50 protein-coding genes and 1 pseudogene (1 of these 51 cut by a window edge) are annotated in these 56083 nt (G+C 76.0%); 25 read left to right on the forward strand and 26 right to left on the reverse strand.

The features are described from left to right. Positions 1-195 precede the first annotated feature (195 nt). Complete coding sequence (locus AC3WUG_RS06345) at positions 196-579, reverse strand: oxidoreductase (protein ID WP_492326894.1); 384 nt, start codon at positions 577-579, stop codon at positions 196-198. Between the two features lie 235 nt (positions 580-814). On the opposite strand from AC3WUG_RS06345, the gene lpdA reads away from it, so the two are divergent. From lpdA to AC3WUG_RS06360, 3 genes are all read left to right on the forward strand, one after another. Further along, complete coding sequence (gene lpdA, locus AC3WUG_RS06350) at positions 815-2200, forward strand: dihydrolipoyl dehydrogenase (RefSeq protein WP_492326895.1); 1386 nt, start codon at positions 815-817, stop codon at positions 2198-2200. A gap of 32 nt (positions 2201-2232) precedes the next feature. Next, complete coding sequence (sucB, locus tag AC3WUG_RS06355) at positions 2233-4065, forward strand: 2-oxoglutarate dehydrogenase, E2 component, dihydrolipoamide succinyltransferase (RefSeq protein ID WP_492326896.1); 1833 nt, start codon at positions 2233-2235, stop codon at positions 4063-4065. Positions 4066-4242: 177 nt separating this feature from the next. After that, positions 4243-6393: a glucoamylase family protein gene (locus AC3WUG_RS06360; RefSeq protein WP_492326897.1), complete on the forward strand. Its 2151-nt coding sequence runs from the start codon at positions 4243-4245 to the stop codon at positions 6391-6393. 156 nt (positions 6394-6549) lie between these two features. Here the strand turns inward: AC3WUG_RS06360 and AC3WUG_RS06365 are convergent, their stop codons facing one another. Then, positions 6550-7581, reverse strand: a complete 1032-nt coding sequence (locus AC3WUG_RS06365; RefSeq protein ID WP_492326898.1) for a LacI family DNA-binding transcriptional regulator — start codon at positions 7579-7581, stop codon at positions 6550-6552. Positions 7582-7655: 74 nt separating this feature from the next. On the opposite strand from AC3WUG_RS06365, the gene AC3WUG_RS06370 reads away from it, so the two are divergent. Then, positions 7656-8543, forward strand: a complete 888-nt coding sequence (locus tag AC3WUG_RS06370) for a TIGR01777 family oxidoreductase (protein ID WP_492326899.1) — start codon at positions 7656-7658, stop codon at positions 8541-8543. A 16-nt stretch (positions 8544-8559) separates the two neighbouring features. Here the strand turns inward: AC3WUG_RS06370 and AC3WUG_RS06375 are convergent, their stop codons facing one another. Further along, on the reverse strand, positions 8560-9594 hold the full coding sequence (locus tag AC3WUG_RS06375; protein WP_492326900.1) for a Gfo/Idh/MocA family oxidoreductase: 1035 nt from the start codon (positions 9592-9594) through the stop codon (positions 8560-8562). A gap of 10 nt (positions 9595-9604) precedes the next feature. Then, positions 9605-11956 carry an MMPL family transporter gene (locus AC3WUG_RS06380; protein WP_492326901.1) on the reverse strand — a complete coding sequence of 784 codons (2352 nt, stop codon included), beginning with the start codon at positions 11954-11956 and terminating at the stop codon, positions 9605-9607. Between the two features lie 77 nt (positions 11957-12033). Between AC3WUG_RS06380 and AC3WUG_RS06385 the strand changes: the two genes are divergently transcribed. Then, positions 12034-12501, forward strand: a complete 468-nt coding sequence (locus tag AC3WUG_RS06385) for a MarR family winged helix-turn-helix transcriptional regulator (protein WP_431837626.1) — start codon at positions 12034-12036, stop codon at positions 12499-12501. A gap of 47 nt (positions 12502-12548) precedes the next feature. Here the strand turns inward: AC3WUG_RS06385 and AC3WUG_RS06390 are convergent, their stop codons facing one another. Then, positions 12549-13067 (reverse strand): flavodoxin domain-containing protein, encoded by a 519-nt coding sequence (locus AC3WUG_RS06390; protein ID WP_492326902.1) that lies wholly within the window; start codon positions 13065-13067, stop codon positions 12549-12551. Positions 13068-13240: 173 nt separating this feature from the next. Here AC3WUG_RS06390 and AC3WUG_RS06395 point away from each other — a divergent pair, with 173 nt between their 5' ends. After that, positions 13241-13966: a DUF4191 domain-containing protein gene (locus AC3WUG_RS06395; protein WP_492326903.1), complete on the forward strand. Its 726-nt coding sequence runs from the start codon at positions 13241-13243 to the stop codon at positions 13964-13966. Between the two features lie 196 nt (positions 13967-14162). Here AC3WUG_RS06395 and AC3WUG_RS06400 read toward each other — a convergent pair whose 3' ends face one another. Beyond that, entirely contained in the window at positions 14163-14657 is a 495-nt protein-coding gene (locus tag AC3WUG_RS06400; protein WP_492326904.1) for an RDD family protein, read from the reverse strand. 172 nt (positions 14658-14829) lie between these two features. Between AC3WUG_RS06400 and glnA the strand changes: the two genes are divergently transcribed. The 8 genes from glnA to AC3WUG_RS06440 all read left to right on the forward strand — a co-directional run bounded on the left by glnA (position 14830) and on the right by AC3WUG_RS06440 (position 23022). Further along, a complete protein-coding gene (gene glnA / locus AC3WUG_RS06405; protein WP_239196887.1) occupies positions 14830-16254 on the forward strand; it encodes a type I glutamate--ammonia ligase in 1425 nt (474 codons plus the stop codon). A 385-nt stretch (positions 16255-16639) separates the two neighbouring features. Further along, positions 16640-17530: a carbon-nitrogen hydrolase family protein gene (locus AC3WUG_RS06410; protein WP_492326905.1), complete on the forward strand. Its 891-nt coding sequence runs from the start codon at positions 16640-16642 to the stop codon at positions 17528-17530. After that, the gene (locus AC3WUG_RS06415) at positions 17527-18318 is read left to right on the forward strand and encodes an ABC transporter ATP-binding protein (RefSeq protein ID WP_492326906.1); all 792 of its coding nucleotides are present in this window, start codon (positions 17527-17529) and stop codon (positions 18316-18318) included. Before AC3WUG_RS06410 ends, AC3WUG_RS06415 begins: the two co-directional genes overlap by 4 nt. After that, a complete protein-coding gene (locus tag AC3WUG_RS06420) occupies positions 18318-19157 on the forward strand; it encodes an ABC transporter permease (protein ID WP_492326907.1) in 840 nt (279 codons plus the stop codon). The genes AC3WUG_RS06415 and AC3WUG_RS06420 overlap by 1 nt, the downstream gene beginning before the upstream one ends. Further along, a complete protein-coding gene (locus tag AC3WUG_RS06425; protein WP_492326908.1) occupies positions 19154-20197 on the forward strand; it encodes an ABC transporter substrate-binding protein in 1044 nt (347 codons plus the stop codon). Before AC3WUG_RS06420 ends, AC3WUG_RS06425 begins: the two co-directional genes overlap by 4 nt. A gap of 58 nt (positions 20198-20255) precedes the next feature. After that, positions 20256-20393: a hypothetical protein gene (locus AC3WUG_RS06430; protein ID WP_492326909.1), complete on the forward strand. Its 138-nt coding sequence runs from the start codon at positions 20256-20258 to the stop codon at positions 20391-20393. Beyond that, entirely contained in the window at positions 20390-21805 is a 1416-nt protein-coding gene (locus AC3WUG_RS06435; RefSeq protein ID WP_492326910.1) for an amidase, read from the forward strand. Before AC3WUG_RS06430 ends, AC3WUG_RS06435 begins: the two co-directional genes overlap by 4 nt. Further along, a complete protein-coding gene (locus tag AC3WUG_RS06440; RefSeq protein WP_492326911.1) occupies positions 21802-23022 on the forward strand; it encodes an MFS transporter in 1221 nt (406 codons plus the stop codon). The genes AC3WUG_RS06435 and AC3WUG_RS06440 overlap by 4 nt, the downstream gene beginning before the upstream one ends. Before the next feature lie 26 nt (positions 23023-23048). On the opposite strand, the pseudogene AC3WUG_RS06445 reads toward AC3WUG_RS06440, so the two are convergent. After that, positions 23049-23738: pseudogene (locus AC3WUG_RS06445) on the reverse strand (GntR family transcriptional regulator); the annotation flags it as partial. 158 nt (positions 23739-23896) lie between these two features. Here AC3WUG_RS06445 and AC3WUG_RS06450 point away from each other — a divergent pair. From AC3WUG_RS06450 to AC3WUG_RS06465, 4 genes are all read left to right on the forward strand, one after another. Further along, positions 23897-24940, forward strand: a complete 1044-nt coding sequence (locus tag AC3WUG_RS06450) for an NAD(P)-dependent alcohol dehydrogenase (protein ID WP_492326912.1) — start codon at positions 23897-23899, stop codon at positions 24938-24940. A 320-nt stretch (positions 24941-25260) separates the two neighbouring features. After that, a complete protein-coding gene (locus AC3WUG_RS06455) occupies positions 25261-28710 on the forward strand; it encodes a hypothetical protein (RefSeq protein ID WP_492326913.1) in 3450 nt (1149 codons plus the stop codon). Between the two features lie 50 nt (positions 28711-28760). Beyond that, entirely contained in the window at positions 28761-29129 is a 369-nt protein-coding gene (locus AC3WUG_RS06460; RefSeq protein WP_492326914.1) for a hypothetical protein, read from the forward strand. A gap of 83 nt (positions 29130-29212) precedes the next feature. Beyond that, a complete protein-coding gene (locus tag AC3WUG_RS06465; RefSeq protein WP_492326915.1) occupies positions 29213-30634 on the forward strand; it encodes an outer membrane protein assembly factor BamB family protein in 1422 nt (473 codons plus the stop codon). 30 nt (positions 30635-30664) lie between these two features. On the opposite strand, the gene AC3WUG_RS06470 is transcribed toward AC3WUG_RS06465, so the two are convergent. Further along, a complete protein-coding gene (locus tag AC3WUG_RS06470) occupies positions 30665-31075 on the reverse strand; it encodes a hypothetical protein (RefSeq protein WP_492326916.1) in 411 nt (136 codons plus the stop codon). 130 nt (positions 31076-31205) lie between these two features. Here AC3WUG_RS06470 and AC3WUG_RS06475 point away from each other — a divergent pair, with 130 nt between their 5' ends. The 3 genes from AC3WUG_RS06475 (at position 31206) to AC3WUG_RS06485 (ending at position 34459) form a co-directional block, all read left to right on the forward strand. Further along, positions 31206-32825, forward strand: a complete 1620-nt coding sequence (locus AC3WUG_RS06475) for a LuxR C-terminal-related transcriptional regulator (RefSeq protein WP_492326917.1) — start codon at positions 31206-31208, stop codon at positions 32823-32825. A 121-nt stretch (positions 32826-32946) separates the two neighbouring features. After that, complete coding sequence (locus AC3WUG_RS06480) at positions 32947-33408, forward strand: hypothetical protein (protein ID WP_492326918.1); 462 nt, start codon at positions 32947-32949, stop codon at positions 33406-33408. Continuing rightward, entirely contained in the window at positions 33347-34459 is a 1113-nt protein-coding gene (locus AC3WUG_RS06485) for a class I SAM-dependent methyltransferase (protein WP_492326919.1), read from the forward strand. The genes AC3WUG_RS06480 and AC3WUG_RS06485 overlap by 62 nt, the downstream gene beginning before the upstream one ends. Positions 34460-34503: 44 nt before the next feature. Here AC3WUG_RS06485 and AC3WUG_RS06490 read toward each other — a convergent pair whose 3' ends face one another. Beyond that, positions 34504-35166 carry a Type 1 glutamine amidotransferase-like domain-containing protein gene (locus AC3WUG_RS06490; RefSeq protein WP_492326920.1) on the reverse strand — a complete coding sequence of 221 codons (663 nt, stop codon included), beginning with the start codon at positions 35164-35166 and terminating at the stop codon, positions 34504-34506. Between the two features lie 80 nt (positions 35167-35246). Between AC3WUG_RS06490 and AC3WUG_RS06495 the strand changes: the two genes are divergently transcribed. The 4 genes from AC3WUG_RS06495 (at position 35247) to AC3WUG_RS06510 (ending at position 39216) form a co-directional block, all read left to right on the forward strand. Next, positions 35247-36689: a DNA polymerase IV gene (locus tag AC3WUG_RS06495; protein WP_492326921.1), complete on the forward strand. Its 1443-nt coding sequence runs from the start codon at positions 35247-35249 to the stop codon at positions 36687-36689. Positions 36690-36698: 9 nt separating this feature from the next. Further along, the gene (locus tag AC3WUG_RS06500; protein WP_492326922.1) at positions 36699-36893 is read left to right on the forward strand and encodes a hypothetical protein; all 195 of its coding nucleotides are present in this window, start codon (positions 36699-36701) and stop codon (positions 36891-36893) included. A gap of 88 nt (positions 36894-36981) precedes the next feature. Beyond that, entirely contained in the window at positions 36982-38700 is a 1719-nt protein-coding gene (locus tag AC3WUG_RS06505; protein WP_492326923.1) for a DUF222 domain-containing protein, read from the forward strand. 156 nt (positions 38701-38856) lie between these two features. Beyond that, positions 38857-39216, forward strand: a complete 360-nt coding sequence (locus tag AC3WUG_RS06510; RefSeq protein ID WP_492326924.1) for a VOC family protein — start codon at positions 38857-38859, stop codon at positions 39214-39216. 10 nt (positions 39217-39226) lie between these two features. Here the strand turns inward: AC3WUG_RS06510 and AC3WUG_RS06515 are convergent, their stop codons facing one another. The 17 genes from AC3WUG_RS06515 to AC3WUG_RS06595 all read right to left on the reverse strand — a co-directional run. Next, entirely contained in the window at positions 39227-40834 is a 1608-nt protein-coding gene (locus AC3WUG_RS06515; RefSeq protein ID WP_492326925.1) for an FAD-dependent monooxygenase, read from the reverse strand. Positions 40835-40985: 151 nt separating this feature from the next. After that, positions 40986-41639 carry a maleylpyruvate isomerase family mycothiol-dependent enzyme gene (locus AC3WUG_RS06520; protein WP_492326926.1) on the reverse strand — a complete coding sequence of 218 codons (654 nt, stop codon included), beginning with the start codon at positions 41637-41639 and terminating at the stop codon, positions 40986-40988. Between the two features lie 32 nt (positions 41640-41671). Beyond that, complete coding sequence (locus AC3WUG_RS06525; RefSeq protein WP_492326927.1) at positions 41672-42433, reverse strand: anti-sigma factor; 762 nt, start codon at positions 42431-42433, stop codon at positions 41672-41674. Further along, positions 42414-43058 carry an RNA polymerase sigma factor gene (locus tag AC3WUG_RS06530; protein WP_492326928.1) on the reverse strand — a complete coding sequence of 215 codons (645 nt, stop codon included), beginning with the start codon at positions 43056-43058 and terminating at the stop codon, positions 42414-42416. Before AC3WUG_RS06530 ends, AC3WUG_RS06525 begins: the two co-directional genes overlap by 20 nt. Next, the gene (locus tag AC3WUG_RS06535) at positions 43055-43726 is read right to left on the reverse strand and encodes a class F sortase (RefSeq protein ID WP_492326929.1); all 672 of its coding nucleotides are present in this window, start codon (positions 43724-43726) and stop codon (positions 43055-43057) included. Before AC3WUG_RS06535 ends, AC3WUG_RS06530 begins: the two co-directional genes overlap by 4 nt. A gap of 120 nt (positions 43727-43846) precedes the next feature. After that, complete coding sequence (locus AC3WUG_RS06540; protein ID WP_492326930.1) at positions 43847-44698, reverse strand: DUF4397 domain-containing protein; 852 nt, start codon at positions 44696-44698, stop codon at positions 43847-43849. Between the two features lie 189 nt (positions 44699-44887). Then, complete coding sequence (locus tag AC3WUG_RS06545; protein ID WP_492326931.1) at positions 44888-46222, reverse strand: M20/M25/M40 family metallo-hydrolase; 1335 nt, start codon at positions 46220-46222, stop codon at positions 44888-44890. Next, on the reverse strand, positions 46219-48075 hold the full coding sequence (locus AC3WUG_RS06550) for a dipeptide ABC transporter ATP-binding protein (RefSeq protein ID WP_492326978.1): 1857 nt from the start codon (positions 48073-48075) through the stop codon (positions 46219-46221). Before AC3WUG_RS06550 ends, AC3WUG_RS06545 begins: the two co-directional genes overlap by 4 nt. Before the next feature lie 5 nt (positions 48076-48080). Next, positions 48081-49016: an ABC transporter permease gene (locus AC3WUG_RS06555; protein WP_492326932.1), complete on the reverse strand. Its 936-nt coding sequence runs from the start codon at positions 49014-49016 to the stop codon at positions 48081-48083. Further along, positions 49013-49990 (reverse strand): ABC transporter permease, encoded by a 978-nt coding sequence (locus AC3WUG_RS06560; RefSeq protein WP_492326933.1) that lies wholly within the window; start codon positions 49988-49990, stop codon positions 49013-49015. The genes AC3WUG_RS06555 and AC3WUG_RS06560 overlap by 4 nt, the downstream gene beginning before the upstream one ends. Continuing rightward, complete coding sequence (locus AC3WUG_RS06565) at positions 49972-51603, reverse strand: ABC transporter substrate-binding protein (RefSeq protein ID WP_492326934.1); 1632 nt, start codon at positions 51601-51603, stop codon at positions 49972-49974. The genes AC3WUG_RS06560 and AC3WUG_RS06565 overlap by 19 nt, the downstream gene beginning before the upstream one ends. Before the next feature lie 61 nt (positions 51604-51664). After that, entirely contained in the window at positions 51665-52450 is a 786-nt protein-coding gene (locus AC3WUG_RS06570; protein WP_492326935.1) for an LLM class flavin-dependent oxidoreductase, read from the reverse strand. Then, positions 52348-52794, reverse strand: a complete 447-nt coding sequence (locus AC3WUG_RS06575) for an LLM class flavin-dependent oxidoreductase (protein ID WP_492326936.1) — start codon at positions 52792-52794, stop codon at positions 52348-52350. The genes AC3WUG_RS06570 and AC3WUG_RS06575 overlap by 103 nt, the downstream gene beginning before the upstream one ends. A 12-nt stretch (positions 52795-52806) precedes the next feature. After that, positions 52807-53922, reverse strand: a complete 1116-nt coding sequence (locus tag AC3WUG_RS06580; RefSeq protein ID WP_492326937.1) for an LLM class flavin-dependent oxidoreductase — start codon at positions 53920-53922, stop codon at positions 52807-52809. Between the two features lie 27 nt (positions 53923-53949). Continuing rightward, a complete protein-coding gene (locus AC3WUG_RS06585) occupies positions 53950-54402 on the reverse strand; it encodes a rhodanese-like domain-containing protein (protein ID WP_492326938.1) in 453 nt (150 codons plus the stop codon). Between the two features lie 10 nt (positions 54403-54412). Further along, a complete protein-coding gene (locus AC3WUG_RS06590; protein ID WP_492326939.1) occupies positions 54413-55642 on the reverse strand; it encodes an LLM class flavin-dependent oxidoreductase in 1230 nt (409 codons plus the stop codon). A gap of 37 nt (positions 55643-55679) precedes the next feature. Beyond that, a protein-coding gene (locus tag AC3WUG_RS06595) for an ABC transporter substrate-binding protein (protein WP_492326940.1) crosses the window boundary here: on the reverse strand, positions 55680-56083 show its end. The gene runs 610 nt beyond the window's last position; 404 of the gene's 1014 nt are visible here — the last part of the coding sequence; its start codon lies beyond the right edge, outside the window; it ends in the stop codon at positions 55680-55682.

Raw genomic sequence — 56083 nt, forward strand, 5'->3', positions numbered from 1 at the left:
GGCGAGGGGCGAGGCCCGCCCGCCGACGTCGGCGGGCGGGCCTCGCCCCTCGCCGAGATAGGACCCCCGCGCCGAGGTAGGACGCTGGACGGTCCTATATCGGCGGAGCGGTCCTATCTCGGCGGAGCGCACCTCGGCTGGACGCTCCTGCCTCGGCGGGACGGTCCTCCGTCGGCGGGACGGTCCGCAGGCGGGTCAGCGCGTGTCGGCCGCGCGGCGGGCGGCGCGCTCCCGGGCCGCCCGCTCCCGCTCGATCCGCTGCCGCGAGTTCCAGTCCCGCATCCGCTGCGGGTAGCCGGTGCGCTGCACGTCGTAGAACGGCACCCCGAGCTCCTTCGCGATGTCCCACCCCGCGCGGCCGTCCGGCACGCGGCGGCGCGTCCACTCGCCGTCGGTCGCGATGAGCATGAGCGTCGTCTGGGTGACGTTCGTCTGGGGCTCGAGGTACGCCTCGACGCCCACGCGGGTGCGCACGAACTCACGGAGGTGCCCCACGGTCTCCTCGCGGGCGGCGCGTCCGGTCGGCGGCGCGTCCGGCGCGGCGGGGGCCGGACGGCGGCGGCGGGAGAACAGACCCATGCCGGGAGCGTAACGGCGCATGCTGGACCCCGGCTGGGAATCACCCGGGTGCCGCGCAGGCGCGCGCCGTGCCGCCGACCGCCCGCGGGCGGCCGCGGAACGGCGAGACATGGGATGACTGTTCCCAGAATCACACGCGGCCCCCGGTCATCTGGGTCGTCCGGCCTACGCGGGGATGACAAGATGGCTCGGGAACAACCGCGTTCCCCTATGTCTGCGCCGGAGGAGTCTTCACGTGTCCGACACGACCGGATCCGCTTTCGACATCGTCGTCCTGGGCGGAGGGAGTGGCGGCTACGCGGCTGCGCTCCGCGGTGCCCAGCTCGGCCTCAGCGTCGCCCTGATCGAGGGCGACAAGGTCGGCGGCACCTGCCTGCACAACGGCTGCATCCCCACCAAGGCCCTGCTGCACGCGGCGGAGCTCGCCGACAACGCCCGCGACGGCGCGCACTTCGGCGTGCAGACGCAGCTCACGGGCATCGACATGAACGGCGTGAACGCCTACAAGGACTCGGTCATCGGCCGGCTCTACAAGGGCCTGCAGGGCCTGATCAAGTCCCGCCAGATCACGGTCTTCGAGGGCTACGGCACGCTCGTCGCGCAGGACACGGTCGAGGTCAACGGCGAGCGGGTCACCGGCCGGAACGTCATCCTCGGCACCGGCTCGTACGCCCGGTCGCTGCCCGGCCTGGAGATCGCCGGCCGCGTCATCACCTCGGACCAGGCGCTCAAGCTCGACTACGTGCCGAAGTCCGCGATCATCCTCGGCGGCGGCGTCATCGGCTCCGAGTTCGCGAGCGTGTGGAAGTCGTTCGGCGTGGACGTCACGATCATCGAGGCGCTCCCCCACCTGGTCCCGAACGAGGACGAGGCGCTGTCCAAGGCGTTCGAGCGCCAGTTCCGCAAGCGCGGCATCAACTTCAACCTGGGCGTCCGGTTCTCCGGCGTGACCCAGGACGACAGCGGCGTGCACGTCTCGCTGGAGGACGGCAAGACGTTCGACGCCGACCTCCTGCTGGTCGCCGTCGGCCGCGGTCCGCGCACCGCCGACCTGGGCTACGAGCAGCAGGGCATCACGCTCGACCGCGGCTTCGTCATCACGAACGAGCGCCTGCACACCGGCGTCGGCAACATCTACGCGGTCGGCGACATCGTCCCGGGCCTGCAGCTCGCGCACCGCGGCTTCGCCCAGGGCATCTTCGTGGCCGAGGAGATCGCGGGCCTCAACCCGCAGCCGATCGTCGAGTCGGGCATCCCGCGCGTCACCTACTCCGACCCGGAGGTCGCGTCCGTCGGCCTGACCGAGGCGAAGGCCAAGGAGGTGCACGGGGCCGACGCGATCGAGACCCTGGAGTACAACCTCGGCGGCAACGGCAAGAGCCAGATCCTCGCGACGCAGGGCTTCATCAAGCTCGTGCGCCAGAAGGACGGCCCCGTGATCGGTGTGCACATGATCGGCGCGCGCGTCGGCGAGCTCATCGGCGAGGGCCAGCTCATCGTGAACTGGGAGGCGTACCCCGAGGACGTCGCGGCGCTCGTGCACGCCCACCCGACGCAGAACGAGGCTCTCGGCGAGGCGCACCTGGCGCTCGCCGGCAAGCCGCTGCACGCCCACAACTGACCACACGAACTTCGAAGGAGACACGAGCGGTCATGTCCGACAACGTGCAGCTTCCCGCTCTCGGCGAGTCCGTCACCGAGGGCACCGTCACCCGCTGGCTCAAGAACGTGGGCGACCGCGTCGAGGTCGACGAGCCCCTGCTCGAGATCTCGACCGACAAGGTCGACACCGAGGTCCCCTCGCCGTTCGCGGGCGTGCTCGAGCAGATCCTGGTGGCCGAGGACGAGACCGCCGAGGTCGGCGCCGTCCTGGCCGTGATCGGCGACGGCTCGGGTCAGGGTGGCGACGCCGCCCCGGCCGAGTCCGCCCCCGCGCAGCAGGAGGCCCCCGCGCAGCAGGAGGCCCCGGCGCAGCAGACCGGCGCCACCACGCAGAGCGAGGGCTACGGCGACCCGGCCCCCGAGGCCGAGTCCGCCTCCCCCGCGACCGAGCAGCCCGCCCCCGCGCCGGCCGCCGAGGCCCAGGGCTCCGGCGACGGCCAGCAGGTCACCCTGCCGGCGCTCGGCGAGTCCGTCACCGAGGGCACCGTCACCCGCTGGCTGAAGCAGGTCGGCGACTCGGTCGAGGTCGACGAGCCCCTTCTCGAGATCTCGACCGACAAGGTCGACACCGAGGTCCCGTCGCCGTTCGCCGGCACGCTGCAGCAGATCCTGGTCGGCGAGGACGAGACCGCCGAGGTCGGCGCCCCGCTCGCCGTGATCGGTTCCGGCTCGGCGCCCGCGGCGTCGGGTCGGTCGCAGGACGGCGCGGCCCAGGCCGCCGCCCCCGCCGCGACCGAGGCCGCCCCGCAGGCCGCCGCTCCGGAGCAGGCCCCCGCGCCGACCCCGGCCCCGGTGCCCGCCCCGGCGCAGTCGGCCCCGACCGCGCCGGCCGCTCCCGCTGCCCCGGCCCAGCAGCAGGCCGCTCCGGCCCAGGCGCAGGGCTCCTACCTCACGCCGCTGGTCCGCAAGCTGGCCGCCGAGAAGGGCGTCGACACGTCGACCCTGACCGGCACCGGCGTCGGCGGCCGCATCCGCAAGGAGGACGTCCTCGAGGCCGCCGCGAAGGCGGAGGAGGCCGCCAGGGCCGCCGCCGCCCAGCAGCCCCCCGCCGCCGCCCCGTCCGCGCCGTCGGCCCCGGCCTCCGCGCGGTCGACCGAGCCGTCCCCGCTGCGCGGCACGACCGAGAAGGCCAGCCGCCTGCGCCAGGTCATCGCCGAGCGCATGGTCGACGCCCTGCACAGCCAGGCGCAGCTGACCTCCGTGGTCGAGGTCGACGTCACCCGCGTCGCCCGCCTCCGCGCCCAGGCGAAGGACTCCTTCAAGGCCCGCGAGGGCGTCAACCTCACGTTCCTGCCGTTCTTCGTGCAGGCCGCGGTCGAGGCGCTCAAGGTGCACCCGAAGATCAACGGCGTGCTCGAGGGCAAGGAGATCACCTACCACGGCACGGAGAACATCGGCATCGCGGTCGACACCGAGCGCGGCCTCGTCGTCCCGGTCATCCGCGACGCCGGCGACCTCAACCTGGCCGGCATCGGCCGGAAGATCGCCGACCTGGCCGGCCGCACCCGCGCCAACAAGGTCACCCCGGACGAGCTGTCCGGCGCGACCTTCACGGTGACCAACACGGGCTCGGGCGGCGCGCTGTTCGACACCCCGATCGTCCCGGGCGGCACCTCCGCCATCCTGGGCACCGGCGCGATCGTCAAGCGCCCGGTCGTGATCAAGGACGCCGACGGCGCCGAGGTCATCGCGATCCGGTCCATGTGCTACCTGGCCCTGTCGTACGACCACCGCCTGGTGGACGGCGCGGACGCCTCGCGGTACCTCATGACCGTGAAGCAGCGGATCGAGGAGGGCGCGTTCGAGGCCGAGGTCGGGCTCTGAGCACCGCCTGACGCAGCACCCGACGCCCCGGCGACCCGCGCGGTCGCCGGGGCGTCGTGCGTCCGGGCCCGGGGCGCGCTGCCGTTGACCGGTCCGCGGAGGCCGACTACCGTGCTGGCGCTCTTTCGACAACGGGTGTCGAAATTTCGGCGCCCCGGACCACGAGGACGTGACCCGATGCGAGCAGCACCCCGCGCCACCGGACGGCGCCGGCCCGACTCCCCCGAGCCCCCGCCCGGGCGCCGACCCCGCCGACGGCGGGCCCTCGCCGCCGGGCTCGCCGCCCTGCTGGCGGGCTCGGCGGCCGCGCTGGCCCCCGCGGCCGCCGCGGCCACCCCCGCACCGACCGGCGGCGACGAGGCCCAGGGCGGCGGGCACGGGGGCGGCCAGGGCCACGGCCGGGACAACCGGCAGCTCCGGACCTGGCTGGCCGACACCTACCGCTCCCTCGACGCGATGACCCACCCGGGGACGGGCCTGGTCGCCGACAACATGCCCGGTGCCCTGGAGCCCGGCACGGCCAGCGCCTACACCTCGCCGACCAACATCGGCGGCTACCTGTGGTCGACCGTCGTCGCCCGGGACCTCGGGCTGCTCAGCCACCGCGACGCCCGCGACCGGCTGGCGACCACGCTGGGCACCCTCGAGCGCCTGGACCGGCACGACGAGTCCGGCATGTTCTACAACTGGTACGACCCCGCCACCGGCGACCGCGTGGACACCTGGCCGGACAGCGGCGACCCGGTCGAGCACTTCCTGTCGTGGGTCGACAACGGCTGGCTCGCCGCCGCGCTGCGCGTGGTCGCGTCCGCCGAGCCGCGGCTCGCGGACGAGGCCACCGCGCTCTACGACTCGATGCACTTCGGCGTGTACTACAACCCGGAGGGACGCGCGGACCTCGGGGTCGGGCTCATCCGGGGCGGGTTCTGGGACTCCGAGCCCTCGGGCTGCTCGGTGCCCGGGAACTACACCGGCGGCGAGACCGTCTACTACACCTGCCACCACTACGACACGACCGTCTCCGAGACCCGGATCGCGCTGTACCTGGGCATCGCCGACGGCGAGATCCCGCCCGAGGCGTACTGGGGCACCTACCGCACGTTCCCGTCGACCTGCGACTGGTCCTGGCAGGAGCAGCGCCCCAGCGGCGTGACCCGCACCTACGACGGCGTCCCCGTCTACGAGGGCGTGTACCACTACGACGAGCTGGCGCTCGTGCCGGGGTGGGGCGGCTCCATGTTCGAGGCGCTGATGCCCGACATGCTGGTGCCCGAGTCCGAGTGGGCGCCGCGGTCCTGGGGCGTCAACCACCCGCTGGTCGTCGAGGCGCAGAAGCGGCACGGGCTGAACGAGGCCGGCTACGGCTACTGGGGCTTCTCCCCCGCCAGCGACCCGCACGGCGGCTACGCGGAGTACGGCGTCGACGTGCTGGGCATGCGGTCGGACGGCTACCTGTCGGACGGCACGACCGACGTCGACCTCGGCTTCGCGGGCTGCCGCGAGGCGACCAACCCCGAGCCGGAGTTCGGCGACGGCGTCGTCACCCCGCACGCCGCCTTCCTCGGCCTGGAGTACGACCCGCGCGGCGTGATCGACAACCTGAGGAACATCGCCGCCGACTTCGACGCCTACGGGCCGGGCGGGTTCTACGACGCCGTCGCGGTGCGGTCCGGGACCGTCGCGGAGCGCTACCTGTCGCTCGACCAGTCGATGATCGTCGCCGCGATCGGCAACTACCTGCGAGACGGCCTGCTGCGCGACTACGTCGTCGGGCCCGACATGGAGCAGAACCTGAAGCCGGTGCTCGCGGCCGAGGTGTTCTCGTCCGCCGCCGAGCCGGTGCCGCCCCTGCTCACGGAGCCGGCGCCGGGGTCGACGGTCGACGTCGTGACCCGGCTGGTGGGCACCGGCGAGCCCGGCGCCCACCTCACGGTCACCGGCCCGGACGGCAGCACCTGGTGCACCGCCGACGTCGACGCGGACGGGGCGTGGGCGTGCGACGTCGCGACGCCTCCGGGTGCCGGCACGCACGCGCTCGGGCTGTCGACGACGAACGACGCCGGCATCACCGTGCCCGGTGCGGCGGTGACCCTGACCGTCCCGGCCGGCGCGGGTGCCGGGCCGGGCGACGCCGGCGTGGTCGAGCCCGGGGCCGGGGACCCGGCGGGCACCGGCGCGGCCCCGGCCGGCGACGAGCCCACGGCCGGCGGGGCCGCGGAGCCCGCGCTCGCGGTGACCGGCGCGCACGCGGCGCTGGGCGTCCTGGCGACGCTCGGCGCCCTGGCGGGCGGCGCGGGCCTGCTCCTCCGGCGGCGCCTGACCGCCTGACCCGCACGGGCGCGGGGACGCTCGCGCCCCCGCCACGCCGCGCACGCGCGTCCACCGACGCCGAGTCTCCGAACCTGGACTCCCGCGACCCCGCGGGACGCAGTCCGAGTTCGGAGACTCGGCGCCGGCGCGCGGGGTGCGGGGCGCGCGGGGCGCTCAGCCCCGCCCCGGCGCGGCCGTCGACGCCCGCACGACCAGCCGCGTCGCCAGCTCCAGGTGCGCGTGGCCGCGCCCGCCGCCCTCCCGGGCCCGGTGCGCGAGCGCGACGGCGGCGTCGCCCATCTCGTCGAGCGGCTGCCGCACGGTCGTGAGCGCCGGGTCCAGCCAGGCGGCGACCGGCTGGTCGTCGAACCCGACCACCGACAGGTCCTCCGGCACCCGGACGCCGTGCTCCCGGGCTGCGCGCAGCACGCCGATCGCGGTGTCGTCGGACGCGGCGAACACGGCGGTCGGCGGTTCCTCCGCGCGGAGCAGCACCTCGGCGGCCCGGAACCCCGCGTCCACGCCGTACGCCCCGCCCCGGACCAGCTCCTCCTCGACCACCAGGCCGCCCTGGATCAGCGCGGTCCGGTACCCCGCGAGCCGGGCGACGGCGTTGTCCTGGTCCTGCGGTCCGGTGATCGTCGCGATCCGCCGGTGGCCGAGCCCGACCAGGTGCGCCGTCGCGTCCAGGCCGCCGCGGAAGTTGGTCGCGGCGACGGCGAGCAGCTCCGCGTCCGGCCGGGTGCGCGGGTCGACGACCACGAGCGGCACGCCCGCCCGCGCGAGGTCGGCGCGCGCCGCCTCGTCGGGGACGCCGACGACGCTCACCAGCCCGTCGGTCCCGCGCCGCAGGGCGTGCCGGACCCACGCGCCGCCCGACCCGGAGCCCGGGTCCGAGTCGACCGTCACCACCAGGTCCGCGCCCAGCCGCGCCGCGGCCCGGGCCGCCCCGCGCACCACGGCCTCCGCCCACGGGCTGTCCAGGTCGACCACCCGGAGGTCGACGAACCCCGTCCGGCGGCTGCCCGACGGCCGGACCGCGTAGCCGTGCCGGGCCAGCACGGCGGCGACGCGCTCCCGGGTGGCGCCGGCGACGTCGGGGCGCGAGTTCAGCACCTTCGACACGGTGGGGACGGAGACCCCCGCCTCGGCGGCGACGACGGCGAGGGGCGGTGGCGCCCCGGCGCCCGGGTGCTCGGCGTCCATGGCGCCCCAGCGTAGGGCGCCACGCGCGGCGCTCCGGCGCGCCGGGCCGGGGCGGCGCACGTAGGGTCGGCCGCATGATCGTGGTGGTGGCGGGGTCGAGCGGGCTCATCGGGACGGCGCTGGTCGAGCGCCTGCGCGCGGAGGGCCACGAGGTGCGCCGGCTCGTCCGCCGCGCCCCGCGGACCCCCGACGAGCGCTCCTGGGACCCGCGGGCCGGCGTGCTCGACCCCGCAGCCCTCGCCGGGGCGGACGCCGTCGTGAACCTGGCGGGCGCGGGCGTCGGCGACAAGCGGCTCACCCCGGACCGCAAGCGGGTCGTGCTCGAGTCCCGCACGAGCACCACGGGGCTGCTCGCCCGGACCGTCGCCGGGATGGCGGAGCCGCCGCGCGTGCTGCTGCAGGGATCCGCGACCGGCGCCTACGGCTACCGCGGCGACACCCGGGTGACCGAGGAGGAGCCCTACGGCACGTCCTACCTGGCCGAGGTCGTCCGCGCGTGGGAGGCCGCCGCGGCGCCCGCCGTCGCCGACCCGCGTATCCGGGTCGCGTTCCTGCGCACCGGCATCGTGCTGGCGCCGTCGGGCGGGGCGCTCGGGCGGCTGCTGCCGCTGATCCGGCTCGGGCTGGGCGGGCCGCTCGGGTCGGGCCGGCAGTACTGGTCGTGGATCAGCCTCGAGGACGAGGTGCGGGCGATCCTGCACCTGCTCGAGGTGCCGGTCAGCGGGCCGGTGAACCTCACGGCCGAGCCGGCGACGGAGCTCGCGATCGTCCGGGCGCTGGCCCACCGCGCGCACCGGCCCGCGGTGCTGCCGGTGCCGGGCGTCGCGCTGCGGGTCGCCCTGGGGCAGTTCTCGGAGGAGATCCTCGGCAGCCTGCGCGTCGTCCCGGCGGCGCTCACGGCCTCCGGCTTCGAGCACGTGCACCCGACCCCGGACGCCGCGGCGGCGTACGTCCTCCCCTGACCCCGCGGCCCGCGCGCTACGCGTCCAGCGGGACCGCGCGGTGCTCCCGCGCCGAGACGCGCGCCGCGTCCAGGACGCGCGCCGTCACGACCGCGTCGGCCGGGTCGACCGGGACCGGCCCCGTGCCCCGCACCCACGCCTCGACCGCGCGGTAGAAGTCCGGGTGACCTCCCGCCGCGCGCCGCACCGGCACCCGCTCGTCCCCGTGCACCAGCCAGCCCTCGTGCGCGTCGTCGCCCTCGTCGAGCACGGAGAACGGCGTCGCCTCGCCCTCGAAGCTCGTCACCAGGTACGCACCGCGGTCGCCGAGCACCCGGGTGCGCGGGCCGGGCGCGCCGACCAGCCCGCCGGCCTGCAGGTGGCTGATGACCGCGGACCCGTCCGGCCGCGGGGCGTGCGTGAGCGCGAGGAACACGTCGTCCTCGGCGGGGGTGGTGAGGCTGCGGAGCTCGGCGTGCACCCGCGCGACCGGCCCGAACAGCTGGACCGCGGAGTCGACCAGGTGCGCCCCGAGGTCGAGCAGCAGGCCGCCCGCGCGGGTGTCGTTCTCCTTCCACCGGTCCTGGGGTACCGGGCGCCAGCGCTCCCAGCGGCGCTCGAACCGGTGCACCGTGCCGAGCTCCCCGGCCTCGAGCAGGCGGCGCAGCGTCAGCTGCTCGGGGTCCCACCGCCGGTTCTGGAACACCGTCAGCCGCCCGCCGGCCTCCGCGCCGAGCCGGGCCAGGGCGGCGGCCTCGTCGGCGGTGGTCGCCAGCGGCTTGTCGACGACGACCCACGCCCCCGCGGCGAGCGCCTGCGAGACGTGCTCGACGTGGTCACCGGTCGGGCTGGCGACCACGACCACGTCCAGCTCGGCCGCGTGCGCGAGCAGCGACGGCACGTCGGGGTCGACGGCGACGCCGGGCCAGTCCCGGCCGGCCGCGGTCGCGCGCGCGGGGTTCCGGGTCACGACCCGGGCCACCTCGGCCCCGACCTCGCGGAGCAGCCGGGCGTGGATGCCCCGCCCCGCCGAGCCGTAGCCGACCAGTCCCACCCGCAGCGCGTCCGTCATGGCCGCCACCCTAGGCCCGGTGCGCGCCCTCCTCCTCGCGGGCGAGCCGGCTCGGCCACCACGTGCGCCGGCCGACGTCGTGCACCAGGGCCGGGACGAGCAGGCTGCGGACCACGAGCGTGTCGAGCAGCACGCCGAACGCCACGATGAACGCCAGCTGCGCGAGGAACAGCAGCGGGATCACGCCCAGTGCCGCGAACGTCACCGCGAGCACCACGCCCGCCGACGTGATCACCCCGCCGGTGACCGCGAGCCCACGGAGCACGCCCTCCCGGGTGCCGAGGCGGGCGCTCTCCTCCCGGACCCGGGTCATGAGGAAGATCGAGTAGTCGACCCCGAGCGCCACCAGGAAGGTGAACGCGTAGAGCGGGACGGCCGGGTCGGCGCCCGGGAAGTCGAGCACGTGCTCGAACACGAGCGCCGCGACGCCCAGGGCCGCCGCGAACGACAGCACGTTGGCGAGCATCAGCAGCACGGCGGCGACGACCGAGCGCAGCAGCACCATGAGGATGAGCAGGATCACGACCAGCACCACCGGCACGATCACCCGCAGGTCCCGGGTGCCGGCGTCCTGCGCGTCCAGCGTCTCGGCGGCGGCCCCGCCCACCAGGGCGTCGGGCGCGACCTCGTGCACGGCGTCCCGCAGCCGCTCGACCGTCGCGACGCCCTCCGTGGTGTCGGCGGCGGCCTCGGTGGCGACGTCGACCCGCACGTCCCCGTCGACGACGACCGGCTCCGCGGCCTCGTCCGCACCGGGGGCGCCCGTCCCCGTCGGCGCGCCCGTCGTCGCCCCGGTGTACGGGGTCGCCGACACCACGCCGTCGACGGCCAGCGCCGCCTCGACCACGGCGTCGGACTCGTCCTGGGCGACGATCACGGTGGCGGGCTGCACGGTGCCGGCCGGGAAGTGGTCCGCGAGCACCTGCTCCCCCGCGACCGCGTCGACGTCGGTGAGGAACACGTCGGCCTGGCTCGTGCCCGAAGCCTTGAAGGTGGGGAGGAAGGCCGCGCAGCCGAGCAGGATCACGGTGGTCAGCACCCACACCAGGCGGTCGCGGCGGCCGACGCCGCGGGCCAGCCGGCCCCACAGGCCCTGGGCGGGCGCGGGGTGGCCGGCGGGCGCGTGCGCGCCGTGGTGGTCGTGCCCCGGGACGACGGGCGCCCCCGCCCCGACGGTGGCCGGCTCGTCGTGCGCGGGGCCCACGGCGTGCGCGCCCGGCTCGGCGACCCGCGGCACCCGCGGCCAGAACAGCGCCCGGGACCGGCGCCCGGCGATCAGCAGCAGCAGCGGGAGCAGGGTGAACGCCGCCAGGTAGGCGGCCGCGATGCCGAGGGCCCCGACCGGCCCGAGCGACCGGTTCGACGCGAGGTCGGACAGCAGCAGGCAGAGCAGGCCGGCGACGACCGTGCCCGCGCTGGCGGTGATCGGCTCCAGGCTCCGACGCAGCGCGCGGCGCATCGCGGCGGTCGGCGCCTCGACGGAGCGCAGCTCCTCCCGGTACCGGGCGACGATCAGCAGCGCGTAGTCGACGGACGCGCCGACGACCAGGATCGACAGGATGCCCTGGGCCTGGCCGTTCAGCGTCAGCACCCCGGCGTCGGCCAGGTGGTAGACGGCGAGCGCGGCGGCGCACAGCGCGAACACCGCGGTGAGGATCACCGCGAGGGGCAGGAACGGCGACCGGTACACCAGGACGAGGATCACCAGGACCGCGCCCAGCGCGACGAGCAGCAGCACGCCGTCGATCCCGCCGAACGCGTTCGTGAGGTCCGCGACGAACCCGCCCGGCCCGGTGACCCAGGCGCGCAGCCCGGACTCCCCGGACGAGTCGGCGGTCGCGCCCAGCTCGTCGGCGAGCGTGTCGCGGACCGCCTGGACCGTCGCGCCGACCACGCTCTCGTCGTCGGCCAGCGAGGCGTCCGCCTGCGCGGCGTCGAGGGACAGCGGGACCAGCAGCGCCTCGCCGTCCTCCGAGGGCACGACGACCGGGTCGGCCGTGAGCACGTCACCGAGCGTGGCCGGGTCGCCCGCGGCCGGGTCGGCGCCGGGCATCGGCACGTCCGGCAGCGCTGCGACGACGGGCTGCACCGCCTCGATCGCGGCCGGGTCCAGCGCGCCGCCGCCCTCGGCCTCGAACACCACCAGCACCGGCAGCGCCTCGGACTCCGTGAACGCCGCCGACGCCTCCGCGGCGCGCGTCGACTCCGCCGACGACGGCAGGAACGCCGCCGCGTCGTTCGTCTGCACCTGCGAGAGCTGCCCCTGGGCCATGCCCCCGAGCGAGCCCACCGCCAGCCACCCCACGGCGACCGCCAGCACGGCCAGTCCCCGCCCGATCCCCCGCGCCCCGTTCCTCAGCATGCTGAGCACTATGCGGGATGCTCCGCGTTCCGGCAACATGAGGCCGGGGCAACTGCCCAGCAGGAGGAGAGGGACGAGTGGAGCGCGACGCCGGAGGGCCGCAGGAGCACCCGCGGTGGCAGGCGATGGCCGCGCCGGAGCCGAGCGGCTGGCCGGTGGGCCGGCTGCTGTCCGCCGCCGCGCGCCGGGTCGAGCGGGACTGGAACGCGCACCTGGCGTCCTGGGACCTCAACCACGCGAGCCAGCCGGTGCTGGTCATCCTCCTGCGCGGGCCGCGCACCCAGGCGGAGCTCGCGGCGCTGTGCGACGTCACCGAGCAGACGATGAGCCGCGTGCTCGCCCGGCTCGAGCGGTCGGGCTACGTCACCCGGACGGCGCACGCCACCGACCGGCGCAAGCACCAGATCTCCGCGACCGACGCCGGGCGCGCGGCGGTGCTCGCGGCGTCGGACCCGGTCGCGGCCGAGGCGATGGTCACCGAGGGGCTGACGCCCGAGCAGGTGGAGCAGCTGCGCGGGCTGCTGCTGCTGGTCGCGCGCCGCTGACGGGGCGTCGTCGCGCGGCGGCGACCGGGCCGGCGTGCGGCGGCGGGTCAGCCCCGCGCCACCCGGCCCCCGCGCTCCATCCGCCGCAGCTCGCCCGCGACCCGCGCCGCCCAGGCGTCCACCTCGTCGAAGTCGCGGAAGTCGCCCGCCTCGGCCTCGATCATCGCGACCAGCGCGCGCTCCGCGAGCCCGAGCTCGTCGCGCTGCAGCCGGCCGCCGAACGCCGCGACGTCCCGCGCCGCCACCCGCCGGGCCACGACCCGCACGTCGTCGGGCTCGGCGGCGGGCAGCGGCGGCTCCCCCACCCGTCCGGACCAGAACAGCCACGTCGGCCGGGCGGCGAGCTGCGCGCCCTGCCGGTCGACGAGCTCCCGGAGCGCCGCCGCGAGCCGCCCCACGTAGACCGCCGAGCCGAGCACGACGGCGTCGTACCCGTCGACCGCCTCGACCTCGTCCGGGTCGGCCTCCACCACGTCGTGGCCCGCCGCCCGGAGCACCTCCGCCACCTCGACGCCGATCTCGCGCGTGCTGCCGTGCCGCGACGCCACCGTCACCAGGACCCGCATGGTCGCCTCCCCCGCGTCCCGGGGCCGGCACCGGCGCCGCGCCCGTCGTCCCAGCGTCACCCGCGCGCGGCGGCGGCCGCCAGGGACCTCGGTCCCGGCGTGCCGCACGGGCTCGCGGAGGGCGCCGCAGCCGGGCGACGGCGACGCCCCGCGCGCCGGTAGACTCCCGGGTCATGGCCCGTGAGAAGAACCCGACCGCCGGCGCGGCCGCGAAGCCCGCGAAGGTGAAGAAGACCCGGTGGTACCACCAGGTCTGGCAGGCGTACCAGATGACCCGCCAGCAGGACCCGGCGGTGACCTGGCTGATCCTCGGGGTGTTCTTCGGCATCGTCGCCGTGGGCCTGATCCTGGGCCTGCTGTTCTTCACGTGGTGGTACACGCTGCTGCTGAGCATCCCGTTCGCGCTGCTCGGCGCCATGTTCACGCTGACCCGCCGCGCCGAGCGCGCCGCGTACGCCCGCATCGAGGGCCAGCCCGGCGCCGCGCTGTCCGCGCTCGGCACCATCCGCCGCGGCTGGACGTTCGCGCAGGAGCCGGTCGCCGTCGCGCCGCGCACCCAGGACCTCGTCTACCGCGGCGTCGGCCGCCCGGGCATCGTCCTGATCGGCGAGGGGCCGGCCAACCGCATCGGCAAGCTGCTCGAGTCCGAGCGCAAGCGCACCGCCCGCGTCCTCCAGGGCGTGCCGATCACGCTGATCGAGGTCGGCCGCGACGAGGGCCAGGTCCCGCTGCCGCAGCTCGCCCGCAAGGTGCAGCGCCTCAAGCCGCAGCTGACGAAGGCCGAGGTCGGCGAGGTCGTCAAGCGCCTGCAGGCGCTCGGCGCGGTCAAGATGCCGGTGCCGAAGGGCGTCGACCCGATGCGCGTCCGCCCGGACCGCAAGGGCATGCGCGGCCGCTGAGCCGCCGCCCCTCCCGCACACGCAGACGCGCCCGCACCCCTGGAGGGGGCGCGGGCGCGTCCTGCTTCCCGCGGCGAGCCCTCCGCCGAGTGGGCAGTCGATGTCGCTACCGAGCGCGCGGAGGGGACATCTACTGCCCGCTCGGCGAGGGGTGCGGGCCCGGGAGGGGGTTGCGCGGCTGAGCTCCGTCAGATGGTCAGCGGCGGACGATCGCCGTGCCCGCGGAGCGGTCGTGCAGCCCGCGGCCGTCGGCGTCCCACACCACGGCGGGGATCACCAGGCAGAGCAGCACCGTGCGGACGAGCGCCAGCAGCAGGTTCGGCGGCGCGTCCGGGCCGGGGTCGGCCGGCGGCGCGTCCGGGCGGCCCACCAGAGCCGGCGGCCGGACCCGGCGCACCCGGATCCCCAGCAGCCGGTGCCCGAGCGTGCCGCCGACGGTGCCGACCAGCAGCACGTTCTCGACGGCGAACACGGCCAGCGTCCCGAGCTGCTGCGCGTCGGCGGGCAGGAACACGTTCGCGATCGCGAGGCAGGCGAACCAGTCGATCAGCAGCGCGATCAGCCGCCGGCCCAGCGGCGCGAGCGACCCGCTCCCCGTGGCGGGCAGGCCCAGCCGGCTGCCGCTCGGCGCGCCGCCGTCCCCCACGGGCGGCCCCTCGAGCCACGAACCGACGTCCTCGCGATCGACCATGCGTCAACGGTAACCGCCCGTCGCGCGCGCCCCGACCTCCTCACGTCACCTGCCCGCAACACGGATCCGGGGTCACGTAACACAGGCGAAACAATCGGTACACCGGAGGGAAATCGGGCGCCCCTAGCCTCGTCGGAGCCCGGTGAGGGCACGTCAACCCGAGGAGCAGCGGATGTTCAGCACGCCAGAGGAAGTCCTGGCCTTCATCAAGAACGAGGACGTCAAGTTCGTCGACGTCCGGTTCTGCGACCTGCCCGGCGTGATGCAGCACTTCAACGTGCCGGCCGCGTCCGTGGACGAGAACTTCTTCGTCGAGGGCCAGATGTTCGACGGGTCGTCGATCCGCGGCTTCCAGGCGATCAACGAGTCCGACATGAAGCTCCTCCCGGACGTGACGACGGCCTTCGTCGACCCGTTCCGCACGGAGAAGACGCTCGTGCTGAACTTCCACATCGTCGACCCGTACACCGACGAGCCCTACAGCCGCGACCCGCGCCAGGTCGCCGCCAAGGCCGAGGCGTACCTGCGCTCGACCGGCATCGCGGACACGGCGTTCTTCGCCCCCGAGGCCGAGTTCTACATCTTCGACGACGTCCGCTTCGAGACGAAGCAGAACGCGTCGTTCTACTCGATCGACTCCATCGAGGCCGCCTGGAACACGGGCCGCGTCGAGGAGGGTGGCAACCTCGGCCACAAGACCCCCTACAAGGGTGGCTACTTCCCCGTCCCGCCGGTCGACCACTTCGCCGACCTGCGCGACAAGATCTCGCTCCAGCTGGACGCGCTCGGCCTCGAGGTCGAGCGGGCGCACCACGAGGTCGGCACCGCCGGCCAGGCGGAGATCAACTACCGCTTCGACACGCTCGCCAAGTCGGCCGACAAGGTGCAGCTGTTCAAGTACGTCGTGAAGAACGTCGCGCACGCCGACGGCCGCACCGCGACGTTCATGCCGAAGCCGCTGTTCGGCGACAACGGCTCGGGCATGCACGTGCACCAGTCGCTGTGGAAGGACGGCAAGCCGCTGTTCTTCGACGAGAAGGGCTACGGCGGCCTGTCCGACATCGCCCGCTGGTACATCGGCGGCCTGCTCAAGCACGCGCCGTCGCTGCTGGCGTTCACCAACCCGACGGTGAACTCCTACCACCGCCTGGTCCCGGGCTTCGAGGCCCCGGTCAACCTGGTCTACTCGGCCCGCAACCGCTCCGCGTGCATCCGCATCCCGGTCACCGGCTCGAACCCGAAGGCCAAGCGCATCGAGTTCCGCGTGCCGGACCCGTCGTCGAACCCGTACCTGTGCTTCGCGGCCATGCTCATGGCCGGCCTCGACGGCATCCAGAACCGGATCGAGCCGCCGGAGCCGGTCGACAAGGACCTGTACGAGCTGCCCCCGGAGGAGCACGCGCTCATCCAGCAGGTCCCGGGCTCGCTCGGCGAGGTGCTCGACAACCTCGAGGCCGACCACGACTGGCTGACCGCCGGCAACGTGTTCACCCCGGACCTGATCCAGACCTGGATCGACTACAAGCGGTCCGCGGAGATCGACCCGATCCGGCTGCGCCCGCACCCGCACGAGTTCGAGCTCTACTACGACGTCTGATCGGCTGCTCCCGGTCAGTGCGCATGCGAGGGGCGTCTCCCGTCAGGGAGGCGCCCCTCGTGGCGTCCCCGGCCGCGGCTGACACCCCGGCCGGCCCCGGCCGGCCCCCCGCCGGCCCCCCGTCGACCCGACGGCCCGCGCGCGCCGGCACGCGCTCGCGCCCCCGCGCCGTCTCGCATCGCGGGATCCGCCCCGGACGCGCACTGGCGGATCCCCGCCTCCCCCGCCGCCCCCGCCCTGGTGCGACGCGGGCGCGCGGCGGCGGCCAGGTGGCGTAACTGCCTGGTTACCTCCCGGGACCGCGCCCGTTACCGACCGCTCCCTAACTTTCTCGGCATCCCCGGCGCCGGCACCAGGCCGGCGGGGCGGACGAGGAGGTGGACGGGTGCAGCGGATCACGGTCGCGGCGGTGGCGATGCGCGCGGTGCACGACAAGGCGGCGAACCTCGCCTCGATGCTGGCGACCGTCGCGTCGTGCGCGGAGCAGGGCGCGGACCTGGTGGTGTTCCCGGAGCAGTGCCTGCAGGGCTACCTGCCGAGCCTGACCGACTACGACCTGGCGCACGTGGCGTACCAGGTCGAGCACGCGGAGCCGGTCGCCACGGGCCCGAGCGTGCGGGCGCTGGCCGACGCGGCCGCCCGGCACGGCGTGCACGTGGTGTTCGGCATGACCGAGCGCGACGAGCTCCGCGCCGAGGTCCTCTACAACACGGCGGTGCTGCTCGGGCCCGACGGGGTCGTCGGCTCCTACCGCAAGGTGCACCAGCCCGGCGACGAGAAGCACCTCTACCACCCGGGCGACGGCTTCACCGTGCTCGAGACGCCGCTCGGGCGGATCGGGATGCTCATCTGCTACGACCTGTGCTTCCCGGAGTCGACCCGCAGCCTGGCCCTGTCCGGCGCGGACCTGCTGGTGCTCCCGACCGCGTGGGGCGTGGCCGACCCGGCCGCCCCGGTGGCCGACGACCGCATGGTCGGCGCGTTCGACTTGTTCTCCCGGGTGCGGGCCCTGGAGAACCAGACCTGGTTCGTCGGGGCGAACCTCGTCGGCACGCTCGGCGACTTCACCTACCCGGGCGGCAGCCGCGTCGTCGGGCCGGACGGCGTCGTCCGCGCCGACGCGGGTGCGACCGAGGGCGTCGCGTTCGCGACGGTCGACCGCGCCGAGACCGTGCACGCCCGCACGGTCGGCTACCTCGGCTACTCGTTCCTCAAGGACCACCGCGAGCTGGCGCCGGCCGAGGTCCGGCGCCCGGAAGGAGGGCAGGCGGCATGACGCACGCGATCGAGGCCCGCGGCATCGGCAAGCACTACGACGTCCCCGGCGGCGAGATCGAGGTCCTGCGGGGCATCGACTTCCACGCCGACCCCGGGGAGCTCGTGTCCTTCGTCGGGCCGTCGGGCTGCGGCAAGAGCACGCTGTTCAACATCATGACCGGGCTGCTGCAGCCCACCTACGGCGAGGTGTGGGTGAAGGGCCGGCAGACCACCGGCACCGCGACCCCGGAGATCGGGTACGTCCTGCAGAAGGACCTGCTGCTGCCGTGGCGGACCATCCTGCAGAACGTCGTGCTCGGCCTCGAGGTCCGCCGGGTCCCGAGGCGGGAGGCCCGCGAGCGCGCGGCCGAGCTGTTCGAGGTCTACAACCTCACGGGCTACGAGGACCGGCTGCCGTCGCAGATCTCCGGCGGCATGCGCCAGCGCGCCGCGCTCATGCGGACGATGGTCATGGACCCCGAGGTCGTCCTGATGGACGAGGCGTACAAGGCGCTCGACTACCCGCTGAAGATCGAGCTCGAGAGCGAGCTGCTCGCGACCGTGCGCCGGTCGGGCAAGGCGGTCGTGTTCGTCACGCACGACATCGAGGAGGCGGTGACGCTCTCCGACCGGGTGTACGTGCTCAAGGCGCACCCCGGCCAGGTCGTCGAGGAGATCCGCGTCGACCTGGGCACCGACAGCCTGCGCATCGAGGAGCGCCGCCTGGCGCCCCGGTTCAACGAGTACTACGAGCGGATCTGGCGCTCGATCGGCACCCGCCCGGTCGACGCGGGGAGGGCGGCCTGATGGCGACCGCGATCGAGACCACGGCCCCCGTGCGGGCCACCCCCGCGGCTCCGGCCCGGTCGCGCCGGCGGCTCGGGTCCCGGCGCACCCTGCTCGTCGTCCTGCAGGTGGCGACGGTCGTCGTCCTGCTGGGCGCGTGGGAGCTGGGCGCGCGGGCCGGCACGGTGAACACGTTCCTGTTCTCCAGCCCGTCGCAGGTGCTGGCGGCGCTGTCCCGGCGGGCCGCCTCCGGCGACCTGGTGGTGGACGTCCGCACCACGGTCACGGAGGTCGCCCTCGGGTTCCTCGTCGGCGCGGTGGGCGGCTCGGTCCTCGGCCTGGCGCTCTGGTACTCGCGGTTCGTCGCGGACTACACGGCGCCGTTCATCGCCGCGATCGGCGCGATCCCGGTCCTGGCGATCGCCCCGATGACCATCATCTGGTTCGGCACCGGGCTGATGTCCAAGATCATGATCGTCGGCTTCTCCTGCGTGGTCGTCTCCCTGACGTCCTCGTACCGGGGGGCGCAGCGCGCCGACCCGGACCAGATCGACCTCATGCGGTCGTTCGGCGCCTCGACCGGGCAGATCTTCACCAAGGTCGTCGCCCCCGGGGCCCTGCCGTGGATCGTCTCCGGCCTCAAGCTCAACGTCGGCTTCGCCGTCGTCGGCGCCATCGTCGGGGAGTACATCTCCTCGAACGCCGGGGTGGGTCACATGATCCTGCTCGGCTCGTCCAACTTCACCGTGAGCCTCGTGCTCGCCGGCCTGGTCGTCGTCATGGCGATCGTGCTCGTCCTCACCTTCGGAATGAACCTGCTGGAGCGCGCTCTGCTCTCCTGGGAAAGGACCACCAAGTGACGACCTCCCGCCGCCCCCTCGGGGCCCTCGCGCTCGCCGCCGCCGCGTCGCTCGCCCTGTCGGCGTGCGCCGGCGCCTCGCAGGCCGCGCCCGCCGCCACCTCGAGCGAGGGCCTGACGACCGTCCGCATCAACCAGGCCTTCCAGTCCCTGCTGTACCTGCCGCTGTACGTGGCCGAGGACCAGGGGTTCTTCGAGGAGGAGGGCATCGACGTCGAGATCAGCACCGGCGGCGGCGGGACGCAGTCCTGGTCCGCGGTGCTCGGCGGCTCCGCCGAGTTCTCCATCCAGGACCCGGTGTTCGTGCCCAAGACCCACGAGTCGGGCGGCGAGGGCGTCGTCGTCGCCGGCATCCAGGACGCGCCCACGGTGTTCATCATCGGCGCGGACGACGCGGACGTGCAGAGCGACCTGTCGGTCCTCGAGGGCAAGAAGGTCGTGGTCAGCCCCGAGCCCGACACGACGTGGGCGTTCATGACGCACCTGATCGAGGAGAACGACCTGCAGGACGTCGAGCTGGTCAACGTCGCGATCGGCAACGAGCTCGCGGCCGTCTCCAGCGGGCAGGCGGACTACGCCCTGGCGGTCGAGCCGCAGATCACCCAGGGCGAGGTCGAGAACGGGCTGCACGTCGTGTACTCGTTCTCCGCCGACCCGAGCTGGTACCCGTTCGCGTTCTCCAGCCTCACCGGCCTGCCGTCCTGGATCGAGGCCAACCCCGAGGCCGCGCAGGGCGTGGTGACCGCGTTCCAGAAGGCGTCCGACGCGATCTACGCCGACCCGGAGGCCGCGATCGCCACCGCCCAGGCGTACTTCCCGGACGTCGACCCGGAGATCGTCGCCACGGCCGTCGAGCGCGAGATCGACGCCCTCGGCTACCCGAAGGACGTGCTGGTGAGCCAGGACGCGTGGGACCGGAACCTCGAGATCGCGGCGATGACCGGGAACGTCGCGGAGTACCCGAGCGAGGCGACGTCCTACGAGAACAACGTGGACACGGAGCTGGCCGAGCAGGCCAGGGCCGAGGCCGACGGCGAGTGACGCGCACGCCGCGCCGGTCCGCAGCGGCGGCCCGGCGCGGCGTCCGGTCCGAGGAGAGGTGAGGGACGACGTGGACGAGGACCAGATGCCCGCCGGCTGGCGCGAGGGCGCGGCGCGGGTGTGCGCGATCGCCGAGGCGAGCGACGCGGCGCCGGCCGCGCTGTTCACCGCGCTGCGCGACCGGGACGCCCGGTGACGGCCGAGCTGCTGGGCGACGTCGCGCTCGCCCAGCGCGCGCTGGCCGCCGGCGAGGTGACGAGCCGGGACCTGGTCGAGGCGGCGCTGACGGCGGCCGAGGCGGTCGGCGACCTCGCCGCGTTCGCCTCGCTGCACCCCGCGAGCGCCCGGCGCGCCGCCCGCGAGCTGGACGACCAGCGCGCGGCCGGCGCCCCGCTGGGCCCGCTGGCCGGCATCCCCGTCGTGCTCAAGGACAACGTCGCCGAGTCGGGTGTCCCGAACCGGGCCGCCTCCCTCCTGCTCCTGGACGAGCCGGCGGCGGTCGACGCGACCGTGACGGCCCGGCTCCGGCACGCAGGGGCGGTGGTGATCGGCCGGACCAACATGCACGAGCTCGCCTGGGGCGGCACCACGGACAACCCGCACCTGGGCACGTGCCGCAACCCGTTCGACCCCGGGCGGATCCCCGCCGGGTCGAGCGGGGGCACCGCGGCGGCGGTCGCCGCGGGCGTGGTGCCCGTCGGCATCGGCACCGACACGGGCGGGTCGATCCGCCTGCCCGCCTCGGTCACGAACCTGACCGGCCTGCGCCCCTCGCTCGGCCGCGTGCCGACCACCGGCGTCGTCCCGCTCGCCTGGACGCTCGACACGGTCGGCCCGATCGGCCGGTCCGCCGCGGAGTGCCGGCTGGTGCTGGACGCCACGGCCGGCCCGGACGGCAGCGACGACGGCTGCGTGTCCCGGCCGGACACGCTGCGCCACCTCCTGCACCGCGCCGACCCCTGGGCCGGGCTGCGGGTGGGCGTCGTGGACGGCTTCACGCTGGACGGCGTGCAGCCGGACGTCGCCGCCGCGGTCGCCGGGCTGCTCGACGACGCGGCCCGGTGGGGCGCGCGGCCGGTCGACGTCGCGCTCCCGCACCTCGAGGAGCTGGTCGACGCCCTCGTGGTGCTGAACGCCGCCGAGGCGTCCGCGGTGCACGCGGCCGCGCTGCGCGCCCACCCCGAGCGGCTCGGCACCGACGTCCGGGTGCTGCTCGAGGCGGGTGCCCGGTTCACCGCGGTCGAGTACCTGCAGGCGCAGCGCCTGCGCACCCTCGCCCGCGACGCGCTCGCCCGGACCTGGGAGCAGGTCGACGTCCTGCTGGTCCCGACCCTGCCGTTCACCGCCCCGCGCCTCGGCGAGCGCGACATCGAGCTCGCCGGCCGCACCCAGGACGTCCTCGTGGCGAACATGCGGTACACCGCCCTCGCCAGCCTCACCGGCGCGCCGGCCGTGTCCTTCCCGTGCGGGCTGGACCGCCTCGGGCTGCCGATCGGCGCGCAGCTGGTGGGCCCGGCCTGGTCGGACCGCGCCCTGCTGCACCTCGTCGCCGACGTGCAGCACCGGACCGGGCACCACCGCGCGCGGCCCGCCCGGCGCGCGGCATGAGCCCGGCCGCCGGGCGCACCGGCGGCGGCGCCACGGTCCTGCTGCTGTCGCTCGTCCTGCGCGCGCCCGTGGTCGCGCCCGCCCCCGTCCTCGCGGTCGCCCAGGACGACCTCGGGGTGAGCGCCGCCGTCGCGGCCCTGCTGGTCACGGTCCCGGTGCTCTGCTTCGGCCTGCTCGCGGCGCCGGCCGGCTGGGTCGTCGGGCGGCTGGGCACCCGCGCGGCGACGCTGGCCTCGCTCGGCGGCATCGCCGCGGCCCTCGTGCTGCGGGTGTCCGCCGGCCCGGCGGGGGCGGTCCTCGGCACGGTGCTGCTCGGCGCGGCGATCACGGTCGCCAACGTCGTGCTCCCCGTCCTCGCGAGCGCCGGCGACCGGCGGCACGCCGAGCGCCTGACCACGCGCTACACGGTCGGGATGAATCTGGCGTCGCTCGTCGCCACGGTCGTGACGGCGCCGTTGGCGTCCGCGGTCGGCTGGCGGGTGGCCGTGACGGCGCCCTGGCTGCTCACGTGCGTCGTCGGCGCCGTGGCCACGGCGCGCTCCGGGTCGGCCGTCGCGGGGACGGGCGGACGGGCGGGGGTCCCGGGCGGCGGGCCGTCCGACGGCGGCCGCCGACCGTGGCGGCACCTCGTCCCGGTGCTCCTGGCGGTGGCGTTCGCCGGGCAGACGCTGTCGTACTACGGCATCACGGCCTGGCTGCCCACCCAGCTCGACGACCTCATGGGCCTGGGGCTCGTCCTGGCCGGGAGCAGCGCCGCCGTGTTCCAGCTGACCGGCGCCCTCGGGCCGTTGCTCATGGCGCCCGTCCTGCGCACCGGCCGGATCACCACCGGGTTCGCCGCGACCACCGCCCTGTGGCTGACGTTCCCGCTCGGGATGCTGCTGGCGCCCGGCGCCTGGTGGCTGTGGGCCCTCGCCGCCGGGGCGGCGCAGGGCGCCACCTTCACCCTGGTGCTCACCGGCGTGAACCGCTGGGCCCGGTCCCCCGCCGAGGCCCGTCGCGCGGCGGCCCTGGTGCAGGGCGGCGGCTACGCGGTGGGCGCCTGCGGCCCGGTGCTGCTCGGGACCGTCCACGCCGTCTCCGGCGGCTGGACCGCGCCGATGCTCGTGGTGGTGGTCGCCGCGCTCGGCCTCGGCGCCGCCGGGATGTCGTCCACGTCGAGCCGGCGCGCCGACTCCACCGAGGCGAGCCCCGTGCTCGAGCCGGCGCGCCCGTAGTCGTTGAGCAGGAAGATCCGGTCGTGCCGGTAGTACCCCGTCGCGACCTCGATCACCCGGCCCTCGGGGCCGAGGACCCGCCGGTGCTGCACCATCACCGGCGCGCCCGCCGCGACGTCGAGCGCCTCGGCGACCGCCGGGTCGGCCGTCGTCGCCCCGGTGCGGACCTGCGCGACGCCGATCTGCACCCCGTGCTGCTCGAGGTAGGCGAACGTCCCACCGCCCTCGGTCGGGGTGACGTCCGCGGGCCGGGTCAGGCCCAGGTCGGCCGGGAGGTACGACGACCACAGGACGATCGGCTCCGGCGTCTGGGTCAGCCGCTCCCACAGCACCACGTCGGCGCCCGGCGTCAGGCCGAGCTCGGTCGCGACGGCCGGCGACGCGGGCACCGTCTCCCACGCCAGGTGGCGGTAGAACACCCGGGCGGCCGCCGGGTCGGTGCCCTCCTCGGCGATGGCCCGCAGGTGGTTGAGCTCGTGCACCAGCACCTCCGTGCGGGCGCGGGTGCCGATCCCCTGGTCGCGGCGGATCAGCCCCTCGGCCACCAGCATGGCCAGCGCCTCGCGCACCACGTTCCGCCCGACCGCGAACTCGGCCGCGATGCGGTCCTCCGGGGGCAGCCCGGTCTCGTGGAACGCGCCGCCGACGATCCGCGCGCGGAGCACGTCGCGCACGAGGCGTGCCCGGTGCGCACGCCTCGTCAGGTAGCCGGCCATGCGGGCATGCTCCCACGGCGCCGGGCGGCCGGCCGCCAGGGAGGCACTGGCAGGACCTCGCACGATCGGCCGCGGCGGGGTTGACTGTGCGGACGACCGGCCGTCGACGACGACCCCGCCGGCGTCGACCCACCGTCCCGCGCACCCCTGGGAGTCCTGTGCTCACCGTCAACGCCTACGCCGCCCCCTCCGCGACCGAGCCGCTCGTCCCCGTGACGATCGAGCGCCGCGACGTGGGGCCGAAGGACGTGCTGATCGAGATCCGGTACGCCGGCGTCTGCCACTCCGACATCCACACCGTCCGGGGCGACTGGGGCCCCATCACCTACCCGCAGGTCGTCGAGCACGAGATCGTCGGCGTGGTCGCCGAGGTCGGCGCCGAGGTGACCCGGCACGCCGTCGGCGACCGGGTCGGCGTGGGCTGCATGGTGAACTCCTGCCGGGAGTGCGAGAACTGCCGCGCCGGCCTCGAGCAGTACTGCCTCGAGGGCAACACCCAGACCTACGCGTCGGTCGACCGCGACGGCACCATCACGCAGGGCGGGTACTCGACCCACGTGGTCGTCGACGAGGACTTCGTGCTCCGCGTGCCGGAGGCCATCCCGTTCGACAAGGCCGCGCCGCTGCTGTGCGCCGGCGTGACCACGTACTCCCCGCTCGCCCACTGGGGCGCCGGCCCGGGCAAGAAGGTCGCGGTCGTCGGCATGGGCGGCCTCGGGCACATGGCCGTCAAGCTCGCGCACGCCATGGGCGCCGAGGTCACCGTGCTGTCCCGGACCCTGAGCAAGAAGGCCGACGGCCTCGAGCTCGGCGCGGACCACTACTACGCGACCGAGGACCCGGCCACGTTCGCCGAGCTCGCGAACACCTTCGACCTCATCGTCAACACCGTGTCCGCGGTCGTCGACCTGGGCGCCTACCTGTCGCTGCTCCGGCTCGACGGCACCCTGGTGAACGTCGGCGCGCCCGGCGAGCCGCTGCCCGTCCAGGTGTTCACGCTGTTCGGCAACCGCCGCTCGTTCGCCGGGTCGAGCATCGGCAGCATCGCCGAGACCCAGGAGATGCTCGACTTCTGCGCCGAGCACGGCATCGCGCCCGAGACCGAGCTGATCGCCGCCGACGCGGTGAACGACGCCTACGAGCGCGTGCTGCGCTCGGACGTGCGGTACCGGTTCGTCATCGACGTGGCGACGATGGCCTGAGCCGCGCGGCACGCATGAGCCCCCTCCCGCGAGCCGCGGGAGGGGGCTCGTCCGCTGTGCCCCGCCCCGCGTCCGCACCGCCCGATCCGGTGCCGAATGGGTGAACCGTCAGCCGTTCCCGCACTCCGGCCTCACCCGCAGTGCCACGCTCGGCGCGTCACAGCGCAGTCACAGGGGGTCTCGTGATCAAGCGGTCAGCACGTGCACGGTGGGCATCGGGGATGGCGCTCGCGCTGACCCTCACGGCGTTGGTCCCGGAAGTCGCCCGGGCCGCGGAGGTCGGACCCCCTCAGGTGTCGGTCGACCCCTCGGGTGAGTGGGTGGACGCCTGGTACGTCGACGTCACCCTGTCCGTCGACTACGACGAGCCCGTCGCCGGGTACGTCGTGCTCGCGGACCAGGACGCGCAGTCGGACCCCGGGCCCGACGTCAACCAGCTCGATCCGCTCTGGAGCCCATGGCTGAGCGAGGGCGAGAACTGGCTGCACGTGCGGGCGGTGCTCGAGGACGGCACCCTCTCCCCGGTGGCGCACACCCGCGTCGGGATCGACACCCAGGCACCCTGGGTCGGCGAGCTGCGCAGTCCCACCCACCCATGGGGCGAGGTGTCCGCCTCGACTGCCATCACCGTCGAGTGGGACGCCCCGGAGGACGTCTCCGGCATCGCCGGGTACGACGTGCGCGTCACCGACGACCCGGCGCCGCCCGCGGACGACAGCGACCCGGCCGAGGGTACGACCGTCACCGACCCCACCGTCGACCTCACGCTCCCGGGCGACGGCGAGTGGTACATCCACGTCAGGCCGCGGGACCGGGCCGGCCACTGGGGGACGTTCGCTACCTACGCCGCGACCGTGGACGCCGCGCCTCCGGCGGCGCCGGTCGTCTCGGGCTCGCACATTCACGCGGTCGCCTCCTCGCAGCGGCACCTGAACATGACGTTCACCGAGAACGACGGCGACCACGTCGCGGCCTGGTCGGCACTGGTCGACCGAGAGCCCACAACCGAGCCGGCCGCCGAGACCGCACGCCCGGAGCCCCGGATCAGTGCCGAGCTCACCCCCGGAACGTGGTGGTTGCACGTGCGTGGCGTCGAGGCTTCGGGTCGTGCCGGCGAGACGACCCACGTCGAGCTCGTCGTCCGCGACGACCCGTACGTCGTGGACATGCCCGCGGGCAAGCACGTGTGGACACCCACGACCGTGGGTGCCGTGTGCGCCGGCACGGACGCCGTCCTCGCCGTCGTGGACGCGAACGGGACCACGACGCCGGTCGGCCCGCTCGTCGCCGACGGCACCGGTGCGTGCGTGGCGACATGGGACCCGACGTCCACCACCGCGCAGGGCCGGACCTGGCCCGACGGCGACTACGACCTCACCGTCCTCGACCCCGCCGGCGACGAGATCGCCGAGCGCGTGACGGTGACCGTGGCGGTCGAGAGCACCAACGTCGACCGGCTGCGGTCCGACTACGCCGCGGGCGCGCTCACCGCCGAGGACCTGGCCGGCGAGCTGCTGCGGTCGGCCGTGGACCCCACGACCGTCGGGGAGGACTACGGGGCGGGCGCGGCCACGCGCACCCCGACGCTCCCCGAGATGGCAGAAGCGCTCACTGCGGGCGGAGAGCTGTCCGACGCGCTGGCCGATCTGCTGACGCCGGTGGACGAGTCGACCGAGACCGCACCGGCCGCGCGCGCCGCCTCCGTCGGGGCCTGCGACTCGCGGATCCGATTCGCGGGCGTGCTGTTCGACTGCCTCGCGGGTGATGAGACGGCCGTCGTCTACTGGGACTCGGCCGATCTCGGTGCGGTCGTGAACGGGGCTCTCCCGAGCGCCGTCGAGACGGCGCTCGACTCCCTCGACCGTGCCCGGACCGTCTACTCCGCCGCCGGCTTCGTCGTGCCCGACGAGGCGGTGACGGTCTACCTCACGCCGCTCATGGAGCACAACGCCGGGCTCTCCCTGCCCGGCATCCGTCGGGCGCTCGGCGCGGACACGCCCCCGTCGATCATCATGAGCTCGGTCCGGCTGGTGCCGTACCTGCCGTTCCACGAGTACTTCCACCAGGTCGAGTACCAGTACATGCCCTTCAACCGGCTCGCGCTCCCGCTCAACAACCCGTACTGGTGGCTCGAGGGCAGCGCGGAGTGGGGCGCCCACCTGGTGCAGGACCAGTCGCCCGACGTCGTCGCTACCGAGGACTACGCCCAGTCGCTCGACGAGTTCCTGTCCCGCAGCCGCGACGCGTTCGACGGAGGTGGCCCTAACACCGCGGGCGGACCCGAGTACGGCTCGTTCATCATGGCCGAGTTCGTCGAGGAGCAGTACGGCGGCCCCGACGCGGTGCGCGAGACGTGGGAGCGCATCACCCGCCCGCCGTTCGGCTCCTCTCCCGCGCGAGCGATCGAGGACGTCGCCCGGAGCGGCGGCGACACCTATGGCGCGATGATCAGCCGGTTCCGCGAGTGGACGTACACGCTCGACCGGGCCGACCTGCGCGACACCGGGTTCTCCGACCCCGACGCCGACGACGGCGGCCTGTGGCGGGCAGCCCTGGAGGGCCGCAGCCAGACCAACGGCACGGTGCTGCCCACGAGCTGGCGGCCCCCGCACGAGTCGGTGAGCCTCGACGCGACGCATCGGACCGCGTCCGGGGAGGTGCGCCTCGCACCGAGCGGGGCCGAGTACCTGGAGATCTCCGGCCCCACGGACGCCGTCGGGACCCTGCGGATCGAGGTCGAGGGCCCGGACGGGCTGACGGCGACGACGGTCCTGACCGCGGTCGACAGCTTCCCGACACTTTGCCCCGGCTTCCTCACCCGCGCCGCACCGGACGAGGGCGCGGTCGCGCGCGGCAGGTCGGTGGAGTCGGCCGAGGGGTTCCTCGGCGGGGCGACCTGCGCAGACGCTGTCGCCGTCATCACCAGCACGAGACCGCTGCCGTTCCCCAGCGTGGCCGGCCTTCCCGGCGGGGGCGACACCTACACCTGGACGGCGACCTTCGAGCCGCTCGGTGCCCGGCTGAGCAACGGCACCGTCGACGTGGGCGTGCACAGCCTCGGCACCCTCGGCTACGAGTGGGTCGGCATCGAGCCCGCGGGGGCGCAGGGCATGGACCTCGACGTCGAGGACGACAGCTGGGGGGTCTCGGACGGCGCGGTCGCGGGTGGCGTCTACGGCCGCGCCTACCATGAGCCCGACACGGACGGAGACCTCCGACTGCGGTCGTTCACGTACGACGCGACCTCGTCGACCTCGGTCACCGAGACAGGCGGCCTCGTCGTGACCCACCGCGTCCGCCCGGTCCCCGGGACGGACGGCATGTACGCGATCGACGTGACCGTCGCGCGGGAGAGCGGGCAGTCGTCGCTTGACAGGGTCCGTTACCGCCGAACCCTGGCGTGGGACGGGGCGTGGAACTGGCGGTACGGATCGACCTGGTTCCGGGCGCCGGGCGGGGACGACTCCCGCATCATGACCTTGACGGACGGGAAGTCGACCCCCGACCCCACGCTGCTCGCGAACGGGTCGCCGGTCTGGTACTCCCCGCCGGACGAGGTTAGCTACCAGGCGGGCCGCACGATCGACCTGGACCTGGGTGTGGTGCCGGCGGGCGGCAGCAGGAGCTTCACCCTGTTCTACGGCCTCCAGCCGGACGCCGCCGCGGCCGCCGGCGCGGCGCTCGCGGTCGGGTCGGACGTGTACTCGGTGACCGAGCAGTGGAACGCTCCAGGTGAGCTCGTGGCGGTGTTCGGGTATCGGGCAGGCTGAGGCGCCCCAGCCTGGTCGACGGGGTCCGTCATGGACGGGAGGAAGAGTCGATGCGCAGATCCCGAGCCCGAGCGGCGCTCGCCGCCACGCTCGCGCTGACCTGGATCACACCCGCGGCGGCCTGCGTCCCGTGGGACGCAGGCACCACGCAGGCGGCCGTCGTGAACGACACGTCCGCGATGGTCACCGTCACGGTGACCGGCACCGACCTCGACATCGGCGTCCCGGCCGGGCGGACCTGGGAGGGTGAGGAGGACGCCCCGTGCGCCGGCACCGCCGTCGTGGTGCGCGCCGAGGACGGCGGCCTGCTCGCCGAGTTCGAGCACGCCCTCTGCAGCACCACGGTGGTCCACGTCCGCGACGACCAGGTGACGCTGCGCGACTACGCCGACGACACGCGGGAGACCGCGGCCCCGTAGCTCCCTCCCGCGCGCCGAGCGGGAGGGGGCTCGGCGCCCGAACCGACCCCGCGACCCGCCCGGCGACCGTAGAGTCCCCCGTCATGGGGGCAGACCGCATGGCCGACGTGCAGCTCGACGAGGACCTCGCCGAGCCGGGGCACGGCCCGCGCCCGCCGTCCGCCGTCGCCCGCCGTGCCCGCGCGCTGCTGCGCCGCTGGTGGCCGGCGCCGGTCGCGGTGGTCCTGGCGCTCGGGGCGGCGCAGCTGGTCGCCGACCACCGGGACAAGGCGCGGGCGGACCGCCTCCGCGCGACGCCCGGCGTCCTGGCCGAGACCGTCACCGCCCCGCTGGACGCGACGCCCTGGGGCACCAGCGACGCGATGGGGCTCGTGTCATCCGGTACCCGGACGTCCGAGGGCCTCGTCGCGGGCGTGCTGGTGCCCGGGACCGGCGACCCGGCCGCGGTGGTGGCGCTCGACGCCGGCACGGGCGACGAGGTGTGGCGCGCCGAGATCGGGGCCCTGCCGACCGAGGACGGGTACACGCGCAGCGCGGCGTGCTCCTCCGGCTCCGACGGCCCCGCCGACGCGCTGTGGTGCGCGGTGACCGACGGGCCTGCGGGCGACCGGGGGCCGGAGACGACGCGGCTGGTCCGGGTCGACCTGGCGGACGGCGCCGTGACCGCGCTCCGGGAGCTCGAGCCCCGGGCCGAGGCCCTGGTCGTCGGCGACGTGCTCGTCGTCGCCACCCGTCAGGACGGCGCGGTGCTGCTGGTCGGCAGCGGCCGGGACGACGGCGTCGAGCGGTGGCGCACCGAGCTCCCGGACGCGGTCGACGAGATGTACTCCAGCGGGTGGCTGACCCAGCAGGGCGGGCACGTCGTGGTCCCGTGCGCGGAGGAGAGCTGGGCGGTCGACCCGGCCGACGGGCGGGTCGAGGCGCACGAGCACGCGCTGTACGCGGTGCGCAGGGACGCGCTCGTCGGCATCCCCGAGTCCGGCCCGGCGCGGCTGCTCGGCCCGGACGGCGCCGGGACCGCCACAGCCGACGGGTACCCGCTGCCCCTCTCGCCCGACGACGGATCGGTGCCGCAGATCCAGCCGGTCCTCGCGCAGGACGCGGACGGCCCCGTGGTGCGCGGCATCGACCCCGCGACGGGCGACGTCCGGTGGGAGCGCCGCAGCGACCCGAGCCCGCTCAGCGGGTACCTGCTGCTCGAGGGCGTGCTCTACGGGAGCGACAGCGCGACCGTCTGGGCGGTGGACGTCGCGAGCGGCGAGGGGCTGTGGTCGGTCCTCGCGCCCCCGGCCGAGGGCACGTGGCTGATGACCGACGGCCGGCACCTGCTGCGGGCCGAGCGCCCGGACGGCGCGACGGACGTGGGCCTGTCCGCGTACGACCTGGGCTCCGGCCGGCGCGCGTGGACCACCCCGCTCCCCGACGACGTGCAGGGCCTGTGGCCGCGGGACGGCGTGCTCTACGGCTACGGCGGGGACGGGCGCGCGCTGGTCCGGATCGGGTGACCGGGAGGCCGGGCCGACCGCGCCCGGGCGCTACGGCGCGCGCAGCGCGAGCAGGTCCTCGACCGGGACCACCTCGACGAGACCCCGGGCCCGCCGCGCCAGCTCCTCGTCCAGCGCGACCAGCACGTCCGCCTGCAGCCGGGCGACCGCGACGTACTCCGCGGGCGCCACCTCGTCCCAGCCCTGCTCCGTGGCGATCCGCCACGCCGTGGCGCGCGAGACCCGGTCGCCGAGCAGCCGCACCCGCAGCGCCGTCAGCCCGTCGAGCAGCCCGGCGGCCCGCGCGGGGTCGAGCCTGCCGGCGCGGACGTCGCGGTAGAGCAGGCCCATGGCGTCCGTGCGCAGCAGGTTCGGCGCCACGAGCTGGTGCCCGTCGGGCACGACGAACCCCTCCTCGACCAGGCGGACCGCCGCGGGGGCGTCGATCGCGAAGCGGGTCATGCTCGGCTCCTCCCCGGGGGCCGACCACCGTCGACCGGCTCTGGGCCCATCCTGCTCCCCGCAGGGCCGTCGCGGGGCCGCGACGTCTCGAGCCCGCGCCCGCGCCGACCGGGTCTACGGTGGCGCCACCATGGACCTCACCGTCGAACTCGCCGAGGCGCGGGCCGCGCACGCCCGGGGCGACTGGCACGCCACCTACGCGGCGCTGAGCCGGGCGCGCGCGGACGCCGAGCTGGCGCCGGCCGACCTCGCGCTGCTCGGCGGCGCCGCGTGGTGGGTCGGCCGGGCCCAGGAGTCGCTCGCGCTGACCGAGGCCGCGTTCGGGCAGCTCGAGGACGCGGGCGACGAGGCCGGCGCCGCGGCGCGCGCGGTCGACCTGGCGCTCGTGTGGTTCACCCGCGGCGACCTCGTCGTGACGAACGGCTGGCTGCGACGGGCACGCCGCCTGCTGGCGGGCCTGCCGGAGTCGGTGGCGCACGGCTACCTGGGCTACCTGGACGGCGCGCTGGCCCTGCTCGGCGGCGACGTCGCCGCCGGGCGCGCCGCCGGCGAGGACCTCGACGTGCTCGGGCGGCGGCTCCGCGAGCCCGGGCTGACCTCACTCGGCCTCGTGCTGGCCGGGCTCGCCGACCTCCGGGAGGGCCGCACCGCGGGCGGGTTCGCCCAGCTCGACGAGGCGATGCTGCCGGTGCTGGCGGGCCGGCTCCCGCCGGAGTGGGCGGGCGAGGTCTACTGCACGGTCATCCACTCCTGCCACGAGCTGGGCGACCTGGAGCGGATGCGCGCCTGGACGCGCGCGACCGAGCGGTGGTGCGAGCAGTTCCGCGGCGAGGTGGTGTTCTCCGGGATCTGCCGGGTGCACCGGCTGCAGCTCCGGTGCGCCGAGGGCGGCTGGGCCGGCGCCGAGGACGCCCTCCAGCACAGCGGGGCCGAGCTCGAGGGCGTGAACGACTGGGTCGCCGGGGAGGCGTTCTACCAGCTCGGCGAGCTGCGCCGGCTGCGCGGCGACCGGGACGGCGCCCGCGCCGCGTACGCGCGGGCCCGGGCGCTCGACACCGACCCGCAGCCCGGCGAGGCGCTGTTGCTGCTGGCCGGGGGCGACCGGGACGGCGCCTGGTCGGGGCTGACCGGGGCGCTGGCGGGGCGCGACCGCCTGGGCGGCGCCCGGCTGCTCGCCGCCGGGGTGCACGTCGCGCTCGCGCTCGGCCGCCGGGACGAGGCCGAGCGGTGGGCGGCCCGGCTCGCCGAGGTCGCCGCGGAGTTCGGCACGCCGGGGTTCCGGGGCTGGGCCGCGCACGCCGAGGGCGCGGTGCACGTGGCGCGCGGCCGGTGCGGCGAGGCGGTCGACCGCCTGGAGGCCGCGGCGCGCGAGTACCGCGCGCTGCACCTGCGGTACGAGACCGCCCAGGTGTACGAGCTGCTCGCCGGGGCGCACGCCGGCGCGGGCCGGGACGCCGAGGCCGCGGCGGACCGCGCCACCGCGCTCGCGATCTACCGCGAGGTGGGCGCGCTGCCGGACGTGCGGCGGCTCGACGACCGCGGGCTGCCCGGCGGGCTCACCGACCGGGAGGGCGAGGTGCTGGGCCGGGTCGCGGCGGGGCTGAGCAACCGGCAGGTCGCCCGCGACCTGGTGATCAGCGAGAAGACCGTGAGCCGGCACCTGGCCAACATCTTCGTCAAGATCGGCGTCTCCTCCCGCACCGCCGCCGCCGCGTGGGCGCACGAGCACGGCGTGCGCGCGCCCGGCTGAGTGCACCACCCGCCCCATCCCGCGCCGGGCGATCTGCACCGAAGGCCCGACGCGTGCCCCGCGGCCGCGCTCCTAGCGTCGCGAGCAGCCGGCGCGCAGCCGGGACGTGGTGGGAGCGGACATGGCGCTGGACCTCGCGGTCGTGGCGGGCGGCATCTCGACGTCGGTCTTCGCCGGCAGCATGCTGCCGATGGTGGTGAAGGCGCTGCGCACCCGCGACCTCGCCTCGTACAGCCTGCCGAGCCTGCTGCTCACCAACGCCGGCAACGTCCTGCACAGCGTGTACGTCTACAGCCTGCCGGTCGGCCCGATCTGGGCGCTGCACGCGTTCTACCTCGTGGTGACGTGGCTGATGCTGGCGCTCTACCTGCGGCACCGCCCGCCACGTGCGGACGTGGGGCGGACGCCCCACCCGACGGCCGCGGAGACGCACGGTTCGCCCGATGTGGCGGGCCCGGGCCCGTTCCTAGCGTCGGAGCACGCCGTCGCCACCGGGGCCGCGGCACGGGAGGAGATCCACGATGACCACGACGACGAGCAGGACCACGACCACGCGCGAGCACGCGCCGCAGCCGTCGCCTGACCCGGCCGCCACGCAGGCGTTCGCCGGGCGCATGCTGGGGGTGCTGAACGACGCGGCGGTGGCCGTGCTCACCAGCACCGGCCACCAGACCGGGCTGTTCGCCGCGCTGGCGGCGCTCCCGCCGGCGACGAGCGCGCAGATCGCCGACGCCGCCGACCTGCACGAGCGGTACGTCCGCGAGTGGCTGGGCGGCATGACGGCCGCCGGGATCGTCCGGTACGAGCCGGCGACGGGCACCTACGCGCTGCCGGCCGAGCACGCCGCGGTGCTGACCCCGGCGGCCGGGCCGGACAACCTCGCGCTGCTCATGCAGCACGTCACGATGATGGGCGAGGTCGAGGCGCGCACCGTCGAGCGGTTCCGGCGGGGCGGCGGGCTGTCCTACGCGGACTACCCGCACTTCCACCGGAACATGGCCGAGACGAGCGCCGCGGTTCACGACGCCGCGCTCGTCGACGGGATCCTGCCCCTGGTGCCGGGGCTGCCCGACGCGCTGCGGGCGGGCGCCGAGGTCGCGGACGTCGGCTGCGGGCGCGGGCACGCGGTGAACCTCATGGCGCGCGCGTTCCCCGCCAGCCGGTTCACCGGGTACGACCTGTCGGCCGACGCGGTCGCCGCCGCGCGGGACGAGGCGGCGGCGCTGGGCCTGACGAACGCGACGTTCGAGGTGCGCGACGTCGCGGCGCTGGACGCCGAGGGCCGGTTCGACCTGGTGACGGCGTTCGACGCGGTGCACGACCAGGCGCGGCCGGCCGAGGTGCTGGCTGGCGTGCGGCGCGCGCTGCGGCCCGACGGGGCGTTCCTCATGGTCGACATCCGCGCCTCGAGCCACCTGGAGCGGAACCTCGACCTGCCGTGGGCCGCGTACCTGTACGCGATCTCGACGTACCACTGCATGAGCGTGTCCCTCGGCCAGGGCGGCGCGGGCCTCGGCACGGTGTGGGGCGTCGAGCTCGCGGCGGAGATGCTCGCCGACGCGGGGTTCTCGCGGGTCGAGCGGTGCGACGTGCCGGCGGACCCGTTCAACGCGTACGTCGTGGCGCGCCCCTGAGGCCCGGGCCGGCCGGCGCGGCGGGTGCCCACCCGCCGCGCCGGCTACCCGTCGAGCCGCGTCCACTCCCCCTCCGACACCACCTCCACCCGGCCGTCGACGACCGCGATCGCCGTCTGCTCGTCGATCGCGTAGGCCGGCCCGCCGATCCCGGCGGCCCACCGCTCGGCGGCCTCGGGGGTGTTCGAGGCGAACGCGTTCAGGTGCGGGAAGATCGCGAAGTCGACCAGGCCGAGCGTGCGGTCGTCCGGCGCGCCGGCCCACTCCACGAACATCTCGCCGATGCGCGGCGTCAGGACCATGCTGCCCGCGCTCACGCCGACCCAGACGAGCTCGGGACGGGTGGCCAGCAGGTCCGCCAGGCCGGACTCGCGCAGCCAGTGCGCGAGGTACGTCGCGTCGCCGCCGTCGACGAGCAGCACGTCGGCGTCCCGGACCCACGGGACCCACCGGTCCGCGCCGATCGTCGGCAGCGCGGTGAGCTCCAGCACCCCGAGCGACGCCCAGCCGAGGCCGGTCAGGTGCTCGAAGCGCGGCTCGGCCGCGACGAGGCCCCGCACGGACGCGGGCCCGCACAGCGGGTGGCCCCACTGGGCCGTCGGGACGACCAGCGCGCGGCACTCGGCCACCGGCCGGGGCAGCAGCCGGTCCAGGGCCGCGCGGATGCTCGGGTTGGTGACGCCGCCGGACGTGAGCAGGAGCTGCACGGGACCTCCCGGGTCGTGGGTCGTGGCCGCACCCATCGTGCACCCGCGCGCGTGTCGGTGCCGTGCGGCAGCATGGCCCGGTGAGCAGCGAGGTGACGGCCCCGCGCCTGCGCACCGAGCCGAGCATCGCGCACCTGGACGCGGACGCCTTCTTCGCGTCGGTCGAGCAGGCGCAGCGCCCCTCCCTGCGCGGGCGCCCGGTGCTGGTCGGCGGGACCGGTCCACGCGGGGTGGTCGCCGCGGCCTCCTACGAGGCCCGGGCGATGGGCGTGCGGTCGGCCATGTCGATGGCGAGCGCCCGGCGCGCGTGCCCGCAGGCGACCGTGGTGGTCCCCCGGTTCGACGCGTACACCGCGTACTCGGCGCGGATCATGGCGGCGCTGCGCGAGCGGTCGGACGCGGTCGAGCCGCTGAGCATCGACGAGGCGTTCGCCGACCTCGGCGCCGTGCGTCCCGGCCCCGACGGCTGGCCCGGGGTCGCCCGGGACCTGCGGGAGCGCGCGGTCGAGCTCGCCGGCGTGCCGGTGTCGGTCGGGATGGGCCGGTCCAAGCTCGTCGCGAAGCTCGCCTCGGCGGCCGCCAAGCCCGCGGGGGTCGTGGTCGTCGCCCCCGAGGACGAGGACGCGTTCCTGCTGCCGATGCCGGTGCGGTCGCTGTGGGGCGTCGGGCCGGTGTCCGCGGAGCGGCTGGAGAAGATCGGCGTGCGCACCGTCGAGGACCTGCGCGGGCAGCCGCTCGACACCCTGACGATGGTGCTGGGCGACGCCGCCGGGTCGAACCTGTTCCGGGTCGCGCGCGGCTGGGACGACCGACCCGTGGCGGAGACCCGGGAGCGGAAGTCCGCGGGCGCCGAGCACACCTTCGAGCGGGACCTGCACGGCCGGGCCGAGGTCGCGGCGCAGCTGCCCGCCGTGGTCGACCAGGCCTACACCCGCCTGGAGCGGCACGGCGGCGCGGCCCGGACGGTGACGGCGAAGGTGCGGTTCGCCGGGTTCAGCACCGTGACCCGCGCGGTGTCCCTGCCGTCGCCGACCGCGGACCGGGCGGCGCTGCACGAGGCGGCGGCGCGGGCGCTCGACCTCGTGGAGCTGACGGAGCCGGTGCGGCTGCTCGGGGTGGCGTTCAGCGGGCTGTCCGAGCACGCGCAGCTGATGCTGGACCTGGCGGGGCCCGTCGACGCGGCCGACCCGGGAGCGCCGGCCGATGCCGAGGGCGGTGCCGCGCCGGGCGACGAGGACCCGGACGCGCTCCGTCCCGTCGTCCGTCGCCGACGCGGTCGGCTCCGGGTCGACGACGCCGCCCCCGGCCTCGACGTCCGGCACCCGACGCACGGCCGCGGCTGGGTGGTGAAGGCGCGCGACGACGGCCGGGTCGCCGTCCGGTTCGAGACCGCCGCCACCGGGCCGGGGCGGCAGATCTGGCTGGACCCGGTGACGGAGGCGGTCGATCTGGTCGGGGCGCTCGGGCCCGACGGGTCGGAGCTGGAGGACACCGGCCCCGCGCAGGACCCCGAGCCTGCCTAGCGACGGACCGTGCTCGGCACCGCACCACCAGGCGCGGTGACGTCGCGGGCACCGTGGTCGGAGTACCCGAGCGGCTCCCGCACCAGCGGCCCGGTCGACGACACAGGGCTGGTCGAGCAGCTCCAGCGCGTTGCCCGGCTGCACGACGGGCGCGTCCTGGACGACGACGAGTTCGCTGCCGCCGAGACCAGGCTGCTCGCCTGAGTCGTCCACAGGTGCCGTGGTCGTGCTCCGTCCCCAGGGCGCGGTCCGGTCGCCGGGTCGTGTCGGTGGTCGTCGATAGTGTCGTTCCATGGCATCTGACCTGCAGGAACACCCGGAAGGCGACCCGGTCGCCGCCGTGGTGCTGCCGGTCTACGGGCCCGACGGGACGTGCCTGACGGACTTCGGCCCGGACCCCGTCGTCGCCGCGGGTGGGGCGCCTCGGACCGGTGAGCAGCGGCAGATCGAGGCGATCGCGGCGTGCCCGCCCGGGCCCGAGCTGGACGCCTGGCTGCGGGGCCTGGACCCGGACGTGCTGTCCTCGGCGGTCCTGGTCGAGGTGATCGCCGCGCAGACCCGGATCGAGTCCTACCAGCACGCCCGCACCCTCGGCCTGATCGCCGAACTGGCCTCCCGGGAGGAGATGAGCCCGGAGTGGTCGCCGCTGGCCGGTGCCCCGCCCACGCAGGCGTGCGTGGCAGGCGACGAGCTCGCGATGCGGCTGGGCTGGCCGCGGGTCACGGCGACCAAGACGGTGCACCGGGCCCTGGTGCTCGACGGGATGCTCGGCGCGACCCGGGAAGCGTTGGAAGTCGGTCACCTCGACGCGGGCAAGGCCCAGGTCCTGACCGCAGAGTTGGCGGACCTGTCCTTCCAGGTCGCGCACGCCGTCGAGGACGCGGTGCTGCCCGAGGCCGACCAGTGCTCCGTCGCCGAACTGCGGCAGCGGGTGGCGCGGGAGATCCGGTTGGTCGACCCCGAGGGCGCCGCGGGTCGCCGCGAACGCGCCCGGTGCACGAGGAAGGTCTCCCACCCCCGGCCGCAGCCGGACGGGATGGCGTCGATGTGGCTGGTCCTCGACGCGGCGGACGCACTCCGGGTCGACGGGGTCCTCACCCACGCCGCCAAGACAGCGAAGGCCCTCGGCGACGACCGGACCCTGGACCAGCTACGCGCCGACGGGCTGCGGGACCTGGTGGTCGGCGACGTGCCGGAGTCGGACGGGCCGGCGTTCGAGGTCCACCTGGCCCCGGGGCTGCCCGTGCCGCCGGACCCGCGACGGTCGTGGAACGGGGCGACCTTCACCGACCGGGACGGGGTGGTGCTCACCCGCCCGGTCGAGCCGATCCCGGTCGCGACGCTCACCCCGCTCGACGACGCCGCCACGCACCCGGAGCCCGGCGTGATCGACACCGGTTCGCAGGCCGCGAGGGTCGCGCCCGTGCCCGCGCCCGCGCGTCGCGGCTGCACCCGCTGCTCGGGCCGTCCGGGCGCCGAGGTCCGGATCACGATCCCCGCATCCACCCTGCTCGGGCTGGACGACCAGCCCGCCCACCTCGACGGGCACGGCCCCATCGACGCCGTGCAGGCACGGGCCCTGGCGATCGGCGGGGTCTGGCGGCGCGTCGTCACCGACCCCCTCACCGACCGGGTCCTGGACGTCGGACGCGAACGCTACCGACCACCCACCGCCCTCGCCGAACTCATCCGCACCCGCGACGGAACGTGCGCCGCACCCGGGTGCAGAGTCCCGGCCGGCGCCTGCGAGCTCGACCACACCCAGGAGTTCCACCCCCAACCCGGCGGCGACCCCGACGCGCCCCTGGGCGGCACCGACGCGGACAACCTCGGGCCGGTGTGCCACCGGCACCACCGCCTCAAGACCGACGGCGGCTTCCGGCTGCGGCAGATCAGCCCCGGGCTCTACGAGTGGCTCACTCCCACCGGGCACCGGTACCTCACCCGACCCGGCACCGGGCAGTCCCACGACGCCACCGCCGACCCGCACGACGCACCGCCCCCGTTCTGAGGCGAGGGCACGCCCGCCGCCGACACGCGTCTCAACCACACCGTCGACCGCCCCGTCGACCGCTCCGTGCCCGACCCGCGGTCCGCGACGGCGCCCGCCCCGCGGCCCCGTCCTCGCGACGTCGCGCCCGTCAGTGGCCGGTGCCAGCATCGGAACATGCGGATCAGGCATCAGGTGACGGTGTTCGACACGGCCGACCTCGCGACGGAGAGCACGTTCTGGGCCGGCGTCCTCGGCGGGACCGTGGAGCCCGACGACGACTGGCACATGCTCTCCGTCGACGGCGAGCCGCGGATGGGGTTCCAGCTGGCCCCGGACCACGTGCGGCCCGACTGGCCGGACGGCGAGCAGCAGCAGATCCACCTCGACCTCTACGTCGAGGACCTGGCGGAGGCGCACGCGCACGTCACCGGGCTGGGCGCCGAGCTGCTGAAGCCGGCGGACGACCCGGCCGCTCCCGAGGGCTTCCAGGTCTACGCGGACCCGTCGGGGCATCCGTTCTGCCTCTGCTGGTGACCGACGCGGGTCACGCCCCGCCGACGCCGACCAGGTGCTCGCGCTCCGCGAGGTGCCGGGCGACCGCCGCGGGATCGGTCCGTGCCGACAGGTAGCCCAGGTAGCCGTCGGGCCGGATCAGCGCGGCGCCGTCGTGGCCGATCCCGTACCGGTCGGCGATGACGCCGCCCGGGTCGACCAGCACGGGCCCGCCGCTCGACCCGTCCGGAGCCGGGTGCGTCGACGCCCGCGTCGACGGCGGCGGGGCCGGGACCACCGGGACGACGGTCCCGAGCCCACCGAGCACCGCCCGCAGCCTGTCGTGCGACGTCCGGGACAGGCAGGTGGTCAGCAGCAGGTGCCCGGGCCGTCGCAGCAGGTCGCCGATGCGGGCTGGACCGCCGCCCGCGTCGGAGAGCCCCGCCGGGTCCGGGGCGTGGTCGCCCGGGCACGCGCCGCGGACCCCGTCCCCTCCGCCGACGGCCGGGCTCCCCCGGTACCGCAGCCGCACCTCGGCCATGCTGGCCGCGACCGCCTCGCCGACCGCCGGGACGTGGCCGAGCAGCAGCAGCCCGACGTCGCGCAGGTGGCCCCGCGGCCCCTGCGTGGCGACGGCGTGCGTGAGCCGGGTGGTCTGCCGGACGACCGCGGCGCCGACGGGGTACCGCTCCGCGTCGTAGCTGTCGAGGAGCGCGTCCCCGGCCCGCCCGGTGCTGACGAGGGCGAGCTTCCAGGCGAGGTTGACCGCGTCCTGCATGCCGGTGTTCATGCCCTGGCCGCCGGCCGGGCTGTGCACGTGGGCGGCGTCGCCGGCGAGCAGGACGCGACCGTGGCGGTACCGCCCGACCTGGCCGTGGTGCACCTCGAACCCGACGAGCCACCGGGCGTCGCTCAGCCGCCAGTGCTCGCCCATGCGCTCGTCGACGAGCCGCTGCACCTCCGCGAGCGTCGGGTCGCCGGACGGCCCCGGGGCGGGGACCTGGATCAGGAACCGCGTCCGCCCGTCCGGCATCGGGAACGCCCCGGACACACCGTCCGCCCCGACGAACAGCCGGAGGGTGTCCGGCGGGAGCGTGGTCGCCGCGGCGACGTCGGCGAACAGGAAGTGCTCGCCGTGGAAGACGCCCTCGATCTGCTCGCCCACCGCGGCGCGGACCCGGCTGTGCCCGCCGTCGGCGCCGACCACCCAGCCGACGCGCACCCGCTCGGGCCCGGCAGCGGACTCGAACGTCACGTCGACGCCGTCGTCGTCCTGGGCCAGGTCGGTGAGCCGCACCCCGCGCTCGACGACGACGCCCTGCCGCGCGGCGAGCCCCGCGAGCACCGCCTCGGTCACCGGCTGCGGGGTGTCGAGCGCGCGCGGGTACCGGGAGTCGATGGCGCGGGTGGAGGCACGCAGGCGCAGCGTGCCCCCGGCGCCTGACCGGACCTCGACGGCGGTAATCTCGACCGCGCGGGCGGCGAGCTCGTCCAGGACGCCCATCGCGGCGAGGTGCTCCTGGGTGCGGGCGTGCACGATCACGGCGCGCGACTGCTCGGTGGGCTCCGGCAGCTCGTCGACGAGCCGGACGCGTGCGCCCTGCCGCGCGAGCTCGCAGGCGGCGGTCAGGCCCACGGGGCCTGCGCCGACGACGAGCACGGTGGACGACCCTCCCCCGCTGCCGCGCATCGCGCCTCCGTCCGGCGGCCGCCCGCGGTGCGCGGCCCGGCCCGCGCCCACCGTGGCCGCGGGCGGCGCGCCACGGCCTCACCCGCCGCGGATGACCCGGGTCCGGCGCGGGATCGGGCGCTCAGCGCCGCTGCCGGCGGGCCACCGCGGCCGCCAGCACCGGCGCGCCCTCGCCGGCGAGCCGCCCCACAGCCGACGGCCGGCCCGCCATCGCCATGACCAGGTCGAGCGTCGTGCCGGTGACCCCCGGGCCGTCACCGGCGCAGAACCCGCTGTCGTCCGCGACCAGCCGCACGCCCTTCGCGACCGTGCGGGAGGCCACGGCGAAGTCCCGCCGCGCGTAGCCCACCGCGACCGCCTCGACGGCCTCCGGATCCGGGACGCCGGGCAGCCCGAGCGGCTCGCGGACGTCGGTGCCGTGCACGACGACCTCGCCGAGCCACGCCCACAGGTCGCCGGTGGGCGCGACCCGGGAGTCGACGACGGCCCGGAAGCCGGCCAGCGTGTCCGCGGGCGCCGGGCCGCGGTGCTCCGCGAGCCGTCGCGCGTTGTGCCGGTCGGCGTCGAACCGCGCGGCGGCGATGCTGCGCAGCCACGCCCAGCGCCCCGTCCTCGCCCCGGCGGTCAGGTGCGCGACGACGTCCTCGACGGACCAGGCGCCGCACAGCGTCGGCGCCGACCAGGCCTCGAGGGGCAGGGCCGCCAGCTCCGCGGCGAACCGCGCCCGCTCCTCCCGGATGGCCGACCAGTACCGCTCGGGTGCCCAGGGGGCCATGTGCGCTCCGCGTCCTCGGTGGGCCCCGCCGGTCAGGCGGGGAGGGCGAGCTCGCCCCGCACGATGCTGTCACCCGAGTGGGCCGGATCGCCGTCGAACGGCTCGGCGGACACGTCGACGACGGGGAACTCGGCGAGGTCCAGGTCAGCCGGGAGCGCGAACCGGCCCTCGTCGCCGTCGAGGAGGCCGAGCGAGACGAGCCGCGTCGCGCCGGCGTCGAGCAGCCACACCTCGCGGAAGCCGTCGGCGTCGGCGTCGGTCACCCGGACGACCAGGGTGCGGCGGCCCTGGCCGTCCTCCTCGACCTGCGCGTCACCCGACGCGGACCAGCCGGGTAGGGCCTCGAGCCGGACCTGGGCCACGACCGTCTCGGGCTCGGTGCGCAGCGCCGCGGACACGGCCAGGCCTCCCGCCACGCCGCCGACGACGAGCCCGGCGGCCGCGGCGGCGAGCCAGGGGCCACGCCGGTGGCGGCGCGGGGCCGCCGCGGCGTGGTTCCCCGAGCCGTCGTCCGCCGAGCGGTCGACCGCGGACCCGTCGCCGCGCGCGAGGTCCACGCCCTCCGGCACCACGTCCTCCGCAAGCCCGAGCTCGTCCCGCACCCGCCCCCACACCGCGGCGGGCGGCGCGACCAGCTCGCCCGGGTCGCCGGCCCGCGCGACGGCCGCCGTGGCCGCGAGCGCCACGACCTCGCGGGCGCACTCGGCGCACGAGGCGAGGTGCGCGCGGGGCGCGGCGTCGAGCGGCTCGCCCAGGGCGGCCAGGGCGACGGCATCAGGGTCGAGGTGCGGCACCGTCCACCTCCAACCGGTCGCGCAGCCGTTGCAGGCTACGACGGATGTGGCTCTTCACCGTGCCGAGCGGCAGGTCGAGCCGCCGGGCGATCTGGTCGTGCGTGAGGTCGTCGTAGAACGCGAGCGCCAGGATGGTGCGCTGCGGCTCGCCGAGCCGGTGGAGCTCGTCGACGACGACCACGTGGTCCGCGACCCGGGCGGCCTCGGGCTCGGGCTCCCGGCCGGCCCGGGCGGCGACGGCCCGCAGGTCCCGGGCGTCCCGGCCCCGGCGGGCGAGCGCGTCGGCCACGGCGTTGCGGGTGATGCCGGTGAGCCACGCGCGCAGCGGCCCTCGGTCGGCGCGGTAGCCGGAGCGCCCGCGCCAGGCCGCGACGAACACCTGCTGGGTGACGTCCTCCGCGTCGGCGCCCGAGCCCAGCGCGCGCAGGGCCACCGTGTGCACGAAGGCCGACCACCGCCGGTACGCCTCCGCGAGTGCGAGCTCGTCCCCCGCCTCGAACGCGCGTGCCAGGGCGTCGTCGTCCCACTCGGGCGGCGGGCGCAGGTGCGCGACGGGGCTGGACAGGGCGCGCCTCCTCGCGGGCCGGGTCCCGCCGCGGGGTGCGGGGGTCGCGGAGGCCATCATGCGCCGACCGGGGTCGCGGTGACCAGGACGTTGTCGACGTAGTGCCGGGTCGACCGGTCGAACGCCCCGCCGCACGTCACCAGGGCGAGCCGCGGCGGCCCGTCCAGCGTGAACACGTCCGGCCAGCGCGCCTCGTCCTTGGGAAACCGGGTCACGGCGTCCACGGCGTAGGCCCGGGTGCTGCCGTCGGCGAGGGTGACCTCGACGGCGTCGCCCGGCCGGACGTCGACCAGGTGCACGAACGGCCCGGTGCCGCCCGAGGCGACGGAGTCGACGTGCGCGGCGACGACGGTGGTGCCGGCGGGGTCGCCGGGGTCGGCGCCGAACCGGTACGAGCCGCCGCGCTCGGCGAGCGGCGGGATCTCCATCTGCCCGTCCGGGGCGACGCCGACCGGGTCCACGGGGACGTCGACGTCCCGGCCGGCGATCACGACGCGCACCGGGGCGGTCGGCGACGGGGCGGCCGCGGGTGGCGGCGTGGCGGGGGCGACGGGCACGGCGGGGGCGGTCGCGGGCGGGACGGCGGGCGTCGGCGCGGCGGTGGCCGAGGGAGGCGGCGGGGACGTCACCACCTCCACCGCGGGCTGGCGCCCCGACCCCGCGAACGCCCCCGCCAGCCCCGCCGCCGCCAGCCCCAGCACGACGACGGCGAGGAGGATCCCGACCACGCCGCGGGGGCTGCGGCGTGGCCGGGGGTCGGGGTCGGTGGGTGGCACGGTGCCTCCGGGACGGGGGGGGGTGGACCGGGGCGTGGGCGGCGGGGACGACGCGCCCGCGCCCCGGTCGTCTCAGCGGCGGTCGCGCGCGACCGCGCGGGCCCGGCGCGCCGGGCGCACGGCCCCGACGACCGCGACCAGCGCCAGCAGCGTGGCGGCCGCGACCCACGGCGTCGCGGAGCCGCCGGCCTCGGCGGCGGCGGTGCCGAGCTCGCCGGACGGGACGCCGCCGGGCGCCGAGTGCAGCCCGTCGATGGTCTGCACCGCGAGCGCCAGGTTCCCGGCGTCGAGCGAGCCCCACGCGTAGACGATCGTGTCGGCGCCCTCGGCGATCGTCAGGTCGGTCGGGCCGATGACCGGCGTGGTGGTCCCGGTGGCCGCGACGGCGGCGGACACGGTCCCGGCCGGCACGGTGAGCGACTGCTCGTCCGGGTTGGACAGGTTGGTCACGACCGGGCTGCCGCCGGCGAGGACGTCCACCGCGGGTGCGGCGGCGACGTGCCGGACGACGAGGCGGCCCTGCCCCGCCGGCACCGCGGAGGTGTCGTTGGTGAACAGCGTCGCGGTCGGGTCCCCGGTGGCGGTGAGGTGCGCGACCGCGGTGTAGCTGCCGCCGGCCTCCAGGGTCACGTCGACCGGCCCGATGGCCGGCTGGCTGGCGTCGGCGGCGTCGGACGCCGTGATCGCGAGGGTGTGCGCGCCCGCGGGCACGTCCAGCGGGCCGGCGAGCGTGCCGGGCGTGAAGTCGTCGAGGGTGCGGGTGCCGTCGACGTACACGTCGACGGTCAGGTCGGGGACGCCGTGCAGGACGGCGAGCGACGCCGTCCCGCCGGTGGCGGCGGAGGCGGGCAGCGCGGCGGCGGCCACCAGCAGCGCCGAGCCGATGCCGGCGGCGGCGAGGGTGACGGACGGACGATGACGCATGGGGTGCTCCTCGTTCCGTGCCCCCCGTCGGCGGAGGGCGTGGGCGGCTGACACCCCCTCTACCGCCCGAGCCCCCCGCGCGGATGCACCGGACGCACAGGAAGTCGACAGGTTCGCCCCGGGACCGCGTCGGGCAGGTGCCGGCCGGCGCCCGCCGGGCCGCCCCCGCCGCGCCGACCCCGCCGCGCCCTAGCGCAGGAAGCCCGTGACCACGTCGTGCAGGGCCGCCGTGGTGAGCTCCAGGCTCGCGACGTCCACGCGCTCGTCGTTGCCGTGGAACAGGCCGCGCCAGGTGCCCGCGTCCCACGTCGGCGACAGCAGGCCGAAGCCGTACGCCGGGACGCCGCGCCGGCGGTAGAACCGGCCGTCCGTGCCGCCGGTGCCCAGCGTCGGCAGCACGGGGGCGCCGCCGGTGCGGTCGCCGACGGCCTTCTCGATCACCCGGTACAGCTCGGTGTCGGTCGGGGACAGCGACGGCTCGCCCCAGCGGTCGCCCTCCACGACGACGTGCGGCGCGAGGTCGCCCACGGCCTCGGCCAGCAGCGCGTCGACGTCGGCCGGCCGGGCGCCGGGCAGCACCCGGATGTCGAGCGTGATCTCGGCGTGCCCGGGGATGACGTTCGGCTTGCTGCCGGCGTGCAGCACCGTGGGCGCGACCGTGGTGTGCGTCGTCGCGTGCGCCACCGGGGCGATCGCGCCGAGCAGCGGCAGCACCTCGTCGAGGCGGTCCGGGTCGAGGGCCGCCTCCCGGACGTCCGCCGGCAGGTCCAGCGCCTCGACGTACCGCCGCCACAGGTCGCCGATGACGACCGGCCCCCGCAGCGCGGCGATCCGGCGCACCGCCTCCGCGGCGATGACGATCGCGTTCCGGCTGCCCCACGGCCCCGAGCCGTGGCCCGGCGTGCCGACGACCCGCAGCCGCCGCCCGGCGCCGCCCTTCTCCCCCACCGCGAGCGTGCGGTGGCTGCCGACCGGGACGCCGCCCGACTCCGTGAGCACGTGGTCGGCCCGGACGAGGTCCCAGCGGTGCGTGCTCAGCCAGTCGACGCCCCACACGCTGCCGTGCTCCTCGTCGGCGACCGCGGCCAGCAGCAGGTCGCCTGACAGCGGGACGCCGGCGGCCGCGACCGCCCGGGTGACCACCGCGTACGCCGCGGTGAGCCCGAGCATGTCGATGGCGCCGCGCCCCCACACCCAGCCGTCGACGAGCTCGCCGCCGAACGGGTCCCGGGTCCAGCCGTCGGGCTCGACGGGGACCACGTCGGTGTGGCCGACCAGGCCGAGCGACGGCGCCCCCGGGACGCGGCCCTCGACGCGGGTCACGAGCGACGCGCGGCCGGGCTGCGGCTCGACGATCTCGAGGTCCAGGCCGGCCCCGTCCAGGTAGTCGGCGATGGTCCGGGCGTTCCGGATCTCCTGGCTGGACTCGACGGTGCCCTCGTTGACGCAGGCGTTCCGGATGAGCGCCTGCAGCAGCTCGGTGGTCTCGCCGGCCAGGCGGGCGGCGTCGGGCAGCGCGGTCATCGGGTCTCCTCGGGGGCGGTGCGGGTGGTGCCGGTCGCGGCGGCGGCGCGGGTCGAGCGGGCTGCGGCGGTCGCCGGCGCCCCCGGCCGCACGCGGCGCCCCGGGATCGCCGCGACGAGCTCGCGGGTGTACTCCTGCCGGGGGTCGAGCAGGATCTGCTCGGCGGCGCCCTGCTCGACGAGCCGGCCGTCGTGCAGCACGCCGACCTGGTCGGCCACCTGCCGGACCACCGCGAGGTCGTGCGAGATGAACAGGTAGGCCAGCCCGTGCTCGGCCTGCAGCCGGACCAGCAGCTCGAGGATCTGCGCCTGCACCGACACGTCGAGCGCGGACACCGGCTCGTCGAGGACCACGAGGTCCGGCCGCAGGGCGAGCGCCCGGGCGATCGCGACCCGCTGCCGCTGGCCGCCGGACAGCTCGCGCGGGCTGCGCCCGGCCGCGTCCGCGGGCAGGGCGACGTCGGCGAGCAGCTCGCGCACCCGCTCGGCGCGCTCGGCCCGGGACCCGACGCCGTACGCGCGCAGCGGCTCGGCGACCACCTGCTCGACGGTGAACCGCGGGTCGAGCGAGGCGTACGGGCTCTGGTAGACGACCTGGAACCCGCGCCGCAGCCGGCGCAGGGCCTCGCCGCGCGCGCCGGTGACGTCCTCACCGCGGAACAGCACCCGCCCCGCGGTCGGCCGCTCCAGGTGCAGGGCGAGCCGCGCGGTCGTGCTCTTGCCCGAGCCCGACTCGCCGACCAGGGCGTACGTCCGGCCGCGCTCGACGCGCAGGCTGACCCCGTCGACGGCGACCAGCGAGCGGGCGGCGGCGGCGCCGACGCCCGCGACGCCCCGCGGGAGGGCGAACTCCTTGCGCACGTCGGCCAGCTCCAGCACCGGAGCCACCTCGGCGACGAGCTCGCCGGGGGCCGCGGGCGATGACGGCACCGCCACCGCACCCGGCGTGGTCACGGCGCCGGCGGCACCGGAACCCGCGACACCGGCCCCCGCCCCACCCGGCCCCGCGGCCACCAGCCGCCCGCTCGCCAGGCTCGGCGCCGCCGCGATCAGCTGCCGCGTGTACGGGTGCCGGGGCGCGCCGAGCACCTCGTCGGCGGTGCCCTCCTCGACGACGACCCCGTTCTCGAGCACCACGATCCGGTCGGCCCGGTCGGCGGCGACGCCGAGGTCGTGCGTGATGAGCAGCAGCGCCGTGCCGCGGTCCCTGACCAGCGTCTCCAGGTGGTCGAGGATCCGCCGCTGGACGGTGACGTCGAGCGCGCTGGTCGGCTCGTCCGCGACGACCAGCCGCGGTCCCGCCGCGATCGCGATGGCGATGAGCACCCGCTGCCGCAGGCCGCCGGACAGCTCGTGCGGGTACTGCCGGGCGCGCGCCGCGGGGTCCGGGACGCCGGCCTGCTCGAGCAGCGCCACCGCGCGGCGGCGCGCCTCCCGGCGCCGGGCCAGCCCGTGGATGACCAGCACCTCGGCCACCTGGTCGCCGACCCGCTGCACGGGGTTGAGCGACACGGTCGGGTCCTGCGGGACCAGCCCGACCTCGCGGCCGCGGACCCCCTGCCACTCGCGCTCGGTCAGGTCGGACACGTCCCGCCCGCCGAGCCGGATCCGCCCGCCGGTGACCGACCCGCCGCGGGCGAGCAGGTGCAGCGCCGCGTGCGCGGTCGTGCTCTTGCCGGACCCGGACTCGCCGACCAGCGCGACGACCTCGCCGGGCCGGACCCGGAGGTCGACCCCGCGCACGGCCCGGTAGACCTGGCCGTCCCGCGTGCGGTAGCCGACCTCGAGGCCCTCGACCTCGAGCACCGGCGTGGCGTCGGCCCCGGCCGGGGCGGGTGCCCGGTCCTCCTGCAGCTGCGTCACTGGTCCTCTCCCGTCGTCTCGAGCGCCCGCGCGACCCGGTTGGCGGACAGCACGACCGCCACGATGACGAGCCCGGGCAGGGTGGTGAGCCACCAGGCGGTGGCGAGGTAGTCGCGGCCGCCGGAGATCAGCGACCCCCACTCGGGGGTGGGCGGCGGCGTGCCGTAGCCGAGGAAGCTCAGCGCGGACACCGCCAGCACCGCGCCGCCGAACTCCAGCGCGACCAGCGCGAGGACCGGGCCCGCGGAGTTGGGCAGCACGTGCCGGCCCAGCACCGACCACCAGCGGGCGCCCGACGCGCGGGCCGCCTCGACGTACACCGAGGTCGACGTGCGCAGCACCTCGGCGCGCATGACGCGGGCGAACGTCGCCACGGCCCCGACGCCGACCGCCACGGCGATCTTGGTCGGCCCGGTGCCGAGCGCGGTGATGATCGCGAGCGACAGCAGGATGCTCGGCACCGCGAGCAGCACGTCGACCCCGCGGCCGACCACGTCGTCCACCCAGCCGCGCAGGAACCCGGCCAGCAGGCCGAGCGCCGAGCCGACGACCAGGCCGACGAGGACGGCGAGCGCGGTGGTCCGCAGGGACAGCGACGCGCCGTGCACGACCCGGGTCCACACGTCGCGCCCCAGGTGGTCGGTGCCGAACAGGTGCTCGCCCGACGGCGGCAGCAGCCGGTCGGCGGGGACCCCGGTGATCGGGTCGCCGGACGCGAACACCGACGGCGCGGCGGCCCACGCGGCGACGAGCAGCAGGACCAGCCCCGCCAGCACGAGCCCCGGGCGCCGGAGCAGGTACCGCCCCGCCCGCGCGGCCCACGGCCCGGCGGACCCGGCGCCGCGCGCCCGCCCGTGCCGCAGGATGGACCGGGCGTCCTGGCGGTCCGCGATCTCGATCTCGTCGGGGGTGCGGGTGGTCGTGGCGGTCACGCGGCCACCGCCTTCCGGGTCGCGGCCCGCTCGATGCGCGGGTCCAGGAGCGGGTAGACCAGGTCGACGACGAGCGTGGTGACGACGAACACGAGCGCCGACAGCACGACGATCGCGAGCACCACGGGCACGTCCTGGGTGTTGACGGACTGCACGGTGAGCCGCCCCAGCCCGACCCGGGAGAACACGGTCTCGGTGACGACGGCCCCGCCGAGCAGCCCGCCGACCAGGACGCCGAGCATCGTGAACGCCGGGATCGCCGCGTTGCGCAGCGCGTGCCCGAGCTGCACCCGGAGCCGCCCGGCTCCCTTGGCGCGGGCGGTCTCGACGTACGGCTCGCCGAGCGTGCCCCGCAGGCTGCGGGACAGCACCTGCGCGAGCTGCGCGCCCGGCGGGATCGCGAGCGTCACGGCGGGCAGCACCAGGCTCTGCCAGCCGGTGTTGCCGATCGCGGGCAGCAGGCCGGCGCGGAACGACAGCCACTGCAGCAGGACGAGCCCGATGAAGAACGTCGGCAGCGCGACCCCCACCGGCGGCAGCGCGGACAGCACCTGGCGCAGCCACCGGCTGCGCGGCAGCACGCTGGCCACCGCGAGCGCCGTGCCGCCGAGCACCGCGAGCGTCAGGGCGACGCCCGTCAGCAGCAGCGTCTGCGGCAGGGCCTGCGCCACCAGCGAGCCGGCCGGCGCGCCCGACTGGTACGACGGCCCGAAGTCGAGCCGGACCGCGCCCCAGAGGGCGTCGGCGTACTGGACGAGCACCGGCCGGTCGAGCCCGTACCGGGCGCGCAGGTCGTCCAGCAGGGCCGGGTCGACCGACGCCACCTCCCCGCCCGACCCGGCGGCCAGGGCCGCCGGGTCGCTCGGGAGCAGGTAGAGCACGAAGAACGCGATGGTGAACGCGGCCCACAGGACGAACAGCCCCTGGGCGGCGCGCCGCAGGACGTACCGGGCCATCAGGACGGGTCCACCCACGCGCCGTAGAAGTCGAGCCGGCTGGAGCCCTCGAACGTGAGCCCGTGCACGCGGTCGGCGGCGGCGATCGTGGTCGACAGCTCGTAGACCGGGATGGCGTGGCCGTGCTCGACCAGCAGGCGGGACGCCTCCTCGATCAGCTGCCCCCGCTCGTCGGGGTCGGTGGCGGCGGCGGACCGGTCGAGCAGGTCGTCGACCTCCTCGGCGTCCCGGTCGTTGATGTTGCGGGCGTTCGCGGAGAAGATCAGCCGCAGCACGTCCGGGTCCGACCGGGTCAGGTTGTAGTAGTCGAAGTCGAAGTCGCCGCTCTCCTTGATCGCGGTGGACTCGGCGATCTCGACGTGCTGGAGCTGCAGGTCGACGCCGATCTGGCGCAGCTGCTGCTGCACGAGCTCCAGCGGGGCCGGGTCCTGCCAAAAAGTCACCGTGGTGGAGAGCTTCTGGCCGTCCTTCTCGCGGATGCCGTCGTCGCCGACGACCCAGCCCGCGTCGTCGAGCAGCTCCTCGGCGCCGTCGGGGTCGTAGGCGAGCAGGTCGCCCAGGTCCGGGGCCAGCGGGGTGGAGTGGGACAGCACGCCGGTCGCCGCCTGGTCGCGCTCGGTGAGCACGGTGTCGACGATCTGCTGACGGTCGATGCCCTTGGAGATCGCGACCCGCACGGCCTCGTCGGACGCGAGCGGGCTCGACTCCTTCGGGAACAGCTGGTACGCCACGCCGGGGTTGGCGCGCTGCTGCAGCCAGAACCCGTTGCCGTCGAACTGCGGCTGGTCGACCGCCGCGATCGCGGCCGTCGCGTCGATCTGCCCGGACGCCAGGCTGCCGGCGCGGACGGACGACTCGGGGATGACCTGGTACGTCACGCTGTCGAGGTACGCCTCGCCGGTGTGCTCGTCGGCCTCGGACGACCAGTCGTAGCCGGGCACCTTGGTCAGGACGATCTCCTGGTCCTGGGTGTACGACTCGACCTGGAACGGGCCGGAGCCGACGTAGTCGCCGGCGCAGCGCTCCTCGGGCGTGAGCTCCGCCGAGGCGGGCGACAGCAGGCCGAGGGAGAACGTCGACGTGGCCTGGAGGAACTGCGCGCTCGGCTGGGCGAAGTCGACCGTGAGGGTCTGCGGGTCGGCGACCGTCGTGCCCTCGTAGCCCACCAGGTACTGCGAGCCGAGCGAGGCGGTGGCGCCGAGCGCGACGATCGCGTCGAAGTTGGTCTTCACCGACTCGGCGTCGATCGGGGTGCCGTCGGCGTAGGTCGCGCCCTCGCGCAGGTGGAACGTGTAGCTCGACGCGTCGTCGCTCACGTCCCAGCTCTCGGCGAGCCACGGCACGATCTCGCCGGTCTCCGGGTCCTGCGCGGTGAGCGAGGCGACGGTCTGCCGGGCGACGGCGATCGCGTCGTTGTTGCCGACCTGCTGGGGGTCGATGCACCGGGAGTCGACCGTGATCGCGAACCGGAGGTCGCCGCCGGACACGGTCTCGGCGGAGGCGTCGGTCGAGGCGTCGCCGGACCCGCCGCCGGTCCCGCCGGAGGAGCAGGCGGCGAGCAGCAGGGCGGTGGTGGCGAGCGTGGCCGCGGCGGCGGGGCGGGCGCCCCGGCGTCGGGTGGGCGTGGACATGGTGCTCCTGGGTGGGGTCGGGAGGGGTCGGTCGGGGGTGGGTCGGGGTGGTCGCGGCGGATCAGCCGGCGACCGGGACGGGGGCCGTCGGGTGGTCGACGGCGGTGAAGCCGGCGGCGCGGCGCGGGTCGGCGGCGGACCACAGGTCGGTGCGGACCTCGGCGCGGACCAGCGGCGCGACCTCCTCGGCGAACCGGCGCAGCACGTCCTCCTGCTCCGCCGGGTCGAGCAGGTGGTTCACGGACACGGACTGCAGGACGTGCCCGTAGGTGGCGTGGTAGTCGAGGATCTTCTCGGCCACCCGCTCCGGGGAGCCGACCAGGGCCGGGCCGCGCTCGACGGCGTCCTCCAGCGTGCGGAAGGACGGCGCCTTGCCCACCGCGTCGGCGCCGTAGCCCCGGCGGGCGGCCGCGTCGACCTGGCCCTGGTACAGCGGCCGGTACTGCGCGACGGCGGCCTCGGTGGTGTCCGCGAGGAACAGCCCGCCCGAGCCGGAGCCGACGTACGCCCGGGCCGGGTCGTGCCCGTGCGCGGCGTACTGCTCGCGGTAGTGGTCGAGCAGCACGGCGTAGTTCTCCCGCGGCTGCAGGGCGTTCGCGGTGACGATCGGGTCGCCCCACTTCGCCGCGAGCTCGACGGCGAACCGCGAGGTCGCCGAGCCGTGCCAGATCCGGAACGGCCCGGCGTACGGCCGCGGCAGCGTGGTGGCGTGCTCCAGGCGGTGCCGGTGCCGGCCCTCCCAGGTCACGTCCTCGGAGGACAGCAGCAGGCGGAGCAGCTCGTAGTTCTCCTCGAGGTACTCGTACTGCTTGTCGATGTCGAGGCCGAGCAGCGGGTACTGCAGCACCTCGTTGCCTTGCCGATGACGATCTCGAGCCGGCCGCGGGACAGCTGGTCGACGGTCGCCAGGTCCTCGGCCACCCGCACCGGGTCGAGCAGCGACAGCACGGTGACGCCCGTCGACAGCAGGATCCGGCTGGTCGACGCGGCGATCGCGCCGAGGATCACCGTGGGGGCCGACGACAGCACGTCGCCGGCGTGCCGCTCCCCCACGGCGAACGAGTCGAAGCCGAGCTCCTCGGCCAGGACCGCGTGCCGGACGGTCCGGGCCAGCCGGTCGGCCGGCGGCACCGCTTCGCCCGTGACCGGGTGCGGCGGGTTGAAGACGATGTCGAGCAGCTGGAAGCGCACGGTCGGCCCCGCTCAGGCCGCGGCCGCGGCGGCGGCCTCGCGGTCGCGCGCGGCGACGCCCTCGCGGACCAGCGGGATCACGTACCGGCCGAAGTCGACCGCGTCGTCCAGCAGGTCGTAGCCGCGGGCGGAGATGATCCGGACGCCGCGGTCGTAGTACGCCAGCAGCGCCTCGGCGACCTGCTCGGGCGTGCCGACCAGGGCGTTCGAGTTGCCCGCGCCGCCGGTGGCCTTGGCCGTGGCGGTCCACAGCACCGAGTCGAACCGGTCGCCCTGCGCCGCGATCTCCAGCAGCCGCTGCGAGCCCGCGTTCTGCGGGGCGTCGATGGAGTGCCGCTTGCTCAGCACGCCGCCGAGCGCCGCCTTGCGCGCCTCGATCGCGTCCAGCACGCGGTGCGCCTTCTCCCAGGCCAGCTCCTCCGTCGGCGCGATGATCGGCCGGAACGCGGCGTGGATGCGCGGCGGGGTGGCGCGGCCCGCGGCGGCGGCCTCGGCGTGCACCCGGTCGATCTGCTCCTGGGTGCGGTCCAGCGGCTCGCCCCAGACGGCGTAGATGTCCGCCTCCGCGGCCCCGACCTTGAAGGCCGCGTCCGAGGAGCCGCCGAACGAGATGGTCGGCACGTGGCCGTCGACCGGCTTGGTGTCCAGGTGGAAGTCGGCGAAGTCGTAGAACCGGCCGTGGTGGTCGAACGGCTCCGTGGACGTCCAGGCCTGCTTGACGATCTGGATGTACTCCTGGGTGCGGGCGTACCGCTCGTCCTTCGTCAGGGTGTCGCCCTCGCGGCCCTGCTCGTGGTCGTTGCCGCCGGTGATGAAGTGCACCGACAGCCGGCCGCCGGAGAGCTGGTCCAGCGTCGCGAACGTCTTGGCCGCGTACGTCGGGTAGGAGACGTTCGGCCGGTGCGCGAGCAGCAGCTCGATCGACGGCAGGCGGGACGCGACGTAGGCCGCGAGCGCCGCCGGCTCCGGGCCGGACGAGCCGTAGGCGAACAGGACGCGGGTCCAGCCGTTGTCCTCGTGCGCCCGGACGATCCGCTCCAGGTAGCCGGGGTCGAACGCGCGGGTGGTGGCGGCACGCGTCTCGGACGCGTCGTTGGTGGTGGCGATGCCGAGGAACTCGACGGGCATGGCGGTGCTCCTTCTGCGGGGTCGGGATCAGGCGAGGTCGGCGGTCGCGCCCGAGGTCGGCGCGTGCGCCGCCCCCTCGGTGGCCGGAACCGACGACCTCGGGGGCTCGGCCGGGAGGCCGGCGTCGCGCCAGGCCGGGAAGCCGCCGTCGACGTGGGAGACGGTGTAGCCGCGGGCCGCGAGGGCCTCGGCGACCGGGCGGCTGCCGTTCTCCGAGCCGCAGACGACGACCACCGGGGTGTCGATCGAGATCACCGGGGCGTGCGCGGGGCCGAACAGGGCGTCCAGGTCGGTGCGGTCGAGCAGCGTCGAGCCGGGGATCTCGCCGTGCGCCGCGCGGCCGCCGGCCGAGCGGACGTCGACGAGCAGGGCGCCGCGGGCGACCTCGGCGGCGGCCTCGACGGGCGGGCGGAGGGCGGATGACGCGGCCTCGGGGGCAGCGGTGCCGGGGACGTCGGGCGTGCTGGCGGTGCTGGTCATGGTGGCTCCTTCAGGGGACGAGGGTGAGGGCGGCGCGGTCGGCTCCGGCGGGCGGTGCCTCGGCGCCGGGCGCGACCCCCCACGCCTCGGCGAGCAGCGCGAACGACCGGCGGGCGTCGGCCGGGTCGTGGGTGGCGGTGGTGAGGAGCAGCTCGTCGGCGCCGGTGACGCGCTGCAGGGTCTCCAGCCGGGCGACGACGTCCGCGGGGGCGCCGACGACGCGGGTGTCCACCCGGTCGGCGACGACCGCGCGCTCGTCGGCGTCCCGCTCCTCCCACGGCACGGCGTCGTCGGGGTGCGGGTACGCGACGGCCCCGGCGGGGCCGCGGCGGATCGACAGCACCCAGTCGGCGAACGGCGTGGCGAGCGCGCGGGCCTCCGCGGTGGTCGGGGCGACCAGCACGTCCGCCGACACGACGACGTACGGCCGGTCGAGGACGCCCGGGCGGAACGCGGCACGGTAGGCGGCGATCGTGTCGAGCGTGGTGGCCGGGCTGACGTGGAAGTTCGCCGCGATCGGCAGGCCGAGCTCCCCGGCGACCCGGGCGCTCTCCCCCGCGGACGAGGCGAGCACCCAGAGGTCGAAGTCCGCGCCCTCGACCGGCGGCGCGACGTGCCGGGTGCCGTCGGGCTCGGCGTAGTCGCCGGCGCGCAGGCCGAGGACGAGGCCGAGCTCGTCGCGGAACACCGCCGGGGTGCGCGACGCGCCGACCACCCGCGTCTGGGCGAGCAGCCGCTCGCGCAGCACGGAGTCGGAGCCGTCGATCGGCGGGGCGCCGGGGACGTACAGGCCGTCCACGACGCGGGGGCCGGCCGCGGGGCGCGCGGCGGACGGGGTCGGCGCGGCCGGGGCGGCGTCCGCGGGCGCGGCGTCCTTCGTCCCGCCCGGCGGCGTGAACGCCCGCCCGAGGCCCAGGTCGACCCGCCCCGGGTGCAGCGCGGCGATCGTGCCGAACTGCTCCGCGGCGACCAGCGGGCTGGTGGTGCTCAGCAGCACCGCCCCCGAGCCGACGCGGATCCGCTCCGTGCGGGCCGCGACCGCCGCGGCGAGCACCGCGGGCGACGCCGAGCCGACGCCGGGCGACAGGTGGTGCTCGGCGTACCAGACGCGGCGGTAGCCGAGCCGGTCGAGGTCGACGGCCAGGTCGACGGCCGCCCGCACGGCCTCGGTGCCGGTGCCGCCGGCCGGCACGACCGCGAGGTCGAGCACGGACAGCGGGACGCGGGGGTTCTCGGGCATGGGTTCTCCTCCTCGGGTGCGGGCGGGCCGTCGGCGCTCAGGACGTCTTCGGCAGGCCCGGCGGGTTCGTCTCGGGCGCGTCGACGGCCTCGTCCTCCAGGCCCCAGCGCTCCAGGACCTGCTGGTACGACCCGTCGTCGAACGCGCCCTGCAGCGCGGCGGTCACGGCGTCGGCCCAGCCGCTGCCCTTGAGCGTGGTGACCGCGATCTGCGCGGTGTCCGGCCAGCCGCCGTTGAGCGTGCCGACGACGGTGAAGTCCTGCGGCGAGACCTTGGCCTTGTAGGCGGCGGTGGCGTTCGGGCCGAACGAGGCGTCGATGCGGCCGGACTGCAGCGCGAGGATGGTGTCGCCGTCGTTCTCGAAGTACTCGACCTGCACGGGGTCGAGGCCGGCGGCCTGGTTCTCCTCGTCCCAGGCGAGCAGGATCTTCTCCTGGTTGG

This window comes from Cellulomonas sp. EB106-03-03-XG116 (assembly GCF_058792015.1).

What these genes read in the sequence shown, in the direction of transcription:
- AC3WUG_RS06400 (WP_492326904.1), bottom strand. Translation starts at nt 14,657, where the DNA reads ATGGTCGATCGCGAGGACGTCGGTTCGTGGCTCGAGGGGCCGCCCGTG.
- AC3WUG_RS06380 (WP_492326901.1), bottom strand. Translation starts at nt 11,956, where the DNA reads ATGCTGAGGAACGGGGCGCGGGGGATCGGGCGGGGACTGGCCGTGCTG.
- glnA (WP_239196887.1), top strand. Translation starts at nt 14,830, where the DNA reads ATGTTCAGCACGCCAGAGGAAGTCCTGGCCTTCATCAAGAACGAGGAC.
- AC3WUG_RS06540 (WP_492326930.1), bottom strand. Translation starts at nt 44,698, where the DNA reads ATGCGTCATCGTCCGTCCGTCACCCTCGCCGCCGCCGGCATCGGCTCG.
- AC3WUG_RS06470 (WP_492326916.1), bottom strand. Translation starts at nt 31,075, where the DNA reads ATGACCCGCTTCGCGATCGACGCCCCCGCGGCGGTCCGCCTGGTCGAG.
- AC3WUG_RS06365 (WP_492326898.1), bottom strand. Translation starts at nt 7,581, where the DNA reads ATGGACGCCGAGCACCCGGGCGCCGGGGCGCCACCGCCCCTCGCCGTC.
- AC3WUG_RS06590 (WP_492326939.1), bottom strand. Translation starts at nt 55,642, where the DNA reads ATGCCCGAGAACCCCCGCGTCCCGCTGTCCGTGCTCGACCTCGCGGTC.
- AC3WUG_RS06370 (WP_492326899.1), top strand. Translation starts at nt 7,656, where the DNA reads ATGATCGTGGTGGTGGCGGGGTCGAGCGGGCTCATCGGGACGGCGCTG.
- AC3WUG_RS06395 (WP_492326903.1), top strand. Translation starts at nt 13,241, where the DNA reads ATGGCCCGTGAGAAGAACCCGACCGCCGGCGCGGCCGCGAAGCCCGCG.
- AC3WUG_RS06505 (WP_492326923.1), top strand. Translation starts at nt 36,982, where the DNA reads ATGGCATCTGACCTGCAGGAACACCCGGAAGGCGACCCGGTCGCCGCC.
- AC3WUG_RS06520 (WP_492326926.1), bottom strand. Translation starts at nt 41,639, where the DNA reads ATGGCCCCCTGGGCACCCGAGCGGTACTGGTCGGCCATCCGGGAGGAG.
- AC3WUG_RS06465 (WP_492326915.1), top strand. Translation starts at nt 29,213, where the DNA reads ATGGGGGCAGACCGCATGGCCGACGTGCAGCTCGACGAGGACCTCGCC.
- AC3WUG_RS06420 (WP_492326907.1), top strand. Translation starts at nt 18,318, where the DNA reads ATGGCGACCGCGATCGAGACCACGGCCCCCGTGCGGGCCACCCCCGCG.
- AC3WUG_RS06510 (WP_492326924.1), top strand. Translation starts at nt 38,857, where the DNA reads ATGCGGATCAGGCATCAGGTGACGGTGTTCGACACGGCCGACCTCGCG.
- AC3WUG_RS06390 (WP_492326902.1), bottom strand. Translation starts at nt 13,067, where the DNA reads ATGCGGGTCCTGGTGACGGTGGCGTCGCGGCACGGCAGCACGCGCGAG.
- AC3WUG_RS06415 (WP_492326906.1), top strand. Translation starts at nt 17,527, where the DNA reads ATGACGCACGCGATCGAGGCCCGCGGCATCGGCAAGCACTACGACGTC.
- AC3WUG_RS06580 (WP_492326937.1), bottom strand. Translation starts at nt 53,922, where the DNA reads ATGCCCGTCGAGTTCCTCGGCATCGCCACCACCAACGACGCGTCCGAG.
- AC3WUG_RS06475 (WP_492326917.1), top strand. Translation starts at nt 31,206, where the DNA reads ATGGACCTCACCGTCGAACTCGCCGAGGCGCGGGCCGCGCACGCCCGG.
- AC3WUG_RS06360 (WP_492326897.1), top strand. Translation starts at nt 4,243, where the DNA reads ATGCGAGCAGCACCCCGCGCCACCGGACGGCGCCGGCCCGACTCCCCC.
- sucB (WP_492326896.1), top strand. Translation starts at nt 2,233, where the DNA reads ATGTCCGACAACGTGCAGCTTCCCGCTCTCGGCGAGTCCGTCACCGAG.
- AC3WUG_RS06480 (WP_492326918.1), top strand. Translation starts at nt 32,947, where the DNA reads ATGGCGCTGGACCTCGCGGTCGTGGCGGGCGGCATCTCGACGTCGGTC.
- AC3WUG_RS06460 (WP_492326914.1), top strand. Translation starts at nt 28,761, where the DNA reads ATGCGCAGATCCCGAGCCCGAGCGGCGCTCGCCGCCACGCTCGCGCTG.
- AC3WUG_RS06530 (WP_492326928.1), bottom strand. Translation starts at nt 43,058, where the DNA reads ATGATGGCCTCCGCGACCCCCGCACCCCGCGGCGGGACCCGGCCCGCG.
- AC3WUG_RS06545 (WP_492326931.1), bottom strand. Translation starts at nt 46,222, where the DNA reads ATGACCGCGCTGCCCGACGCCGCCCGCCTGGCCGGCGAGACCACCGAG.
- AC3WUG_RS06485 (WP_492326919.1), top strand. Translation starts at nt 33,347, where the DNA reads ATGACCACGACGACGAGCAGGACCACGACCACGCGCGAGCACGCGCCG.
- AC3WUG_RS06585 (WP_492326938.1), bottom strand. Translation starts at nt 54,402, where the DNA reads ATGACCAGCACCGCCAGCACGCCCGACGTCCCCGGCACCGCTGCCCCC.
- AC3WUG_RS06375 (WP_492326900.1), bottom strand. Translation starts at nt 9,594, where the DNA reads ATGACGGACGCGCTGCGGGTGGGACTGGTCGGCTACGGCTCGGCGGGG.
- AC3WUG_RS06345 (WP_492326894.1), bottom strand. Translation starts at nt 579, where the DNA reads ATGGGTCTGTTCTCCCGCCGCCGCCGTCCGGCCCCCGCCGCGCCGGAC.
- AC3WUG_RS06440 (WP_492326911.1), top strand. Translation starts at nt 21,802, where the DNA reads ATGAGCCCGGCCGCCGGGCGCACCGGCGGCGGCGCCACGGTCCTGCTG.
- AC3WUG_RS06565 (WP_492326934.1), bottom strand. Translation starts at nt 51,603, where the DNA reads ATGTCCACGCCCACCCGACGCCGGGGCGCCCGCCCCGCCGCCGCGGCC.